Consider the following 57,671-nt stretch of genomic DNA (forward strand, 5'->3'; position numbering starts at 1 on the left):
GGTCGGCGCCCACCATCCCGGGTGCCTCCTGGACCCGGGCGAGCAGCGTGGCCTCGTCGGTGACCGCGTCACCGCTGCGACACATTCAGCATGTGTCGCAGCCCGCGGCTCTGTCACGTCATGGGTCCGGCATCAGGAGGTCAGCGGCGGACGGGGCCCTTCGTCGCGGCGGGGATCCGGCTGCGTGCCGTCCTGGCGGATGACCTCACCCTGCACGATCTTTCCGTCCGGCCGGTGGATACGGGCCTGCTGAAAGGCGTCGGAGAGGCTGCCGGGGCTCGCGGCCCGCATCCGGCGTCCCAGGGACCGCTGGGTGTAGCGGCCGAGCATCGAACGGACCGGCGGCACGAGCAGCAGCAGCCCCGCCACGTCCGAGAGGATCCCCGGGATCATCAGCAGGAGCCCGGCCAGCATCAGGAAGCCGTTCCCCTTGCCGCCCGGCTGACCGGCCCGGTCAGCCGCGTCACCGGGCTGTCGCCCCGACGCCTGCTGGACGGTGTCGGTGAGGGAGCGGAAGGCCCGGCGGCCGGCTCGCTTCATCACCGCGGCACCGCACACGACCCCCGCCACCAGAAGCAGCAGCACGGTGAATCCGCCCGCGGCGTGGGCCACGACGGTGAGCAGCCAGATCTCCAGCACCGCCCAGGCGGCGACAGCGAGAGGAATGAGAGTGCGGGCGCGCGAGCGCTCGGTGGCGGTCGGGGGGCGTGTACCGGTCGTCATGGTTCCAGTGTGCCTGTACGGCCCTCCGAACGCCGGAGCGGGTGGTCACGGGAGGCGGAACGGCACCCGCCACCGCTCGCCGGGTGTCAGGTCGTCTTCCGGCCGAGGGCCCGGTTCGCGCGGGAGGTGACGCCCCAGGACGTGACCCGCCACAGCGCCTCGACCAGGATGTCGCGGCTCATCTTCGAGTCGCCGATCTCCCGGTCCACGAACGTGATCGGGACCTCGACGACGTGATATCCGGCCTCGACGGCGCGACGGGCCAGGTCGACCTGGAAGCAGTAGCCCTGCGAAGCGACCCGGTCGAGGCCGATGCCCGCCAGGGTCTCGGCCCGGAAGGCCCGGTAGCCGCCCGTGACGTCCCTGGTCTGCAGTCCGAGGAGGAGCCGGGAGTACGTGCTGCCGCCACGGGAGATCAGTTCCCGGGACTTGGGCCAGTTGACCACACGCCCGCCCGGCACCCAGCGGGAACCGAGCACCAGGTCGGCCCCCTTGAGCGCGGTGAGCAGCCGGGGCAGTTCCTCGGGCTGGTGCGAGCCGTCGGCGTCCATCTCCACGAGCACGCCGTAACCACGCTCGATACCCCAGCGGAAGCCCGCGAGGTAGGCCGCCCCCAGACCTTCCTTGCCCTTGCGGTGCAGCACCTGGACCTGGTCGTCCGCCGAGGCGAGCTCGTCCGCGACCTTTCCGGTGCCGTCGGGGCTGTTGTCGTCGGCGACCAGGATGTCGGCTTCCGGCACAGCGGCACGCACCCGGCTGACGATCGGCTTGATGTTCTCCGCCTCGTTGTAGGTCGGAATGATCACCAGCGTCCTGCCGAGCGGGCCGTACCGCCTCTGACCGCCGTCGTTCACTTACTGCCCCTTAAGTCCGTACGCAGGTGCACACCATATCCAGCGTGCGGGAGCCCGGTGCCGACATGGTCGGGCAGGGGCGCACACCGCCACGGACAGAAGGAGGGAAGTACGGACAGAATCGGTGCGGGAACTACGGATGGGGGCCCAGCGCCCTTCGGGCCGACCCGGTACCCGCTGGCTGCGGGTCGACCTAGAGCCGTTGTCTACTGAACGTCCGGGCCCCACCCGGGTCGCACCTTCCGTCCGGCTGATGCCTTCCCTCGCCCCCGAGGCGCGGGCGCTGAACCTGGCTCCCAGTGGTGGTGCGCCGGTGCGGCACACCACCCCATGACCCAGCGGCGTTCGACGACTGCTTGGAGGTTCAACCGGTCGGACGTCCTGTGGTGGACTCCGTCGAACCTACCGGCCGGTGGGAGCGTTCTGTCAATAGCCACCTGACCTGCGACGATCCTGGAACTTGCCTGGTCAGTGGCGAAGATCCGCAGGTCGCGGAGGAGCGGGGACGCCTTCGATCGACGGTACGAAATATCCTGACGTCACTCATTCGGCCGTACGTAGACAGTTTGTCCGAAGACCACGGTGCTCAGGCAGACCGGCAGCTCGGCCCCCGGGGAGAGATCCGGCAGGCCCGGCGTCCCCGACCTGGGATCGGTGGACCAGCGGGCGACCCGGTCGTCCGGAGCCTGAACCACCAGGTCGGAGGTGCGCCAGACCGCGTAGTCGGCCGGCGCCCCGGGCACCAGGGTTCCCGCGTCGTCGCGGCCGACGGCCCGCCAGCCGCCCCGGGTGTGGGCGGTGAAGCCGGCCCGGACGGAGATCCTGTGTTCAGGTGTGCGATGGAAGGCGGCGGCCCGAACGGTTCCCCAGGGGTCCAGCGGGGTCACGGGGCTGTCCGAGCCGAAGGCCAGGGGCACGCCGGCCCGCAGGAGTGCCGCGTACGGGTTGAGGGTCCTGGCCCGCTCGACACCCAGGCGCTGCGCGTACATCCCCTCTTCGCCGCCCCAGGCCGCGTCGAAGGCAGGCTGCACGGAGGCGGTCAGCCCCAGCTCCGCGAAGGCGGCAACGGTCTCGGGGGTGAGCATCTCGGCATGTTCCACGCGGTGCCGGGCGGCCCTCACACGGGCCAGGCCGAGCTTCCCGGAGGCGGCCCGGACGCCCTCCACCACGGCGAGGACGGCCGCGTCACCGATGGCGTGGAAGCCGGCCTGCAGCCCGGCCTCGGTGCAGGCGACGACATGGGCGGCGATCCGTGCCGCGTCCAGGTGGGCGGAACCGGTATGTCCGGGCGGACCGTCGGTGTAGGGCTCGCACAGGCAGGCGGTCTGCGAGCCCAGCGAACCGTCGGCACAGAGGTCCCCGGCCGCGCCGACCGCACCGAGTTCCCGGATGCGGCGGACGTCCTTCTCGTCACCGACCTCCTCGCCCCAGTACCCGAAGACCCGCGGTCCGGGCTCCGTCCGGGCGAGCTCCAGCAGCCCGACGAAGTCCTCCTCGCCCGAGATGTCGGGGCCGCCGCATTCGTGGACGGTCCCGATGCCGAGCGACGCGGCGTGGCGCAGGGCGGCGCGCTGGGCAGCGGCACGCTGCTGGGGCGAGACGGCACCGTGGGCCGCGGCGCGCACCGCGTGGTGGGCGGCGCCGGTGAGCGGGGCGTCGGGGTGGTAACCGGTCAGTCCGGTGACACCGGGGACCAGATCGAGCAGGGCGCTGGTCACCACCGCGGAGTGCACATCGACGCGGGGCAGGTAGACCGGTCGGCCGGCCGCGGCCGCGTCGAGTTCGCCGCGGGACGGCGGGCGCTGCTCCGGCCAGCGCGTGGCGTCCCAGCCGTGACCGAGGACGATCCGGTCCGCGGGGTGCGCGGCCACGTGGGCGCGCAACAGACCGAGCGCCTCGTCGAGGCTCCTGGCGCCGGAGAGGTCGAGGCCGGTGAGCGCCAGGCCGGTCGCTGTCGTGTGCACGTGGGCATCGGTGAAGGCGGGGGTGACCAGCGCACCTTCGAGGTCGATCACTTCGTCGACGCCGCTCGCGAAGGCGTCGGCGGCCCCTTCGGAGCCGACCCAGGCCACATGGCCGCGCTCGACGACCATGGCGGTGGCGAAGGGATCGGCGGGGCTGTGGACATCTCCACCGCGCAGCAGCACGGTGCGGTGGTCGCCCTGGAGGGCGGGGGTGCTCTGGGTCATGGGACCAGTTTCGCGCCTGTCCGGACCCGCGCGTCCCGCGCCCCCCTCACGGCCTGTCTGGTCGCGGGCTCTCAGATGCGCGGGGGCCGGGCCTCGTACGGCGTGGAGAGCACGACGGTGGTCCGGGTGGAGACACCGGCCAGCGAGCGGATCCGGGTGAGCAGGTGTTCGAGTTCCAGCGGGGCTGCGACCCGCACCTTGAGGATGTAGTTCTCGTCACCCGCGACGCTGTGGCACGCCTCCAGCTCCGGTACGCCCGCGAGTCGCTCGGCGATGTCGTCCGGGGCACTCGGGTCGAAGGGTTTCACCGAGATGAACGCGGTGAGCGGCAGGCCGACGGCCTCGGGGTCGACGACCGCGGCGTAGCCCCGGATCACCCCGCGCTGCTCCAGCCTGCGGACACGCTGATGAACCGCCGAGGTGGACAGGCCCGTGGCCTTGCCCAGGTCGGTGTAGCTCATCCGCCCGTCCTTGACGAGCAACTCCACGATCTGTCGGTCCAGCTCCTCCATACGGTTCAACCTATGCCCCACCTCCGCCCTGGCACAGCGGCGAAGGCTCCGGAAGAGGCGCCCGCGGCAGACATGTGACGAATGCCACAGGTTTACGGAGCGATCGCCGACTCTCTCGCGGTTACGGGCGATGCACTACGGGAAGTGCTTGCTGTGGTCGAGGCCTTGTCGCCTTGTCGACCCTTCTGAGGGGGGATTTTCCCGTGACGAGCCTGAAGCTCACCGAACGCGCCGAACCGGAGCCCGTTGATCCGATCGAGGACACGGATTCCGACACGTACGACATGTTCGAGATGTACCGCGTGATCTGTCCGGACTGCGCGCAGCCGATCGCGCTGCTGGCGGACGAGGACGTACTGCCGGAGCACGCACTGTGCCCGACTCCGTGGAACCCGTTCGTGCTGACGGTCTGCGCCGGTACCGGCCGCGCGGCGTCGCAGGCACGGCCCGCCGACGAGTCGCTCGATGTCCAGGAGCAGGAGACGGCCCTGCTGCTGACCCTCCCTCAGGGGTTCGACTGGAGAATGCAGCCCTTCTCGCACGCGGGTGGCCCCGGCTCGCGCCCGCTGCGGGTGCCGCAGGTGCGTCGCGACGCCGCCTGAGGCCTTCCTGCGCCCGCACGAAACCGCCCGGACACGTCCTGGCTCTTCCGGCATGCCCGCGCCGCACCACGACGGCCCGTCCGGCGTGGTGCCCGCAGCGAGGCGCTCCCGCCGACCGGGGATCGGGCGAACGGGCTCTCGAATCGGCCGGACAGTGACCAGGACCCGCCCGGCACCGTTGGCCGGGCATGACCTCGCTGCACCCAACGGCCGGTCCCGGTCACCGCCGCCTCGTCGCCCCCGCCGCCGGAGAATCGGTTCCGCAGCCCGGTTCGCCGGTGCCGCAGCCCGCACCTCCCCGGTCGATGCCGCACTCCAGCGATCCGCCCATCTACCGCACCCTGCTGCGCCATTGGGAGGGTTCCGGACGGACCCTGCCGGGGCGTCAGGACCAGGAGTGGAACCGGATCATGACGACGCCCGTGTGGTCGGAGCGGCTGCTGCGGGTCAGCGCGCCTCAGGACCCGCGAGGTGGCGCGCGATGACCATCCGCTGGATCTGATTGGTGCCCTCGACGATCTGCAGCACCTTCGCCTCGCGCATCAGCCGCTCGACGGGGAAGTCGAGGGTGTAGCCGTAGCCCCCGAGCACCTGGACCGCGTCGATGGTCACCCGCATGGCCGCGTCCGTGCAGAACAGCTTGGCCATGGCCGCCTGGCGCGAGAACGGCTTGCCCTCGTCGCGCAGCCGGGCCGCCTCCAGGTAGAGCGCCCGGCCCGCCTCGATCTGCGTGGCCATGTCGGCGAGCATGAACCGCAGGCCCTGGAAGTCCGCGATGGGCCGGCCGAACTGCTGCCGCCCGGAGGCGTAGGAGACGGCCTCGCCCAGGGCTGCCTGGGCGACACCGATCGCGCAGGCCGCGATACCCAGGCGCCCGGAGTCGAGTGCGGACAGGGCGATCGCGAAGCCCTGGCCCTCCTCGCCGATCCGGCGGGCGTCGGCCACCCGCACGCCGTCGAAGTTCAGCTGGGCGGTGGGTGAGCCCTTCAGGCCCATCTTCTTCTCGGGGGCTGCCGCGTTCAGACCCTCGGCGTCGCCGGGGACCAGGAAGGCGGTGATACCGCGGGCACCCTCGGCTCCGGTGCGGGCCAGCACCGTGTAGAAGTCCGCGATGCCGCCGTGGGTGATCCATGCCTTGGTACCGGTGATGACCCAGTCGTCGCCGTCCCGCACCGCCTTCGTACGGAGCGAGGCGGCATCGGAACCCGAGGCGGGCTCGGAGAGGCAGTAGGCGCCGAGCAGGCCGCCTCCCAGCATGGCCGGGAGATGTTCGGCCCGCTGCTCCTTGGTGCCGTATCCGGCGAGCGCATGACAGGCGAGGGAGTGGACGCTGACACCGAGACCGACGGTGAGCCGGGCCGCTGCCAGCTCCTCGAGGACCTGGAGGTAGACCTCGTACGGCTGGTCGCCGCCGCCGTAGGCGCTGTCGTAGGGCAGTCCCAGCAGTCCGGAATCGGACAGCAGGGTGAAGACCTCGCGGGGGAAGCGGCCGGCGTCCTCCTCCTCGGCCGCCCGCGGCGCGATCTCCCGCTGGGCGATGTCACGGACGAGCGCGACGAGTTCCCTGGACTCTTCGGTGGGCATCCGGCGTTCCACCCACTGCGGGGCACGGTCGGTCATGACGGCGCTCTCCTCCCTGTCGGGCGTTGCGGCGGTCGCGCGCGCGGGGTGTGAGCGGCGCCGCCGGGGACTTCCGGGCGGCGCCCGGAGAAGCACTGCTTGCTGAGCCGAAGCCGGCCTCCCGGATTGCGAGAGTCGCTGGCCAGCGGCTGTGGCGGCTTGAGTATGCCTGATCGGACGATATCCGTCACGGGGTGACGGAGCGACTCGGGCAACGGCACCGACCGGTGGTTCCACGACGTCCCGGCCGCCGTCGCCGCCGAGGTGGGCGACAGGAACCGGCAGGGGCTGGGCGACGCCTTCCTCCGGGAGCGCACGTGACACCGCCGGGAGGCGAACGGGTCAAGGCGATCAACCGGCCGGACACGGGATCCGGCGGCGGACGCGGTCGACGACGGGATCCGGGGACGGGACGGCGGATCGATCGGCCTTCCGTCCCGTTTCATCCGTGATGACCTGATCGGCGACGACCCGCAGGCCGTGGTTCACCCCGTGTTCCCGCCTCCGGCCCGAGCTCCCGCCCTGCGCTCCGGCATGATGGTGCCGTACCCGCTCCGATCATGTGTTCCCCGGACCGCGGTGGGCCCGAGGAGGAGGATTCCGTTTGTCACGCCAGGTTCTGACGGTCTGTCCAGATCTGCCCGACGGCTTTCGCACGATCGGGGAAGCGCTGGCCAGGGCCCGCAGCGGCGCCGTGATCAGCGTCCGGTCCGGCACGTACGCCGAGAGTCTGGTCATCACGGTTCCCGTCACCATCGCCGCCGAACAGTCCCGCGGCAGCGTCGAGATATGCCCACCGCACGGCAGCGCCGTGGTGCTCCAGGCCGAAGCCGTGATGCTCACCGATCTCGTGCTGCGTGGCCGGGACGAGGAACTGCCGGTGGTGGACGCCCCGCGTGGCCAGATCGCGATGGACGGCTGCGACATCACCGGCGCCTCGTGGACCGCCCTGCTGGCTCGCGGCGCCGGTTCGGTGGCCCTGCGGGACTGCCGGGTGAGCAACCCGCGCGGTGCGGGTGTGGTGGTGACGTCGGCGGTGGAGAGTTCCGCCGAGTCCTGCACCGTCGAGCACCTGGGCACCTCCGGTGTGGTGATCGGCGAACGCGGCCGGATCACCCTGCGCGGCTGCACCATCCGCGACGCCCGGGCCAACGGGCTGCTCGCCAACGGCGAGGGACAGGGCTCGGTCGAGGAGTGCGACATCTCCTCCACCGACAAGCCGTCCATCGCGCTGGAGGAGCGGAGCACCACCCGGGTGCTGCGGACCGTGGTCCACGACACCGGTGTCGGCATCCATCTCTCCTCGTCGGCCCGGACGGTGCTGGAGGACCTCCGGGTGACCGGCACGTCCGGGCCGGGCATCGTCCTGTCGGGCGGCACCGATCCGCTGCTGCGCCGCTGCCGTACCGCCCGTACGAAGGGCGCCGGCCTTCTCGTCTCCGACCGGGCACGGGGAACCTTCGAGGACTGCTGGCTGGACTCGGCCGAGGACACCGCGCTGCACGTGCGGGGTTCGGCCTCGCCCGTGCTGATCGGGCTGACCGTCCGGGACTGCGCGCAGACGGGGGTGCTGCTGGAGGAGGAGTCGGTCGCCGAACTGGACCGGCTCGACGTGCTCGACGCCGGCGGCACGGGTGTCCTGATACGCAGCGGCGCCAACCCGCTGGTGCGCAGGGCCAGGATCAGCGCCGCGGGGGGACACGGCGTGGAGGTCGTCAAGGACGGCCGGGGCCGGCTGGAGGACTGCGAGATCGACCGCCCCGGTGGCACCGGGATCCGGGTCGCCGACGACGGCAACGTCTACGTCGGCGGGGGCTCCGTGCGTGGCGCCGCGCACGGCGTGTCCGTGGCGGCGGGCGGCAGCGTCACCGTGCGGGACTTCGACGCGCAGGAGTCCACGGACACGGGGGTCCTGGTCGAGGACGCCGGTGAACTGACCGCGACCCGGCTGCGGGTCACGGCGGCGACTGGGCACGGTGTCCTGCTGGCGCAGGGAGGCCGGGGCGCGTTCACCGCCTGCGAGGTCAGCGGCTCGGGCCGGGACGGCTTCCGGGTGGAGACCATCGCCGCGGTGTCGGTGGTCAACTGCGTGGCCCGGGACAACCAGGGCGGAGGTCTGGTGCAGGCCCTGCCGGGCGACCGGCTGGCGGTCGAGCAGCTGACCAGTACCGGGAACGGCAAGCGGGACGCCTGGGGCCTCGGCGAGGCCGAGGGCACCGACCCGGCCGGGACGGGCGCGTCCGAGGGCGGAGCGGCGGCGCGCGAGGGCGGTCCGCTGGCCGAACTCGACGCGCTGATCGGTCTGGAGAACGTCAAGCATCAGGTGCGTACGCTGGTCAATCTGATCCAGCTCGCCCAGCGGCGCGCCCGCCTCGGCCTGCCCGCCCCGCCGATGAGCCGCCACCTGGTCTTCTCCGGGCCGCCGGGCACCGGCAAGACGACCGTGGCGCGTCTGTACGGGGCGATCCTGGCCGAACTGGGGGCGCTTCCCTCCGGCCACCTGGTGGAGGTGTCACGCGCGGACCTGGTGGCGCAGATCGTCGGCGGTACCGCCATCAAGACCACCGAGACGTTCAAACGGGCGCTGGGTGGCGTGCTGTTCGTCGACGAGGCGTACAGCCTGCTGTCGGACGGGCGGGGCTCGGGTGCCGACTTCGGCCGTGAGGCCGTCGACACGCTGCTGAAGCTGATGGAGGACCACCGCGACGACGTCGTCGTGGTCGCCGCGGGATACGCGGACGAGATGCGTGACTTCCTCGGTTCCAACCCGGGCCTGGCCTCGAGGTTCTCGCGTACGGTCGAGTTCGAGAACTACGCGGTGCCCGAACTCGTCGCGATCATCGAGAGCATGTGTGCCCATCACCGCTACGCGCTCGACGAGTCGACGCTCAAGGCGCTCGCCGTGCACTTCGAGCGGATGCCCAGGGACGCGGCCTTCGGCAACGGGCGTGCGGCCCGGCAGGTGTTCGAGGAGATGGTGGACCGCCAGGCGTACCGGCTGGCCGCGCTGCCCGACGCCAGTGAGGACGACCTCACCCGGCTGCTGCCCGAGGACGTGGGCGTCGAGGCCGCGGCCGCGGCGGCCGGGCAGGCGGCCGACGACGGGGCGGAGAGCGACCCGCTGGCCCGGCTCGGGGACATGGTGGGCCTGGCCGCCGTCAAGCGTGAGGTCACCGATCTGGTCAATCTGCTGGCCACGGCGAAGAAGCGGGAGGCGGCCGGGCTGCCGGCGCCCCGCATCAGCCACCATCTGGTCTTCACCGGGCCGCCCGGCACCGGCAAGACCACGGTCGCCCGGCTCTACGGCGAACTGCTGAAGTCGCTCGGTGTGCTGCCGCGCGGCCAGCTCGTCGAGGTGGCCAGGGCGGACCTGGTCGGCCGGTACGTCGGACACACCGCCCAGCTCACCCGCGAGGTGTTCGACCGGGCCCGGGGCGGGGTGCTGTTCGTCGACGAGGCGTACACGCTGACCCCCGAAGGATCCTCCGGCAGCAACGACTTCGGGCGCGAGGCGGTGGACACGCTGCTGAAGCTGATGGAGGACCACCGCGACGAGGTGGTGGTGATCGTCGCGGGCTACACCGTCGAGATGGAGCGCTTCCTGGCGTCCAACCCCGGTCTCTCGTCGCGGTTCTCCCGGCAGGTCGAGTTCACCGACTACTCCTCGGACGAGCTCGTCACCATCGTGCGCCGGCACGCGACGGCGTCCGGATACGAGTGCGGTGCGGGTGCGGGCGCGGTGCTGCGGGAGTACTTCGACGCCCAGCCCCGGGACCGTTCGTTCGGCAACGCGCGGCTGGCCCGCCAGGTCCTGGAGGGCATGATGACGCGGCAGGCGGGCCGGGTGAGCGCCATGGCGGCACCGGGTCTGGACGATCTGCGGCTGCTGCTCCCGGAGGATGTGGCACGGCCGCGGGCGGTGTCCGAATGACGTCCGACGGTGCCGGGTGGTGCGGCCGGCTGCGCCGTACCGGACGCGTCCTGGTCACGGCGCCTCTCGCCGCGGCCCTGGTGCTGCCGATGGCCGGCCCGGTCGGCGCCGCTGACGGCCAGAAGGTCAGCCTGCCGGTGATACCCGCACGTCTCGAGGCCGGTGATCCGTGCACCGGCGGCTCCGGGGCGCGGGCCACGGCGGTGCCGTGGGAGCAGCAGAGCCTGCAGCTCGACCGCACCTGGACGTTCGGCAGGGGCGCCGGGGTGAAGGTCGCGGTGGTGGACACCGGGGTCTCGGACCGGGCCCCGGCCCTGGCCGGCCGGGTCTCGGGCGCCGGGCAGGACTGCGTCGGGCACGGTACGTTCGTGGCCGGGCTGATCGCGGCGTCGCCCGCGAAGAACGTCCATGTGGCGGGCGTCGCCCAGGAGTCGCGGATCATCGCGGTACGGGGCACGGACGATCGGGGGGCGGCGACGGCGGCCTCGGTCGCGGCCGGCATCCGGGCGGCCACCGACGCGGGAGCGAAGGTCATCCAGGTCTCCCCCGCGCTGTCCGCCGGTTCGGCCGCGCTCACGTCGGCCGTGGCATACGCGGCCGACCACGACGCACTGATCGTGGCCGCGGCGACGCCCGACCCGGAACGCGCGTCCGCCGGCCAGGAGTCCGAACCGGCGCGCGACTACTGGCCCGCTTCGGCACCGGGGGTCCTCTCCGTCATCGACATGGACGCGAGCGGCGGTCGTCCGGACGGCGCGCCGACCACGTCCGGTGCGGATCTCGCCGCCCCGGGCGACGGGGTCGTGGGCATCGGGCCGCGCGGAACCGGGCACTTCATCGGTTCGGGAGCGTCGTTCGCCGCCGCCTACGCGGCGGGGACGGCCGCGCTCGTACGGTCGGCGCATCCGGAGCTCTCGGCCGCGGCGACGGCACAACGGATGACCCGCACCGCCTACCCGGCGGACGTGCCGCGGCTGGACCCGTACGCCGCCGTCACCTCCGTGCAGGATCCGGTGAAGCACTCCCCGGTCCGGCGGGACGATTCCGTGGTGCTGCCCGCGGGCAACGGCAGTGAGGGCGCGACCCGCAGGGCTGTGTGGATCGCTGGGGCGGGCGGCTTGTTGGCGGCGCTGGTCGCCTGGGCTGCGGTGATCGCGCCGCGCGGCCGTGCGCGTGGCTGGCGCCCCGCGGGCCGCCGCCCGGTGGCCGGCACGCCCGGCGACTGAGCGGCGAAGGGTGAAGGGCCCGGCGTGCCGGGCCCTTCTGGTTCCGTCAGTCGTCGGCCTCCCCGGCCAGTGCGGTCTGCACGAGGGTCGCCTTCCGCCGGACGATGTACTGGGCACGGCCCGGCGGGAGATTGCGCGGCTTCACGTTGCCGAACACATAGCCCTCCGACGGCGGGCAGGACAGCAGCATGCCTGGGGTGTTGACCTCGTCCAGACGCCGCAGCAGCTGGTCGTTGAGCCCGCGGCCCGCCCCGGTCGCCGACCGTACCGCCACCACGTGCAGTCCGACCTCGTAGCCGAGCGCGAGATGGTCCAGGAGCGGAGCGAAGGGGTGGTCGTATGAGCCGGTTCCACCGACCATGTCGTAGTCGTCGACCAGCACGAACAGCCGGGGGCCCGTCCACCAGTCGCACTGCCGCATCCGGGAGGGGGCGATGTCCGGTCCGGGGAGCCTGGTCTTGATGGCGCGGGCGGCGCCGCCGACCAGTTCGCGCAGGGAGTCGACGGCGACGACGTGTCCGAGGCGGTACTCCTCCGGTACGGCATCGACCAGTTCGCGACGGTAGTCGACCACCAGGATGCGCGCCTCGGCCGCGGTGTACCGCGCGGTGATGGCACGCACCAGCAGACGCAGCAGGTTCGTCTTGCCGCTCTCGCTGTCGCCGACGCCGATGAGGTGCGGGGTGCGTCCGAAGTCGTGCCAGACGGGCGAGAGGGTCTCCTCGTCCAGGCCGAGCGGGACGCGCAGCCCCTCGGTGCGCTCCGGTTCCGGGAGGTCGCCGGCCGGGAGGCGGTGCGGGAGCATCCGTACCGGCGGGGCCTCGGCCCCGTGCCAGTTCCCGGCGATCCGGGCGACCAGGTCGGCGACGCCCTCGGCGAGGTCCTCGGTGGCGTCGCTGCCGTCGATCCGGGGCAGAGCGGTCAGGAAGTGGAGCTTGCCGTCCACGGTCAGGCCGCGTCCGGCGCCGCGCGGCACGGTGGCGGCCTTGCGGATGTCGATGATCGAGTCCATCGGGTCGCCGAGCTTGAGTTCGAGACGGGTCAGGGCCTGGTCGCGGACCTGAGCGGGGAGTTCGATCCAGCGGGCGGTGGTGACGACGAGGTGGACACCGTAGTTGAGACCGCGGGCGGCGATCTGGTGGAACGCGGGGATCAGCGAGTCGAAGTCCTGCTTGACAGTGGACCAGCCGTCGACGACCAGGAAGACGTCACCGTGGGGTTCGTCGGGGAACTCCCCGGCCGCGCGGCGGCGCCGGTAGGAGGCCATGGAGTCGACGCCGCTGTCCTGGAAGAACTGTTCCCGTTCGTTGAGCACGGCGATCACCTCGGCCACCGTACGGCTGATCCGTTCGGTGTCGAGGCGTCCGGCTACCCCGCCGACGTGCGGGAGTCCGGAGAGCGCGGAGAGTGCTCCGCCGCCGAAGTCCAGGCAGTAGAACTGCACTTCGCGCGGGGTGTGGGTAAGGGCGAGCGCGCTGATCAGGGTCCGTACGACGGTCGACTTGCCGCTCTGCGCACCACCGGCGACGGCGACATGGCCGCCGGATGCGGAGAGATCCACCGTCAGCGGGTCGCGACGCTGCTCGAACGGCATGTCGACGAGCCCCAGGGGCACCTTGAGCGTGCCCGGGCCCCGGGTGCCCGCCGGGGTGAGGCCGCGGTCCGGGTCGGGCTCGGGGGACGGCAGGAGGAGGTCCAGGGCGGGCGGCAGATCCAGCGGCGGCAGCCACACCCGGTGGGCGGGCGGCCCGGAGGCCCGCAGCCGCTCCAGCGCGACGGACAGGAGCGTGTCGCCGTTGTCGGGCTCCTCGGGCGAGGTGGCGGGGTCGGGTGTCCGGGCCGGGGCGCGGGGCACCACCCAGTCGGTGGTCCAGGGCATCACCTGGCTGGCGACCCTGGCCTGGACGGCGGCTCCGCGCCGCTTGCGGTACGGGCCGGAGACATAGGCGGCCCGGAACCGGGTCAGGGCTTCGACGCCGCTCTTGAGGAAGCCGCTGCCGGGCTGGGAGGGCAGCTGGTAGGCGTCGGGGACACCGAGCACACCGCGTGACTCCATGGCGGAGAACGTGCGCAGACCCACGCGGTAGGAGAGATGGCTCTCCAGCTGGTGCATGCGGCCCTCGTCCAGACGCTGGGAGGCGAGCAGCAGATGGACACCGAGTGAACGGCCGAGCCGGCCGATCATCACGAAGAGGTCCATGAACTCACGGTGAGCGGAGAGCAGTTCGCTGAACTCGTCGACGACGACGAAGAGGCTGGGGAGCGGTGCCAAGTCCGCCCCGGCCGCGCGGGCCTTCTCGTACTCCAGCGCGGAGGTGTGGTTCCCGGCGCTGCGCAGCAGCTCCTGACGGCGTACGAGTTCTCCGTGCAGGGCGTCCTGCATGCGTTCCACGAGGGCGACTTCGTCGGCCAGGTTGGTGATCACCGCGGAGGTGTGCGGCAGTTCGTCGAGGCCGAGGAAGGTGGCCCCGCCCTTGAAGTCCACCAGGATGAAGTTGAGTGTTTCGGAGGAGTTCGTGAGGGCGAGGCCGAGGACGAGGGTGCGCAGCAGTTCGCTCTTGCCGGAGCCGGTGGCGCCGATCAGCATGCCGTGCGGCCCCATGCCGCCCTGGGCCGACTCCTTGATGTCCAGCTCCACCGGGATCCCGTCGGCGCCGACGGCGACCGGGACCCGGAGCCGGGAGGCGCCGGTCGAGCGTTCCCAGAGGGTGGCCGGGTCGTGCCGGTACAGATCGGGGATGCCCAGCAGGGTGGTGAGTTCGACGTCGGTGTCGAGCGGCTGGGCGGCGTCCGCCGACAGGCTCATCCGGTACGGGGCGAGCAGCCGGGCCAGCGCTTCGGCGGCCCCGGGGCCCATGGCGTCGGGGCGGCCGAGGAGCGTGGTCTGCTCCTTGCGGCTGCGGTCGGTACGGACGAGGTGCAGGCGGTCGGGCGCGACGTCGAGCCGCAGGGTGCTGCGGCCCGGGCGCCAGCTGAGGGCGCCCGACAGGTCGAGCACGACGACATTGCGCAGACCGGCGCCGTCCAGGCGGTGGCCGGTGGGGACGGTGGTGCCGTCGACGACGATCACGGTGAACGGTTCGTCGCGTCCGGGCACGGCCTCGGGGTCGAAGGGGGGCCGCTCGGTGAACTCGGCGCCGAGCAGGTCCTCCAGGTCGTGGAAGGCGGACGCCACCAGCCGTGAGGGGCCCGCACCGTCCTGCTCCTGGGAGTGCTGACTGTGCGGGAGCCATTTGGCCCACTCCCATTCGGCGCGCCGCTCGTCGGCGACGCACAGCGCGATCCAGAGCTCCTCCGGCGGGTGGAAGAACGCCAGTTGGGCCAGGACCGCGCGGACGGTGTCCCGTACGGCCCGGTCGTCACCGCGGAAGAGGATCCGGGCCCAGGAGCGGAGGTAGAGCCCGGTGGGCTGTTCGGGGACCACGCCGTACGCCTTGATGAAGCGGCGCAGCGCATGGGCGCAGAGCGGCTCCAGGTCCTCGACCGGCTTGGTGGACGTCGGGGTGAGGCGGAGCGCGAGTTGCTGGTCGCCGACGGCTATCCGCACCTCGGCGAAGTCGTCGTCGGCGACCCGGCGTTCCCAGAGGCGGGTGGAACGGACCATGGTGCGCAGCACCTTGGGCTCGGGGTGCCGCCAGGCGAGCGCCTGCTGCTGGTCGGCGACGGCCTCGTGGACCCGCCGCCGGATCTGTGACAGATAGCGCAGGTAGTCGCGCCGTTCGCCGCGCAGCCGCTGCTTGCGCTCGCCGCTCCTGCGCATCACCTGGCCGATGAGCATGGCGGCCGACGCGGTGACCATCATGCCGAGCGCCAGGTACGTGAAGACGCTGTTGCTCCCGCCCGGTCGCAGGAACATCAGCATCATGGACACCGACATCATGGCCATCGGCAGATAGGTCCAGATCGCCGAGGAGTCGGGGACCGTCTCCGGCAGGGTCGGTGGCTCCTGGAGGTTCAGCTCTCCTTCGGGCATGTCCGGGCCGCGGCGGCGGGCGGGGCGACGGAAGAGAACGACACTCAACGAACAGACTCCTTCGACGACGGCGACGGCAGGCCGGGGGTGGGCAGGCCGGGGCGGCGACCGCCCGCCGTGACAGATGGACCTGCCCGGCACGGACCACACACCGGGCATCGGAACAGACAAGCCGGACGGTTCCGGACCAACAGGGACTCGACAGTGGTCCGTTGACGGCGGTCCGGATGGTGATCAGTAGTCTGCATCCGATCGTCGAACGCGTCCACGTCGCTTCCGACACGTCCCCCGAGAACGCGAGCCCTCATCGTGACCGACAGCTCCGTGGCGGGCCTGTGCCGCCTCACCATACGTGCCCCCCAGAAGACCATCGACCTTGCGGTGCCTGCCGATGTGCCGGTGGCCGACCTCCTTCCCACCGTGCTGCGTTACGCGGGTGAGGACCTGGAGGAGAGCGGTCTGGACCACGGCGGCTGGGTGCTCCAGCGCCTGGGCGGCCCGGCCCTGGACGACGAGGGGACGCTGGAGACCCTCGACCTCAAGGACGGCGAGGTGCTGTACCTGCGCCCGCACACCGACGCCCTTCCCGAAGTCCGGCTGGACGACCTGGTCGACGGCATCGCCAGCGTGGTGCGCGACCGGCTGCACGGCTGGACCGCCGACTCCAGCCGGGTCTTGCTGCGCTCCCTGTGCGTGCTGACCCTGCTGGCCGGACTCGCCCTGCTGGCCTGGCCCGGCGGCCCGGTGGCCGTGCGGGCGGCCGGCGCGGGCGCGGTGGGAGCGCTGTTGCTGGCGGGAGCCGCTTCGGCGAGCCGTGCGGTGGGGGACGCGGCGACCGCCACCGTGCTCGGCTCGATGGCGAGTCCGTATCTGGCGCTGGCCGGCTGGCTGTTGCCGGGCGGTGATCTGAGCGGTCCCGATGTGCACCAGGTGCTCGGTGCACGGCTGTTGGCGGCCGGGGCCGCCGGGGCGGGCGGCGCGGTGCTGGGCCTGGCCCTGGCGGCGGTCTCGGTGCCGTTCTTCCTGGCGATGGCGGTGTTCTGGTGCGCCGTCGCGGTGGGCGGAGCACTGGCCGGACCCGCGGACCTGACGATGGACGGCGCGGCGACCGTACTCGCCGTACTGGCCGTGGTGCTGGGCGGCTTCGTCCCCGCCCTGGCCTTCAAGCTGGCGGGCATGCGGATGCCCGCGCTGCCGACCAATCCCCAGCAGTTGCAGGAGGGGATCGAACCGTACTCCGGCAGCGAGGTGACCACCCGCACCGAGCTGGCAAGCGACTGGATGACCGCCCTGTACGGCGCGGCGGGCGCGGTCTGCGCGGGCTGCCTCCTGGTACTGGCCGACAGCCCGAACCTGCCGGAGGCGCTGACCGCCTCGGCGCTCTCGCTGCTGCTCCTCCTCCACGGGCGCGGCATGGTCAACGTGCCGCAGCGTCTCGCGCTGCTGCTGCCCGGCGTCTGGGGTGCGCTGCTGCTCACCGCGGCGCTGGGGGCGGATCTCGCCCCGGACCAGCGGCCGCTGCTGGTCGCGGGACTCGTGGCAATCACCGCGGCGCTGGCGATCGTGTCGTGGACGGTTCCCGGCCGCCGTCTGCTGCCGTACTGGGGCCGCGCGGCCGAACTGCTGCACTCGGCACTGGCCATCGGCGTGCTGCCGCTCGCGCTCTGGGTGCTCGGGGTCTTCGCCAGGCTCCGCGCGATCAACGGCTGACCCGGAAGGTATGCGAGATGCAGTCCAAGCGTGACCAAGTCCAGGCCCACACCTTTGTGATGGGCCGGCTGACCTCGGGGATGCTGCTCGCCGAGCCGGACGCCCCGGAGAGCCCGCTGGGGCGGACCACTCGCGGGGTGCTGATCGGTGTGATCATCACCGCGCTCGTGGCGGCCGGTTCGCTGGTGTACGGCTTCGTGTCCCCCGGCGGCGACGACGCGTGGCGGGCCTCGGGGACCCTGGTGGTGAACCGCGAGACCGGGGCCCGCTATGTGTACGTGGAGGGCCGGCTGCGTCCGGTGCGCAATTACGCCTCCGCGCTGCTGGTCGCCAACGGCAACCTGACGTCCGAGGACGTGAGCACGGCGTCGCTGAAGGGCACCGCGGTGGGCGCCCCGGTCGGGATACCGGGCGCCCCCGACTCCGTCCCGGACGCGAAGGACCTGGAGACGGACCCGTGGCAGGTCTGCTCGGTCCTTGCCGCGGAGGCCGGTACGGACACCGGGGACACGGAGGGCTCCGGTGGCTCCGGCGGCTCCGGGGACGTCTTCACGGCGTTGGTGGCCGGTGCGCCGGTCGAGGGGCAGGGGCTGAGCACGGGGCAGGGCATCGTGGTGTCGGGTCCGGACCGGGCCCGGTATCTCGTCTGGCAGGGCAGCCGGCTGCGGCTGGACCGGAACGCGGGCGCCGCGGTGGCCCTGGGGTACGGGTCAGTGACGCCCCGGCCGGTGTCCGCGGCCTTCCTGGACGCGCTGGTGAAGGGCCCCGACCTGGTGCCGCCCGCCGTGCCCGGCCGCGGGGACGCGGGCCCGTCGCTGGGTGGCCGTCCGTCGAAGCTGGGGCAGGTGTTCCAGTCGCGCACGCCGGGCGCGGGGCGCCAGTACTACCTGCTGCGCAGGGAGGGGCTGGTGTCCCTGACCGAGACCGGGGCCGCCCTGGTCCTCGGCGACGCGGCCACCCGCGAGGCGGCGTACGGCGGGGGCACCCCCACCGCGGCGGTGATCGGCGCGGCCGAGGTCAAGGCCCGCCTCGCCCCCGGTACGGAGGGCAGCGACCCGGTGCCGGCCGGCCTCCCGACGACGCCCCCGCACTCCGTGTCCGTCCCGGCCGGCCATGCGGCGTGCGCCCGGGTGCGGCCCGACCACGGGGGCGGCACGCAGGTGACCGGTGCGCTGGTACCGCTCACCGCGCTTCCGCCGGTCGCCGCACCGTCGCCGGACGGGCTGACCGCCGCGTGTCTGCCGGTGGACGCGACGACCGTACGCCCCGGCCACGGCGCACTGGTCAAGGCGCTCGGCGCGGGCGGTACCGATATCGGCAGCACCACGTACTTCGTCGCCGACGACGGGGTGAAGTACCGGCTGCTGTCCCAGGCCGCGCAGAAGGCTCTCGGGTACGACGGCGTCTCCGCCCAGGCTCTTCCCTCACCGCTCCTGGCGATGCTGCCGTCCGGCCCCGATCTGAGCACCGAGGCGGCCTCGGCGGGACGCACCACCGGCACGACGGCCCCGTCGTGCCCCGGGGCGACGGCCGACCGGGGCGAGGGCAAGGCCAACGAAACATTGCGTGCAGGTAAAAGAAATTGATGAATGCTCAGGCGAAGCTCAGATGCTTCTACGCATCATTGAGCACACCATGGATCCGACCATAGGATTACGACCATCCAGCATGTGAGGTAGGGGAGACACCGTGGCAGACGATGGCACGCAGGCAACGGGCGGCAACCTTCAGCAGTCGAGCGAGAGCTCGACCCGGAACGGAATTCAGGCCCTGGAGGCCGCCTACAGCGGAATTCTGAAGTCCCGCCAGGACGTCGACGACACCCGCAACAACCTCAGCAAGGGCTATCAGGGCAGCGACGGCGGCCAGTACGGTGCGCTGCTGAGGCAGTGGGACGACCAGGTCTACATCATTCTGCGGAACCTCGAGGACATGGTCGACAAGCTCAACACGAGCCTGGTGGAGCACGGCAGGACGCAGGGATCGTCCAACGACGCCATCAACCAGGCGTACAGCGCGTCGCAGAAGGCCTTCGACGACCTGATGGCGTAGCCCGGCCGCGCCGAGCGACACCAGCCGGTCGTTCTCGTCCGCCGGTCGTCCGGCACCCCTCGCCTCCTCCGGCGGCGAGGCACTCCCCACAGGAAGCAAAGCGAGGTCTTCCGATGTCCGACAACCTGACAGACGGTTACATCCTGGTCGACTACGGCCACATGAACAACGCGGGCGACGACATGGTCCGCCAGACCCAGGCGATCGCCCGGACCCTTTCGTCGCTGGAGGCGGAGCTCGCCGAGCTGCGCAAGACGTGGTACGGCTCCGATGCCGACGTCTACCGGCAGAAGCAGGCCGCGTGGGACCAGGCGGTGAAGAACATGGAAATGCTGCTGAGTTCGCACGCCGCCCTGCTGTCCGACATCTCGGGCAACTACAAGTACAGCGAGAACTCGCTGTCGCAGATGTGGTCCGAGATCACCATCGGTCGCTGAGCGGACGATCCCGATGGCCGATCTCACCCATCTCGATGGCAAGACCCTGCAGACGTTCACCGACCAGGACGTCGCCGATTTCATCAAGGCGCTGGACGACATCCGCAAGGACAACCCCGCTGGGGTGAAGGCGCTCAAGAGCATCCTCGACCGGCGCACCGACCGCGATCACCTCCAGCAGGACCCGGCACTGGCCCTCGGGCTGATGCTGGCCAGCGACAGCGATGTGCAAGGTCAGGAACTGGTCGCGGCGGTCAAGAAGGCGGCGGAATCGGTCGACGGGATCTTCGAGAGTCAGCAGACGCTCTTCAAGCACATCGATCTCGACCTGCGGGAAAGCATCAAGACGCTGCTCGACACCCAGGGCAAGAGCCTTGAATCGATCGACGGCGCCGCGCTCCTCGACATCTTCTCCGATGTCGACCAGGAACTCGGCCCGACGACCACCAAGACCGCCTGACGCGCCGCACTCCGCCCCGGGCACCCGGGCGCGGCCCGTACCCGGGACCGGATCGGTCCCGGGTACGGGCCGTCTCCGCACGCTCTACGCCCCATCGCCCGTCCCACCCCCCACCTTCTTCACCCCGGAGCGTTTTGCATGTCGACCGAGAGTTCCTCCGCCTCCTACGACACCGACGACTACTGGGGCAGGGCTGTCACCCAGCTGACGGGCTATCCGATGCCCAGTCGCGCGGGGCTGTTCACCGGTCTGAGCAGCAAGGAGAATATTCCGCTCTTCAAGATGAGCCTGGACAAGATCTCGGTCCAGTCCGTCGTGGACGCGGCGAAGCAGGGCTCACTGAAGAGCGCCGGCCAGGACTACGACCTGTACTTCTACTCGCATGCGAACGGGCGTGTGGAGATGTACCACGCCCGGCTGGTGTTCATCGGCTCCTACATGTCGGAGAACGGCCGCAGTCGCCACCTGGACCCCCATGAGTCCTTGTCCGGGGGGAAATACAAGGGCAAGTACGGAGACGACTTCGACATCGGCCCGCTCGGCCAGTACATGGGAGGACCGGGTGCGGTCCTGGACGCCCTGATTGGGTCGAGGACCACGCAGGGCGCCTCGTACAACGGGGCATCAGTCCTCGATGCCAACTCCGTGGATCTCGATTCGTTCCAGCGCACCGCCGAGGCCTTCGACCGGGCCGCTCAGTTCTTCGTGGACCACGCGGAGATCCTCGACGGCTGGGAGAAGTCCCTCGGCAGCGAGCAGTCGGCCTGGCGAGGTCAGGCCGCCGGCATCTTCTGGCAGCTGGTGCACCAGCTGCACGGGAACTACGCCAGCTATGTACAACAGCTCGGCGCCGACCAGACGTTCTCCCCCGTCGGGGACTCCGCCTACACACCGAAGTCCCTTCACTCAAGCCACCTGATGCAGGCCCAGCAGGCACTGCTGGACCAGGCAAAAACCATGCGGAACGCGTGGAACGCCTGGATGGGCCAGAACGAGCACGACCCGCACTACTTCCTGATCCAGACCCTGAACGAAATCCTGGACTGGCTGACGCAGAACAACATCCCGTACATCTCGATGACCACGCGTCAGATCGGCAGGGAGATTTCCACCCCGTCCTACTCCATCAAGCCGGGCTTCCAGGAGCCGCATCCGAGCTACGGAAATCTGAACGACATACAGTACTGGGCCAAGGTGGGCGAGGAAGCCGTCCGTCGATGGAACCAGTACATCGAGTCCGCGCACCCGGAAGTGCCCGGTCTCGAACTGGGACTGAACGGAACCGCACAGCAGGTTCTTTCCGATCTCAACAACGCCTGGATCGACGCCCGTGAACCGTTCGGTTCCGAGATCACCACCAAGAACACCAGCACCCTCACGGAGTTCTACACCAAGGAGCAGGCCGCCAAGGCCAAGGAAGAAGCGGACAAGACCAACGAGGACCTCAACAAGACACTGGAGGACCTCAACAAGAACATCGACGACATGGGGAACGTCGTCACCGAATCCCTCAATGACGTGGGAGACGGGTCGGACGCGGTGAAGGACCTGTTCGGCGATTCCGGCGACGAGACGACGGACCCCAATGGCACCGGCACCGACGAGGATCTCACCAAGAGCCTGACCGAGGACCTGAACGGAGACCCGGAACAGGGCCTGAACACGGACTCGGACGCGGACCTGGCAGCGGATCTGAACAAGACCCTGAACAGCGACCTGACAGAGGACCTGAACCCGGACTCGTACAACGACCCGGCGGGCGGCGGCGATTCGACGCAGACCAGCACGCTCAACCCCCTGCTCGCCTCGCCGGTCCTCCCGGGAGGATCGGTCGAGGGAGCGAGTGGGGGTGTCACCACCCTGGACGCGAACGGCAACCTGGTCACCACGTACCCGACCGGCGGCCGGACCACGTACGACCCGAAGACCGGTACGTACACGATCACCGACGCACAGGGCACGACCACGGTGCAGGACCTCAATCCGGGGCAGAGCGTGACCAACCCGGACGGCAGCATCACCCAGCTGAACGAGGACGGGACGCTCACCACCACCTTCGAGGACGGCAGCCGACAGGTCGTCGATCCGGAGACCGGCCAGGTCACTAGCATCGACCCAGACGGCAAGGAGACGGTCACGGATCTCAATTCCGTGACGGGGCTCCAGCTTCCGGACAGCGGCAACAGCAGCACCACCACGACCTGGCCGTCGACGGACAGCTCACTCGACGTGAACCGCGACCTGAACCAGGACCTCGGCTACGACCTGAACCGGGACCTGGGCTACGACCTCAACCAGGACCTGAACCGAGACCTCGGCTACGACCTCAACCAGGACCTCGGCAGTGATCTCCGCCAGGCCCTCGGCTCCTCCCTCGACGGGACCACCACCTCCGGACTCAACACCGCCTCGTCCGGCGGAGGCCAGACGTCGTCCGGTGGCGGGCACAGCACCGGCGTGGGCGATTACGAGGAGTACGACAGCACCTTCCACCCGGGCGGCACACTCGGCGGACCTTCCGGTAGCACCGATACCACGGGCACCAGCTTCCTTGCCACCGCCGACACGAGCTCGTCGAGCACGGGCTCCGACCAAGCCAGCACCACACCGCTCAACGCCATGCCGATGGGCGGCATGGGCGGTATGGGAGGCATGGGCGGCGGGCAGGCCGGCGGGTCGTCGGGCGAACGCGTCCGCAACGTGCTGACGGAGAACGGCTCCGGCTCCCGCGGCGGAACGACCCGTTCCAACGGCGGGCGGCGCGGAAACGAGGAGCGCAGGCCACGCCGGATCCGCACGTCCACCGATCCCGTGATGCATCCGGGCGGCACCCAGGGCGGGCAGGCGACCGGCAGCGCCGAGCGCGACCGGGTGCACTGGGTGGCCGAGGACGAGGACGTATGGGGTACCGAGGAGGGCGGCACGCCCACGGTGATCGGACGGTGAGCAGCTCGATGAACGATGCGTCGCAGGAGACCGGCCGTGGCGAGGTCTCGCCCTACGCCCGGTCCGTGGAGGCCAGGCTCGCTGCGGCGATGGCCGAACTGGAAGCCACCGAGAAGGGCGTGGCAAGGGCCGAGGCCGAACTGCGGGGGGCGACACGCACCGTGCGGTCCGACGACCGGTCGGTGGAAGTGACCGTCGGCGCCCAGGGCGAACTGACCGGTCTGCGGTTCCTGGACCAGAAGTACCGGACCATGGCGCCCGACGAACTGGCCGGGTCGGTGCTGGAGGCGTTCGAGCGGGCTCGGACGGAGATCGCCCGGCAGGTGATGGAGACCCTCGAACCGTTCACGAAGCCGAGCACCACGGTGCCGGAACTGACCGGTGTGGACATCGACTGGGCGAAGATCTTCGGACCGGAGGTCCTCCAGGATCCGGACAACCGTGCCCCGCAGGGGTCGGGCAGCCACCGGCTGCGCGACGAGATCGACGAGGACGAGGAGCGCTGAACACCCCATGAGCGACGCCTATTTCGCCGACCCGGCCCGCCTCCGGGCGGGACTGCGGCAGATGTTCTCGATCAGTTCGTCCATCGAGGCGATGGTGGGCGACTTCGTCGTCGACGTGCGGGCGACGAGTGACTGGCCGGGACAGAACGACAGCTTCGCGAAGGAAGTCATCCCGCAGGAGCACAAGGAACGGGAGAGCAGCAGCGAGACGGCCATCGCCCTGTCCGACGCCATGCGGGGGGTGGCCCATGGGACATCGGTCAACCTCACATCGATCCAGACCAACCAGAACAACATCCTGGACGCCATCCAGGACCACCGGATCCGCTCCACCAGCAGCGGCAGACACTGAGCGCAGAGAGCACGACCCATGACGATCAAGGCGTCGCCCCAGCTGAACAACCTGCTGTTCGTCCTGATCGGCGAACGGCTGCTGCAGGCCGACGAGGATCTCGCGTACGCCAGCCGGAGGCCGTACCACCGGCTGGCGGACCGGCTCACGGACCTGTCCACCGAAATCGAGCGGTCGGTCGTCGGGATCAGCAGGTCGCTGCCGCCCCAGGTGGGCGCGAACTACCTGAAGTCGATGAAACTCTTCATCGACAACGGTGGCACCAACCATCTCCGGGACTTCTCGTCCCAGTTGAAGACCATCGGTGACGGACGCACCGAGACGTCGATGAACATCACCGAGTCCAAGTGGCAGATCATCGCCGAGCTGGTCCGGCTGCTGATCGAGCTGTTGATCATCATGGTGATGTCGATCTTCAGCGGGGGTGCGTCGGCGAGCCAAGCCGCGGTGGCGAAGGCCCGCAGTCGTGTGGTGCTGCTGACCGTGCTGGACGCGCTGCTGAAGCGTACGCATCTGATGCCCAGTCTGAGCCAGGCTTTCGAGGAGGCGTTCCAGACCTTCGCGGTGCGCCTCGCCATGATCGCCGCGGGACCCGAAGGGCGTCGGCCCAAGGGATTCGACTGGAAGGCCATCGTTCGGGACGGCTTCATCGGCGCCATCGCGGGGTTCGCCCATGGCGGGTTGTCGTCCGGCTTCGACAAGATTCTCAAGAACATCAAGGGGCCGGCCAAGAACCTCACGAGCGACGTGACGTCCAAGGCCTCCGGACCGTCCCCGTTCTCGGTGAAGAACCTGGGCAGCACCTCGCTGAACGACACCAAAAACTTCCTGGTGGCGGGAGGTTCGGAGACGATCGCGGAGGTCCTGGGGGGCGGAATCACCACCGGGAACTGGGCCACGTCCTGGGACACGTTCCTCGGTGCCGGCATCAGCAGCAAAGCGGAGTCGGTACTCGGCCATGCCGCGTCGACACCCGGCACCTGGGTGCACAAGAACTTCGCCGACGTGAAGGTGGACACGTCGAGCCGGGAGAATGTGTCCGACGCGTCCGACGGTTCGGGGAACAGTTCCGAGGACACCACCGGTACGCACACGGGTACAGGCACACCGCCCACGAACACCGGCTCCACGTCTGCCCCGTTCACGCATACGGCACTGAGTACGGCTGCCACGTCGGATCAGGGAAACGGCCTCGTCAGCGATCCGGACGACGGGAACGAGCGGCCCGACAGGACCGTGAACTCCCCTGTCCCCACTGCGCGGAGCCTCTCCACCTCCTCCCACCCGCCGACGAGTTCCACGCACCGGTCACTGGTCCCGGACCGGATCGACGACACCGGACCGGGCAACGAGTCCGAGTCGGAGCACGCCCCCTCGCCCGTTCAGCAGTCCGGTCCCGCCACGAAACCCACGGTCTCGCACGGGTCCGAGGAGAGCAGGAACGACACCGGGAACGGAAACAGGAACGAGAACGGGAACGACACCGGGAACGGGAACCGATCCGCCGATGTCGTGCACGGCGGCACCGACGCATCGGACGACACCGAGCCCAGCAGCGGTGTCCTCACGGAGAGCGGGAGCAGCCCGGCGGCCTCGTCCCACCAGGCCTCCGTGCAGTCCGCGCCGACACCCGAACACGAGGTGTGGAAACAGTTCTTCGACAGCTCCCCCGACGGACTGGACCAGGACTTCGACTCCCTCACCGACGAGCAGCAGGCGCTGCTCGACCGGATCGGCGAGGAACGCGGTACCGCGCCTCCCACGATCGACGAGGTCAATCTGCGCAGGGACGTGATCGCCCGGCTCGGTGAGCTGGAGGAGGGTGTCGTCGTCTACATCGACGACGCGGCGAACTTCGGCCACCAGGCCGCCGCGACCATGCTGATGGACTCCCTCAACGCGCTCGGGCACACCGGACCCATCACGGCCATCGCCACCGAAGACGTCCAGGAGCGGCTGAAACTGCTGCTCAACGAGGACCTCAGCAAGCGTGTCACATGGCTGACGGGCACCTTCGACCCCAGCAGCGACGTGCAGGATCCCCCGTTCCCGTCCCAGTCGGCCGGTTCCGGTTCCCGGAGCGACGACCGGCGTCTCGTCCTCGTGGCGGCGAGCGACCGGCTCACCGGTGAGCCGGACGACGCGCGAAGGTTCCTGGACTACATGGACACCGACCGGGCCGTCGTCCTGAAGCCGTACGCCTGGGAGACGTCGCACCGGCTGCTGTACACCCGGGAAGACCCGACGGCCGCCGTCACGGTGACGGATCTGGAGCACGACGAGAGCGACGGCGACCACGCATCGGGCCGCACGATTCCGAACCAGTCGCTCTTCAACTTCCCCACCCCGTTGCTGACCGGCGAGGAACTGAACCGGCTGATCGACCGACACAACGACATCACCCCCGAGCGCGCCGCCGGCCTCAAGGCCGTTTCCGGGGCCGTCCACAACGGAACCATCGACCTCATGCCGGTCTACGGGCTGCACAATGTCGTTCCGCAGTCACGCGTCTCGGCCATCAGCTCCCTGGCGCAGGGCATCCACGACGCGCGGCTGGGCAAGCCTTCGGTGATCCTGACGTTCGGCACCGTCACACTGGACGGAGCCAAGAAGTACGAGCCGCAATGGCTGCACACCACGTCCCTGGCGGACGAGAACCTGAGCCGGACACTCGACGCTCTCGCGCCCGACGACGTCCTCGTCGTAGACGGTGACAAGCTTCCCCAGGAGGTGTTCCGGCAGATCTTCCGCCTGGGCGAACTGCCGGCCGTGGTCGAGGGTGCCAACACCAGCAATCTGATGCAGCTGCTCGGGCGCCGCTACATCTCCTCGGTGACCCGCCACACCCCGTACGACACCCTCGATCCGGAGCAGGCGGCCCGCCTGCAGAAGGTGACGGACGCCGTCACCCATGAGACGGAGTGGGGAGCGGAACTCGAGTTCTCGGACGGCTGGCCGCGGGCGGAACGTACGGAGACGGCGCTGTCCGTCCTCAAGGCCCTGCCCGCGTCCAAGGACGGCACCGGTGGCCTGAGGCTGAGCCAGGACGAGATGGCCCGCCTTCTGGCCGGGGGCGACAGGGCGATGCACACCGGCCGCGGACGTCGGTACGACGTGCTCGAACCGGCCCAGGTCACCGAGATCCTCGGCACCGCCGACGAGGTCGCGGCCATGCTCGACTACGAGGCCATCGGCGATCGCACAGCCGTCCCGCCCCCGCCGATCACCGTCACGCCCGCTCAGATCCGGCAGCTGCAGGCTCTGGTGCGGGCGAGACATGAGCAGCATCTCGACTCCGTGCGTGCCGAGTTGGCGGACTTCTCGGTGACCCCGGTCGCCGCGCGGACCGCGGTCATCACCGATGCCATCAAGGACATGCGCACCGAGGGTACAGCGCTGAACCGCTACTACCAGGACCTCAGGGCCAAGGCCCGTGACCCGTACAACGACCAGATGCTCCAGGCCCTGCGTCTGGTGCTGACCGGCCGTGGGCCGCTGCCGGCACCCGTGCCGCCGCACCGCACGGTCGGGCCGTCGCCGGTGGCCACGGTGTCCCGACAGACCCTCCCGGCACCGGTCCGACCCGCTCCCCCGGTCCGGAGCACGTCGCCCGCACCAGCACAAACGATGACCTCCAGCCGCTCGTCGATTTCTCGTGAGGGCAGCGAGAACGAGACGACGGAAACGGATGGGGAGTCCCGCCTTCGAGCCCCTGAAACGTCGTCAGGGCCCGCCGCTGCCACCGGGCAGCCCACTGAGCCCACCGCTGACTCCGACAACGACTCGCTCAACGGCCTCGACTTCGGCCTCTTCGGCTCCGGCAACACCTCTCAGGAATCCGGCAACGATTCCGACAGTGACTCCCTCGATGGCGTCGACTTCGACTTCTACGGCCCCGGCAACACCCTCCACACCCCCTCTGAGGAGCCACTCACCCCGACCCTCGAACCACTCACGACCAGCGCCTCTTCCCCACCGCCACGGCTCGTGCTCAGGTCCGCCCGCTCAGCCGACGGCCCGAACGTCGACTCGGACGACATCGTCCGGCAGTCGGCCGTGGGCAACACGAGCGGTTCCTCGGTCCTGGCCTCGTTCACGGAGCCGGACTGGTCCCAGCGGAGCAACCGCTTCGGCTTCGTGGCCGACTCGGCCACCTTCCAGGACCTCCACCACAGCGGACAGTCCCTGTACCGCAGGCAGCGCCAAGCGCCCTGGCACAAACAGAGTGTCTCGTTCTTCGCCGCGCACGGCACCCCCACGCGGGTGGTGCTGACACGCACGGACGGTACGACCATCGAGATCAGCGGCAGGGAGCTGGGCCGGTATCTGGACCACTCCACCGACCTGGGCCCGCAGGACCAGCCCATCGTGCTGTACGCCTGCTCGACGGGCGCCTCACCCACCCACGGTGGACTGTCCGTGGCCCAGCACGTGGCCAATGTGACCGGCAGAACGGTGTACGCGCCGACCACGACCGCGGGTACGGTGCTCAACGCCGAGCAGCAGGTGCGCCCCGTCCTCTTCCGTGACAGCGAGAACAACCCCGGGCAGTGGGCGACGTACGTTCCCGAGCCGACCGGCGACGCGCTGGACGCCCTGGCCCGCGCGGCAGGGCTGCACACCACCGAGGGCGTCCCCCATCCATGGGTCACGACCAGAACGCTCCAGCTGGTCCGTACCCTGCGCGGCGTCTTCGGTACCCGGATCGAGCAGTCCCCCGACCATGCCTCCTTGCTCGGCGCGCTCGGAGCACTGGACACCGAGCGGTTCACCGGGGACGAGGCGGTCTACGCGCCGTACCGTGACCCGCGGATGACGCCCGAACTGCTGCAACGCATCGCCACGGAAATGGCCGGATCGGAGGCCCCCGGCCTGGACCGGTATTCCGCACTGTTCAGCCGCGTCCTCACGGCATCGGGTGAGCCGGGCACGGAACCGCAGCACGAGGACGGCCTGTCCCCCGCCCACGACGCCACCCGCGACATGCTGGAACCGTCGCAGGAACAGCGGGAACAGCAGGAGCCGCAGGAACAGCCGGAGCAAGAACAGCGGGAACAGCAGGACCAACCGCAACAGCAGCAACAGCCCGAGCAGGAACAGGAGCAGCAGCAACCGGCGCCGCCTCCGGAGCCCGCCGCTGAGGAGGTTCAGCTCGTGGTGGCGCAGCTGGACGACCAGCGTCCCGCCACCGTCGACGCACGCATGGAACCGGCGCCGCCCGAGGGTGCCGTCCAGCAGTTCCTGGACCAGTTGCAGCTGCCCACCTACATCACCGGTGACGGCAAGAACCCCGGTTCGGGTTTCACCTACGGGGAGAGCCAGGTGATCCAGCGGGGTGTCGACGGCGTTCTCGCCCACATCACCGCGTCGGATCTGCCCATACCCGCGCAGCATCCGAACCCCGAAGGGAACAACCCACTCGCCGAACTGGAGCAGGCGCTGAAGCGGACCCCTCATGTGTTCCACGGGGACGGCTGGATCTCGGAGCCCTTCAAGGACACCCGGGGACGCCTCCGCCAGCTGCGGGTATCCCAACGGCCGCAGGGCCCCTGGTCCATGCTCACCAACGACAAGGGTGCACCCATCACCCTCGATCCGGTGAAGGTGGATCAGATCCACCGCAGCCAGATCACTTCCGGGAAGGCCCAGACCGCCAGTACCTCAAGGCAGTTCGGCGTCTCGGTTCCGCTGGGCCCGCCGGGTGGACCCGTGTCCCCGTTCGGCCGGGTGGGTCTCTCGCTGGGCTTCGTGAAGTCCGTCGATTTCAATCTGCAGGACCAGACCCTGAGCCACGTGGAGACCCGCACCTTCGACGAGTCGCATCTGTATCTGGGTGATGTGATGTACACCGTCGAGCTCACGGACCCGGCCCCCGCACAGCGCGGGTTCCTGGACCGGATCGCCGGACGGTTCCGCGCCACTCCACGGCCGGACGCGGAGCCGGGTCCGGACAACGGGACGAAGCCGAGGATCACGTTCGGTGTGAAGAACGGGGTGCTGCTGCGTCTCTCGGACCACCTCACCGCCGAACTCTCCCCGCAACATTCCCCGTTCGAGATGCAGCTCGGCGAACACAGCGACTACCGCACCGTACACACCGAGGGACACGGGTCGGTGGCGGAGATCCACGCATGGGCGGTGAAGGAGTCCGGGGCGGTCGTCGGCTCGAGGATCCACAAGGAGCTCACCCGGTTCTTCAGTTCGGAGAATTTTGTCCGGACCGCCGACCGGATGACGCACGGGCCGATCACCACCGAGCCCCTGTTCACCGAATCCGGCACACCCACCGGGGTGTTCGTCGTGGACAAGGTCGTGCCGAGGAGGGCCACACTGCTCTCCGAGACGAACGTCGCCGAAATACGCAATGCCATCCAGCGCGTGATCAAGAACGACCGGACCGTGTCGTCGGCGTACAGCCAGGACCTCCAGTTCGCCCTCGGCCCCAGCTTCAACCCCACCGGATACTTCACCAGCCATGCGCGGCCCCGCGTGCAGGTGGCCGGCGTGGCGCAGTTCGGCAACCGGTCCACGCGCACCACCGGTTTCGGAGGAACGGGCAGTCGGAAGATCGTCGGACGCGCCAGGAAGGTCCCCACCGATCTGTACCTGGTACGGAAGTCGGTGTATGTCCGCAAATCCGGACAGACCCAGGCCAAGGAATTCTCCGTCTGGGCCCTCGACCGGATGACCCGTGCGGAAGCGCGCCGGCTCGCCGGGTGGGACGATGGTACGAAGCTACGCGTACGCCCCGTGCACCCGCACGTCGAGAACACGCCGGCGCAGGCGTCCCAGAACCCCGTGCCGGAGCAGAACGGCGAGGCGAACGAGGCAGCCCTCGCGCCACACCCGGGCGAACCCCGACCGCCCGCCTACCTGCCCCGGAACAACCCGACGCTTCTCGGCATGACCCGGCTGGAAGCCATCCTTCCCGACGGTCCGCCACCGGCCGGCCCGGACAACGGCAATGAGGGAGCAGGCGGTCCGGCCCCGTCCCCCGCCTCGTTCCTCACCCTGCTGACGGACCAGGTGATCGAGGCCGTGGCCGAGCAGCATCCCGGACTCGTCGCCCCCCTCTCGGCGTTCACCTCCCCCACGGACACGTCGAAGGGGTGGCGCGGCAACAACCACTTCAACAGGGCTCTGCTGAACACGCTGACCGTCATGGACGCCCTCACCCACCACAGTGTGTCGGGACAGCTGGAGTCCTTCGCCTCCGACGGGCTGCGGATCCGGCTGATCGACGTCACGGGCACCAAGCGCAAGTACCGCTGGATCTGGGTCAACGGCTCGCTGACCGGGCGGCGTTACGAGGGGACACGCAATGAGCTGATCCTGCGGAGCAGCACTCCAGGGACGCAGCGGCTGGACGGCTCGGCCACGGTGGCCCACACCAGGGAGATCGGGGTGGACATCGGGGTGTCGGCCCGTCAGACGGCTACCGACTCCTTCGGCCAGCCGATCAACAGCGGTGTGATCACCCCGTCGGCGCGGTACGCCTGGCAGAACACGCGGCGCACCGGCTCCGGTGCCACGGTCGCGTACGAGTCCCTGCACGCGACCTCGGGACCGTCCCATCTCTTCAGCTATCAGCTGTCGGTGACCGTCAGCAGCGGCGGTTACTGGCGTTTCCGCGACTCGCTTCGCTTCCTCGGACTGCTCGGATCGAGAATCGCCGTCGGACGCCACGCGGAGACCGATCTGATCGGCGGCCGGGCCCGGCGCCCGGCACTCACCGGCAGGGTGCTGCTCAATGTGCCCGATGAACACATCCCGCCGACGGCGTTGCCGGAACAGGAACAGGTCGCGGATCTCCGCCCCATCGAACTCGACACCTCACAGGTCCAGGCCCTGCTGGACGGCAAGGAGATTCCGCCGCCCCTGGAAGCGGACCCGGACCTGAATCCCGACGCGAACCCGGAGGACCTGCCGCTCATCGGGCCGCCGAGGCCCCTGCATCCGTTCGCCGATCTGCCTCATCAGGTCATCGCCGTCTCCGGCGCCCCCGTACTCAGCCGGGGTGTGGAGCAGCTGCTCAAGGACGGGTCGGGCAACGCCTGGCATTTCAGTCTGGACGGGGCCGCGCCGCACGATGCCGTGATGCGTCAGTTCCAGCCGCAGGTCGTCGCCTCGTTCCTCGACCAGTCCCTCACCCGGGCGGGCATGCGGATGGTGCAGTTGTTCGGTGTCGGACCGTACGCGAACCGCATCGGCAAGCTCGTCCACCGGGTGGCACTGCTGCGCCCGGTCGTGCAGTCGAAGCCCATCGGGGTGGAGACCGAGCTCACGCTCGGCGCCGAGACCCAGGTGTCCCACATGAAAACCTCGGTCACTGTGGCCAAGGGGAACCTCAGCCTCGCCTACGCGCGCAGCCAGGACCAGGGCCCCTCACTGGTCGGGACGTACGGACTCGTCGTGACCGGGACGTCCAGCCGCGGACAGTCCGCCACGGTGACGAACACCGTCGCGGTGGAGAACGACCGGGACGACGAGAACCTGAAGTACCTGGTCTCCGCCGATGTCCAGCACGAGATCGGCTTCATGACGCACGCCCACGGGCTGCTCAGCCCGCTGCGCAAACTGCTGCCCGCGCTGCGCTCGCACTACGCGGGTCTCCAGCTGACCATGCCCTCCAGCTGGCTCGGGCACATGCCGGAGAAGACCGCACACCGGCTGGGACTGGTGGGCGGACAGCTTCCTGCGGCGCCCCGGTACGAGGAGGACGCCTGGTCCCCGTCGCCATGGCTCAAGGCCACCCCCTTCGGTTCGTTCCCCGTCAACTCCCTGGACTCCGCCAAGGCAGCCGAGGCCTTCGACAAGCTCCTCCTGGCCCAGGGGGTGGACGGCGCGGGACGGGACCACATCCGCGACATGGTGACACCGCGCGCGCTGCTCGCCCTCCGGCAGCAGATGGCTGCCGCTCAGGGCGGGGTCACGGCGGTGACCCGCACCGCCTGGACGAAACTCGGCGAGGTGTCCCTCGGCTCTCAGCGCGCGACCGTGCGGATAGAACTCATCCCGGGATCGACGCAGTTCGACGGGATAGACCACAGTGTCACCTTCCAGGAGAACCTCGGCATCACCGAGACGATCGAGGTGAGCCACGCGAATGCCGTCACCAAGACGCTCGGCCTGTCCGTCACCGAAGCGGTACGGACCCACAACGAGGACGTGCCCACGTCCGGCCCGGCCCTCAACGAATCGCTGTCCGTGACCCAGCAGCGGACGATCGCCACTTCGACGAGCCGCATGAAGAACTACACCTTCTATCCGAACGAGCCGCACGCCGACTTCCTCACGGACTTCACCCTGCGGATGGTGCTGGTCAAGGCCGACGGAACCGAACTTCCCCCGGTGGAGGGCAAGGTCGGTACGCTGCGCGAACAACTGCCGCTGAGCATGACGGTGCCCAACAAGTCCGGCATCGGCCCCAACCAGGGCCCCCCGGTCCCGCAGCAGGATGCCGCCCCCGCCCACGGGAATCCGGTCGAGCAGGACGACAACGAGGACTCCGAGGACCCGCCCATGCCCGTCGAAGCACCCGCCAAGGTCACGGTGCGACGGTCCGGAGCGCTCGCCGCGGCGGAGATCGCGGCGTGGCGCCGGGGCGCCGGCACGTCCGCGTTCACCATGCCGTCCAATGGCTTCATGCCCCGCCGGATCACCGATACCGGAAGAACTCTCGACGCCGCCCATCTCGCCATGGCCAAGGCGTTCAACACCAAGCTTCCACACCTGCCCCAGAAGGGCGGCCCGATCGACCTCACCGGCGAGGAGTTGGTGTCGGCGGCACAGAAGGCACGGCTGACCGGTCCCGCCCGTCAAGGGCGGGCCTCGGGGCAGGCGCTGTCCGACGGGATCTCGAGCACGCAGACGGCGGCCTTCTTCGCCAACACCGCAACGAACCAGGGCTATCTGGCGGCCACGGTGCACGATGCCACGGTGGCCCTGGACACCTGGGGCAGCTACCGGCTGTTCTCCCGGCCACAACTGCGGGAGGCGGTCCTGCTGAGCGTCGCTCCGGAAGCCACGATGGAGAGTCCCGAACGGCAGACCGTGAGCGCGGACGTCTCTCTCACGGAGAGCGGTTCACAGGCCACGATGCTCGGTCCGGTCGTCGGCACGGCTCCCCCGTCGCTGGGCTCGGTATCGCCCGCACCGACAGGGAGCGGGGTGCACACCGGTGAGGCAGGGACGCTCAAGGTCACCTCGGCCGACGGCACCCAGTTGAACGTGAAGCCCAAAACGGGCCGGGCGCTGCTGTTCTCGATCCCCACGGACTGGCTGGGCGAGGCAACGATCGTCCACGGCAAGGTCGTCAGCGCCCTCGGACTGCCCAGGAGCACGTCACAGGTCGTCGAGTACCGGACCAACGTCCTCGCATGGGTACGGGAGGACGTGGCCCGCGAACTCGGGCTGATCGACGACACGACCTTCCCGACCGACGTCACCGACGCCTGGACCGCGGTGGCCGCGGCGAGCAAGGCCTGGGTCGACGCGGACAAGGCGCACTGGCAGATCCGGCGCACCGTCCTGGAGGCGACAGGGGACGAGCAGCCCAGCCCCGAACAGGCGCGGCAACTGGAGGAGAGCGCCACCTCCGCGCGCCGGGCGATGCAGGAGTTTCGCAGGGTGCGGGCGGCGGCGGACCGGCTCACCCACTGGCACCGCCAAACGCCCCGTCTTGTCGGTCCCCCGCCTCCGCCGGTGACCTTCACGGCCCCCGAGGCTCCGGCCGGCCCGGTGGTCCCCCAGTACACCGGCACCGCGGTCGGGGCGAACGCGGCGGCGCAGGAAGGAGCGGCGCCCACGCTCGTCTCTCCGTCCGGCGACCGCTACGCCCTGCTCGACGTTCCCGAGGACGGCGACGCCTTCTTCCACGCGCTGACGGCCGGGCTCCGCCACAACGGTGTCCTGCTGCCGGGCCCCACCGGCCGGGCCGAGGACACCGATACCCCCCTCGACGATCTGCTCGGACGGATGACGACCACGCTGACGGACGACCCGGGCGATCTGCTGGACTTCACGACCCCCGACCTCCTCGACCGGTTCGACCCGCAGGAACTGGCGGACAACGGGCCGGTGTTCGCGGAAGGATCGCCCGAGGCCCGCGAGTTCGCGGACCGGGCACGCACGCTGCCGTTGTACGCACCGCTGTCCGCCGACGAGCGCCAGGCTCTCGCCCTCGCGCAGTTGCGCCGCCCCGGCAACGCGCCCGACCGGACCGGCTGGAACCACGGAACCGCGGACCTGCTGCCGGCGCTCGCCGCCAGAACCTTCGGGGTCAAGGTGACGGTCGTCCGGGAAGACGGCACGTTCCAGGAGTTCGCCCCTCCTGCCGGCACCCCGGCGGCCGGCCATGTCGTGCTGTACCTGAAGGACCACCACTACCAGGCCGCCCTGCCTCCCCCGGCCCCGGAGTCGGAGCCGGAGCCGGAGCCGGAATCGAACGACGGAGACACCTCGGGCAACCGCAACCTCGCGAACGACGGGACAGACACGGACTCACCGGACTCCGACTCCGGCCCCAGCCGCGAATCCGACCGCGCCGCCGAACCTGAGCCCGAACCGGAACCGGACCCTGAACTCGAACCCGAACCTGACTCCGAACCCGAACCCGAACCCGACCCCGAACCCACCCCCGAACTGTCCCTGGCAGACGCGGAATCGGAGGACGGAGCCGCCTCGGAAACGGGCTACCTCGCGGACGACGAGCCCGATACGGACTCACCGGACTCCGACTCCAGCTCCGAATCCGACTCCGACTCCGAACTGTCCCTGCCGGACACGGAATCGGAGAACGGAGACGCCTCGGACTCCGACTACCTCGCAGACGACGAGAACGAGAGCGAGGACCCGTCGGGGCCACCTCCGGCCCCGACGGCGAACGCTCCGGGCCCGGAGGTCCTCGGCCGGATCCTCGACACGTACGGGGTGCGGGACATCGTCGTACGGCAGGTGCATCTGCGCCCGCTCCACGACCCGCTCAAGTCGGCGGTGGCGACGCTGGAGCTGGCACCCCAGGGCCTGTCCATGCGGGCGCTCGGGCTGACCGACGACCAGGTGCTGACGGTGCTGGCGCACCACCGTCAGCTGTCCCCGGAAGCGGTGGAGGAGTTGCTCACCCATCCGTCGTACGCGGACGTCCTCCGCCACACCCACACGCCGGCATCGGCGTCGTCGGTGTCCTTGGTGTCGATGCGGGGGACGACGGCATGACGAACACGCACAGGGATGCACAGATGCAGCACACCGAAGGGTCTGCGGGACAGGCCCTCCCGCCCGTACCCGATCACATCCGCGAGGCCGCACGGCAGGCCCCCGACCACTGGATCGGTGTGGTCGACCCCGGATGGACCGACCCGGCCCCGCCCCCGCCCTGGGCCCTGGCCGGGGAGTGGCGTTCGGGGCTCGACGGCTCGGTCGTGGAGTGGCAGCCCAATGACGCCTACCGGCCGTCCCCGCTCGCACTGGGCTGGCCGGATCCGACCGACCCGGTGGACGCCGCCGTGCAGCTGGCCGTCACCGGTTACGGGCCCGTGCAGGATGCCGTGGCAGCCCTGGCCGAGGCGGAAGTATCCGTGCTCCGGGCGCCGGGCGGCGGTGCGCTGACCGTCACCGGGGAGGACGGGGCCCCCGCCGTGCCCGTCTTCACCTCCGCGCCCCACCAGGTGTTCGAGGGCGCACTGGCACACGATACGGTCACGGTCGCCGAACTGGTCCGCGCGATCGCCCCCGACGACGGCCGCATTTCGGTCAACCCCGCAGGTCCCGCACGCCTGTTGCTCGAGGCACGGCAGGTGCTGGAGGCTGTTGCTCCGCCGGCTCTGCCCGGTCCACCCGGTCCGCCCGTTGCCACCGGTTCCGCCGATCTGCCCCGTCACTCCCCCACCAGTCCCGTCACCCAGAGGACCCCATGACCACGTCCAGGAACGAAGAATCAGCGGCTGCATCCGAGTCGGAGGTCCACGCCACCGCGGAGGCCACCGGCGCGGGCGGGACATCGGTGCGGACGGCACCGGCCAAGGGCTCGGCCGAGAGCGGCTCGGCGAAGGCGTCCGGGTCCCGGGACGAGACCGCTCGACCGGCCGCCGAAGAGGCCGCCGGGGAGAAGAGGACAGCGGCTCCCCTGTCCGCAGGCGCGACCCTGGGTGTCTCCGGGGCAGCGCAGGCGCACGAGGAGGAGGCAGAGGAGGGAGAGGGAGAGGGCGAGGGGCAGGAGGCGGAGCAGGAAGCGCGGAACGGGTCCGAGAGCGCAGCGACGTCCACCGCCGCTGCCGAGACGGCTTCCGAGACGGCTTCCGAGACGGCTTCCGAGACCACGTCCGAGACGGCCTCCCGGACCGCCGACGCCGAGACCACCTCCGCGACAGCCACGGCGGAAGAGACGGAGGAGGAATCCGCCACCACCACCGGCACCGCCACCGCCACCGCGCCCGAGAAGACGGGCCGCCCCAACAAGGCGCTCCTCGCGGGCGCCGCCATCGCCGGGGCCCTGCTCGTGACGGTCCCGTTCCTGGTCCATGTGGGCGACGGCGACGACGGCAAGCGCGCCGCCCGCAGCGGCGAGGTCCCCGGTACCGTGCTCGGCTCGGGCATGAGTGGCATACCCGGCGCCTACGCGTCCGCGGCGCCCTCGCCCCGCGGCACCGTCGGCGGGAAGTCACCCGTCGGCAGCGACAGCAAGGGTGACGGCCCCTCCGCCGATTCCGCGAACGGGTCCGGACCGATCCACGAAGGCGGGGGCACCGGAGGCGCGGACACCACCGGAAAGAAGGCCACCGGCAGCAAGAAGACCACGGCCGCGAAGGCCGGCACCGGGACGACCGGCACCGGCACGACCAGCACCACCAGCACGTCCGGCACGGGCGGCACATCGGCCGGCGGTACGACGAGCAGCACCGCGCAGAAGGCCGCAGCACAGTCGACCGTGGTCTACACCGGCGTCACCGGGCATGGCTGCGCCACCCCCGCCGGTGGCGGCTACCAGCAGGACGGCTACTACAGCGACGGCTCCGACGGCTGGAACACCCGATCGTCCGGCGGCTCGACCGGCAACGGATGCAACGGAAGCTATGCCACCGTCCCGATGTCCGGGGACACCGCCGTCGACGGCGAGAACCGCGTCAAGTGGTGGTGGAAGCCCGGCACCGCGGCCCATACCTGCCAGATCTCCGTGTTCATCCCGAACAGCAACACCGCTCTGGACGTCGGCGGGCACCCCACGACGTACCACGTCCTGGTCAATGCCAACGACCGTACGACCAAGTACAGCAGCTTCACCATCAACCAGGTGGCGCACCGCGGCCAGTGGGTCAACGCGGGCACCTTCGCGATGAAGGGCGCCACGATCGGAGTGAAAATGCTCGACCGGGGAGACGACTGGTCCTCCGGGTGGGAGAAGGCGCACCACGCCGCCGCTCAGATGAAGGTGACCTGCCGGTCCTGACCCGCGGAACCGGTCATGCCGGGGCCTGCGCGGCCGCGCCGGGGTCGGCCTCTCACATGAGGCCGGCCCGGGTCACGAACATGGCGACCACCACGACGAGCGTCCAGCCCAGCACCGTCTCCAGGAGCTTCGAGTCGTCCTTCGGGCCGCCGGTCCCCGCGCGGCGGTGCGCGGCGAAGAAGGTGGCGGAGGTACGGGCAGCAGTCGCGGTCATGGCATCTCGCAAGGTCGGCCGGCGATGGAAGTCCCCCGAGGACCCGTCCACAGTGCCAGCAAGGTGGGTCCCCGGGGTAGAGACGTCCGTCACTGCCCCGGGGTCCCCGCCCGTGTCGGCGGATGCCGACGGCGGCCGGAGCCCGCTTCTGAGCGGGCGTCGGGTACGCCGGGGGTACCGACAGCAGACGCCGACTGTGCCCGAAACCACACCGCCGCTTGCGTCGGCGTGCTCGGTGCGGAGCCAGTTTTCTCCACCCGGGAGGGTGGCACTGCACACATGTCACCCTCCCCCACGCATGTGGAGGTCACAGGCGTGGAGTGGGTCGGACACGGAGTCTCACTTGCGGCCGACGCCTCCGTACATCGCCACGTCCGGCGTCGGCGTCTTGGGCCGCCACGCGGAGCAGGACACCACACCGGGCTCAAGCAGCTCCAGGCCGTCGAAGTAGCGTGCGACCGCGGCAGGGGTCCGCTGCGTGAGCTTCGGTGTGCCGTGCTCGTTCCAGAACGCCACCGCCGCGTCGACATCCGGCATGTCGGGGTGAGTGACCGTGTGGGACAGGACGAGGTGGCTGCCGGGGGCAAGCGCGTCCATGAGCCGGCGGACGATCGCGTACGACTCCTCGTCGTCCTCGACGAAGATGACGACCCCGAGCAACGTCAGCGCGACCGGCTGCGAGAGGTCGAGCGTCTTCGCTGCGGCGGCCAGGATCGTGTCGACGTCCCGCAGATCGGCGTCCAGGTAGTCGGTGCGCCCCTCGGGCGTCCCGACCAACAGTGCCTGGGCATGCGCCAGTACGAGCGGGTCGTTGTCCACGTACACGACACGCGCGTCGGGGGCGATGCGCTGGGCGACCTCGTGTGTGTTGTCGGCGCTCGGCAGCCCCGTCCCGATGTCCAGGAACTGCCGGATGCCCTCCTGCTCAACCAGGTGGCGCACCGCCCGCCCCAGGAACAGCCGGTCCGCCTTCGCGTACTCCCCGATCCCGGGATGCAGCTCCCGGATCCGGTCACCGGCCTCCCGGTCAACCGGGTAATTGTCCTTGCCGCCGGTCCAGTAGTTCCATATCCGGGCGGTGTGCGGCCGGGACGTGTCGATGCGCGATTCGATGTCGGTCACGCCGTCAACGTATCGCAACGCCCGGCAACTCCCTTGTATCACTAACGAATTGCTCTCCATTGCTCACGGCATCCGCCGCTGATCCCCTCCCGCACGGACGGCGCATGGGCTGACTGCCCTGCGGTTCTGGGGATTTCGCGTTCGAGGTGCCGGCCACAGCGGTGGAGTACGTCGCCGAGGAGGACCAGGACCGGCGCACGAGGGCGGCGAGACGCCGCCCTCGTGCGCGTCCGTCAAGCGCGGGCCTGGATCTTCAGGTCGCCGCGGGTCTGTACGCGGATGTGGTCACTGGCGAGCATGGCGTGGGGGAAGCCGAGGTCGATCGCGCTGACCTCGTCCAGGCGCACCATCTGGGACCGGGTCAGGTCGACCTCGAGTGCTCCCAGGTTCTCCTGCAGCTGTTCGACAGTTCGCGCCCCGATGATGGGCACGGTCACCCCTGGGTTGTGCAAGGTCCAGGCCAGTCCGACCTGCGCAGGGGTCCGGCCCAGTTCCGCCGCGACCTCCTTGACGACATCCACGATGGCGAGGTTGCGCTCGGTCACTCCGCCCAGGGCCAGGTTGAAGCTCTTGCGGGCGCTCCCACTCTGGCCGGACGCCGGTGCGGTCACGTCCTGACGGCTGTACTTGCCGGTCAGGACCCCACCCGCCAAGGGGGACCACAGCACGGTTCCCAGTCCCAGCTCCTGGGCCATCGGCAGAAGGTCACGCTCCCCGGTGCGTTCCACCAGGTTGTACTCCAGCTGTAGTGCCGTCAGTGGCGACCAGCCGCGCAGGTCGGCGATCGTCTGCATGCGTGATATCTGCCAGGCAGGGGTGTTGGAGATGGCGACGTAGAGGATCTTGCCCTGGCGTACCAGGTCATCCAGGCCACGCAGGATCTCCTCCACGGGAGTGGTGGAGTCCCATACGTGCAGGTAGAGCAGGTCGATGTAGTCGGTGTTCAGCTGCCGCAGGCTGGTTTCGACCGCGCCGAACAGACTCTTTCGGCCGGCGCCACCGGAGTTGGGGTCATCGGGCCGGCGCAGCGTCGTGTACTTGGTCGCCAGGACCAGACTCTCGCGCCGGTTACGGGCGAACTCGCCGAGCATGCGCTCGGAGGTGCCGTTGGTGTAGGTGACCGCGGTGTCGATGAAGTTCCCACCCCGCTCGACGTAGAGGTCGAACAGTTTCCGCGCCTCGTCCTGCTCCGCGCCCCAGCCCCAGTCGTTGCCGAAGGTGGCCGCGCCGAGCGCGAACGGTGAGACCCGTAGGCCGGAACGTCCCAGCTGCCGGTAGGTGTCGAGCGTGAGCGCCATCGCATTCTCCTGTGAAGTGTGTTTCCTGGCGTGTATTGCATGCGGGCCGGTCGTGGGCCCGTGGATGCTCATCCGGCCCCGAGCCCGTAGCCGCCGGCCACGGTGACGTCCTGGCCGGTGTTATGGTCGGCGGCGTCCGAGGCGAGGAAGGCGACTGCTTCCGCGACCTCCTGGCTGGATCCGAAGCGCTCGAAGGGAATCTTCGCGCACATGGCGTCCCGGCCGCTCCGGGGCACTCCCCGCTTGTCGAGCCGTGGGGTGTCGGTGGCCCCGGGGCTCACGGCGTTGACGCGGATTCCGCGCGGAGCCAGTTCGAGCGCGAGCGAGGGCAGCACCGCGCATCGGATCGGACGACGAGCAGGTCGTCGGGGAGCTCGGACCGTGCCCGCGCGAGGGAATCAGGATCCTGTCCGGTGACCGCAACCCCGTAGCCGCGGGCGTGCAGCAGCTCGGCCGTCGCTCTGCCGATCCCGGTCGTCCCCGCCGGTGATGAGCGCTGTAGGCATGGCAAACCTTTCGTCGCTGAAGCATGGGGCGAGACCGCTTCACAACCGGGGAACTCCCCGGTTACCTCACCGTACACTGAAGCGGGGACATCCCCAATTCGCTCCCGAGCCTCATCCGACACTCACGATCGCGAAGGTCATGACACCTCCACGCAGCGCCCTGCGCGCCGACGCGCAGCGCAACCGCGAGCAGCTGATCGCCACGGCCGCCGAAGCCTTCGCGTCCGGACGTGCGATCTCGCTGGATGCGATCGCCAAGCGCGCGGGAGTAGGGAACGCCACCCTGTACCGGCACTTCCCCACCCGGGAGGATCTGGTCGAAGAGGTCTACCGGGACCAGATCCGGCCCTTGCGCGAAGACGCGCGCACCCTGCTGGCTACCGAGCCCCCCGCACAGGCCCTCCGCGCGTGGATGCTCCGATTCGCCGACTGGGCCGGCGAACGACGCGGCATCTGCGAGGCCCTGGTCGCCATGAGCGCTTCCGGCCGCTTCGGCACCGGACCGGTCTGCGACGAGGTCCAGCAGGTCCTGGCGATGGTGCTCAAGGCCGGCGCCACAGCAGGAGAACTGCGCAGCGACATCGACCCGACCGACGTGGGCGGCATCCTCGCCGGTTTGCTTTCCGTAGCCGGCGCACCCGAGCAGCGCCCCCAACTGAACCGCATGCTGGACGTCGTCGTCGACGGACTCAGGCCCCGCTAGGCGATACGCCAGCGGTTAGGCGAGGCGTCGGCCTCTCCCGGACGACATGGCTGCCGTCGCGGCGGTCGTGGTACCCCAGACCTTGGTGAGGACCCGCTGGAGGATGAGCCGACCTCGAAGCGGAACTGGCGCTATCGCCAACCGCTGTACCGCCGCCTCGACGCCGGGCTCGTGCCAGCGACACATCCCACTCCGAGAATGCCACCCGCCTGCGCGGGCTCGGTGGTTCTGTGGAACGCATAGTTTTCCAGGGGGGATCAGCTTCAGATCTTCCGTCGCGTATAGCAGCATCCACCGGTCCACAGAAGGCCGCGCTGACATGACGAAGCCCCCGCCTTGCCAGAGGCGGGGGCTTCGTCGTACGTGAGATCAGGTCTGGCACTGCGACGTCGCGGCGCTGCTCCAGTTTGACCAGGCGCCTCCGGCCGGCCGGACGTGGACGCGAATGGTGATTTTTGCGTTGACCGGGCCGCAGATGCGGGTTGCGGAGCCGATCTCGAAGGGGCCGATCGTGGAACGGCGTTGAACGACCGTGCGCCCGTTGCCGAGTTTCGTCCAGCTACTGGAGCCCTGGACGTTCATGAACGCCTCGTAGTCGACGTAGGAGGCGTGGGCGCGGGAGTTGGTGATGACGGCGTGCGCCTTGATGTCGCGCCACCAGATCTTCCCGTCCTTGAACCGCTCGGCGCTGATGCAGCCTTGTGCGCCGATGTTCTGGGTGGAGACGGCGCCGCCGCAGGCGATGGCGGCGGCGTGAGCGTCGGCGGGTACGGCGAGGGCGGTCAGCAGGGCGGCTCCTGCCGCTGCGGCGAGGCGTTTCATGTGCATCGTGCGGTCCTCTCGGTCAGGTGTGCGCCGGCAGCCATCATGCCGAAATACCGGCGGTTGACGTTCAGTTCGCGGGTGTGTCTGCGACGGGAAGTTCTGGCCCCACCAGAACGGTGAAAGTGGCTCCGCCAAGCGTTCGAGCGCCGGTCCTCTGTGTGGTCCGCGCACAAGCGCAGCCAGCGAGAAGAGGCCGTCAGGGGCCCGGGGGAACGGTCGTCCGCCCGTTCGGAGGGTGGGGCCACTTCTGCCTGCTCCCCCGGGGCCGCTGGACCCCGTTCAAGCTTCACCGAGGAGTCGCTGGCACACCTGCCACAGCATCCCTGCGCGAGACGCCTTGACCAGAACCTTGTTGCCTGGAGCGCAGGAGCTTTTCCAGGAACTGCGCGGCGGTTTCGTTGTCGGCGACGATCGCGGTGCCCCCGGCTCCGGCGGCGGCGAGGGCGAGCTGTTCCACGAGATCGCCACCGACGGCGACGACCAGGTCCACGCCACCCAGAGTGACCAACCAGGGCTGTCCAAGCAGGAATACGCGACAGCTCAACCTGCGGGCCTACCAGTCTCGCGCCAGATCCAGCTCCGAGCGTCACACAGCGCTACATGTCCGTTCGCCGTAGTTGTACGAGAACAGGGCCGGCATCGGGGTACCGGCCCGCACACTCCCTGGGCATGCGTGCGGGCCGTCTACTCATCGAGCACACGGCCCAGTTGGGGCGCATGAACACATTCCCGAGGTGCGGAAATCCGAACACGCCGTGCGCCGCCCCGCCTTGGGAGTGCCCGCACACCGGCTTGTCCGTGCCGCAGCTACACGCTCTCCGGCACGTCGGCGGGAGCAGGGCGGCGGGCCACCCACAGAAGCGCGGCAGCAAGGGCCGCGGCCGCCACCCCGAGGAGGCCGACGGCGGAGGCGAGGCTGCCCGCCGGTCGCTTGCCCGCGAGCAGCACCAGGGGGCAGAGGAACTCGCCGAGGAAGAAGGCCGCGGTCCACAGGCCCATGCCGCGTCCGCGGTCGGCGAAGTCGAGGCGGGCCATGGCCTGCGTGACGAGGGACGGCAGCAGCATCCCGGTTCCGACGCAGTTGACGACGGCGCCCGCGATCAGCAGGGGGAGGCCGTCGGCGAGGCCCATGAGCAGGAAGCCGGCGGCGCACAGCGCGAACAGCACGGGAAGGCGAGGGCGCCGGTTCGGGGAGACGCGAGCGAAGAAGACGGAGCCGAGGACGGTGGCCGCGCTGGCCACCGCCGTGACGGCGCCGATGGTGCCGGTGGAGTCGACGCCCACGTCGTCGAGGAGGTAGGCCATCTCGACGGGCACGGTGTAGAAGACCACGGCGCCGAAGACGGTGAGGAGGCAGACCCCCGCCATGCGGCGAACGGGGAACGGGCGCCGGGGAGTCTGCGCAACGGTCTCGCCGCCGTCCTTCGGCGGGACGGGTGTCGGCAGAACGCGGGCCATGACGGGGGCAAGGAGCAGACCGACGGCGTACAGCCAGAACGGGGCGCGCCAGTCGGCCGCTCCGAGCGCGCCGCCGAGGACGAAGAAGACGGTGGCGGAGGCGGCGGCGCACATGGTCTGGAGGGCGAGGTAGCGGTCGCGGAGTTCGCCGCTGTAGTAGTCACCGATGAGGGTGGTGCAGACGGTCATGATCGCCGCTTCGGCCACGCCGACGAGGACGCGGCTGATCAGGATGGCGTGGAGGGAGTCCAGCCAGAGCGGGGCGGTCCCGAAGAGGGCGTAGAGGACGGTGGCCGCGACGAGCAGGCCCTTGCGGCCCAGTCGGTCGACGATGACGCCGGCGAAGGGGGCGAGCAGCGCGAGGGCGAGCGCCGGGACGGTCAGCACGACGGGGACGAGTGCCGAGCTGCCCGGCACGGTGGCGAAGTGGTCCTGCATACGGGGCAGTACGGGGGCGAGAAGTACCGCCCCGAGGACGGGCAGACAGCTTCCGGCCATGAGCACGGCGACCGGAAGGCGTCCTGCCGGGGCGGTGTCGTGGTCGGGGGACGGCGGTGCGAGGGGTGCGGGCATGACGGCACTCCAGGGCGGGAAACGGGCGGAGGTGACGCCCGGTCGGGGACGGCGTGCGTGAGCAGCGCCAGGACCGGGAGCTGAGGCGCCCCTGATTATGCGTGCCGGTGGGCGCGGCGCCCACCCCTTGTCCCATTTGTGATCATGGTGGTATCGATCCACCGGAGGGATGGTGCCCGAACAGGCGATTTCGCCTCGCGCCGGCCCCGATCCGGGCCGGGGCGCGCCGCATCCCATGGCCCGCGGCGCACCCTGGCAGGAGGCGGGATCAGCGTCCCTGTTTCCGCAGCAGCGCGTCCAGCCGTGGGTAGACCCGGCGGGCGTTGCCCGAGAAGATCGCCGCGCGCTGGTGGTCGGGCAGGTCCGCCGCGTCGACGTAGCGCTTGGTGTCGTCGAAGTAGTGGCCCGTCTCGGGATCGATGCCCCGTACCGCGCCGACCATCTCCGAGCCGAACAGGATGTTGGCCGGGTCAATGACCTTCAGCAACAGGTCGATGCCGGGCTGGTGGTACACGCAGGAGTCGAAGAAGACGTTGCGCATCAGATGGGTGTCGAGCGGCGGACGGCCCAGCATGTCGGCCAGGCCCCGGTAGCGGCCCCAGTGGTACGGCACCGCGCCGCCGCCGTGCGGGATGACGAGCCGCAGGTCAGGGAAGTCGGCGAAGAGGTCTCCCTGCAGCAGCTGCATGAACGCCGTGGTGTCGGCCGCCAGGTAGTGGGCGCCCGTGGCGTGGAACGCGGGGTTGCAGCTGGCGGAGACGTGCACCATGGCCGGTACGTCCAGTTCGCACATGGCCTCGTAGAGGGGGTACCAGTACCGGTCGGTCAGCGGTGGCGCGGTCCAGTGGCCGCCGCTGGGGTCGGGGTTGAGGTTGAGGCCGACGAAGCCCATGCCGACGCAGCGGCGCAGTTCCTGGACCGCGTCGGTGAGCGGGGCCCCGGCGGTCTGCGGGAGTTGGCACACGCCGACGAAGGTGTCCGGGAAGAGATCCGCGACCCGGGCCACCAGGTCGTTGCAGGCGCGGGCCCAGGCGGCGGAGACGGCGGCGTCGCCCTCGTGGTGGGCCATGGCCGAGGCGCGCGGTGAGAAGAGCGTGAGGTCGGCGCCGCGTTCGGTGAGCATGCGCAGCTGGTTGTGCTCGATGGACTCCCGGATCTCGTCGTCCGTTATATACGGGTACGCGGGGGCCGGTCTTCCGCCCTCCAGGAAGGCGGCGAGCTGGTCACGCCGCCAGTCGCCGTGGGGCGCCGGGGCAGTGGTGTAGTGCCCATGGCAATCGATGATCATCCGCGAACCGTCCTTGCTGTGAGTGCTGGGGGCGAGCGCACGCGCATCGTACACAAAATTGTGCGCAATTTGAGATGGCGATAGTGTTGCCCATCCACCTCAGGAGGTATTCATGAGCTCAGCCCCCGAACGTTCCCGCAGCGTCAGCCCTGCCGAGGGGGCGGCCGACCGGATTCGTGCGGGCATCCTCGCCGGAGACTTCGCCCCAGGTCAACGGCTGATCGAGTCCGAGCTGTGCGAGCGGTACGGATGCAGCCGGGGGGCTGTGCGGGCGGCGCTCGTGGATCTGGAACACGAGGGTCTGGTGGAGCGCATCGCCAACCGCGGGGCCAGGGTGCGGGCGGTCGGCGTGGAAGAGGCCGTGGCCATCACCGAGGTGCGGATGGTGCTGGAGGGCCTGTGTGCCGCGAAGGCGGCCGAGCGGGTCACCGAAGTGCAGGTGGCGGAGTTGCGGGATATCGGCCGACGGATGCGGGAGGCGGTGGCCCACGGCGAGGTCGTGGTGTATTCGGGGCTCAACACCCTGCTCCACGACCGCTTGCGGGAGATCGGCCGACAGCCCGTCGCGTCCGACCTGCTGGCCAACCTGCTGGCCCGTAACGTGCGCCGGCAGTTCAAGCTGGCGCTGCGGCCGGGCCGGCCGCAGGTGTCACTGCCGCAGCACCTCGCGATCATCGACGCCATCTGCGCACGGGACCCCGCCGCGGCGGACCGCGCGGCCCGCGAACACGTCGCCGACGTGATCGTCGCGATGCGCGAGATGGACGGATGATTTAGGCAGCGAGATTGCCTTCACAATTGTCAACAATCTCTGTAGCGTCTCCTCCACGTGGCCGACGACGGCCCGCCCCCTCGCCCTCAGGGCGAGGGTCTGAGCTCTGCGAGGAGTCCCGATGCAGCGAAACCTCCGCGGCCGCATAAAGCCCGGACGAGGTGTGAGCGCCCTCGTTGTCCTGACCATGAGCCTCGGTCTGGCGGCGTGTGGGGGTGACGGGGACAAGACGGAGGAGGCCGGCGGCACCACGACCGTCAAGGTCGGCGTCATCCCGATCATCGACGTCGCCCCGATCTACCTCGGCATCAAGCAGGGCTTCTTCAAGGAGGAGGGCCTGGACCTGAAGCTGGAGACCGCGCAGGGCGGCGCCGCGATCGTGCCCGGCGTGATGAGCGACCAGTACCAGTTCGGCTTCAGCAACACCGTCTCCCTGCTGCTCGGCGGCTCCAAGGGGCTGGCCCTGCAGGCCGTCGCCGCGGGCGTGTCCTCGACGGGCGAGAAGGGCAAGGACTTCGGCGGCGTCATCGTCAAGGGCGACAGCAGCATCAAGTCCGCGGCCGACCTGGCGGGCAAGAAGATCGCTGTCAACACCCTGCAGAACATCAACACCATCACCGTCAACGCGGCGGTCCGCGCCGCCGGCGGCGACCCGTCGGGCATCAAGTACGTCGAGCTGGCCTTCCCCGACATCGCCGCCGCCGTGGCGAAGGGCGACGTGGACGCCGGCCAGCTGGTGGAGCCGTTCCTGACCATCGCGCAGGGCCAGGGCGACCGTCAGGTCACCTCCAACTACGCCGAGACCGACCCGGATCTGCTGGTCGGCATGTACTTCACCTCGGACAAGTACGCCAAGCAGAACCCGAAGATCGTCAAGGCCTTCGGCGCGGCGATGAAGAAGTCCATGGGGTACGCGAAGGAACACCCGGACGACGTCCGCGCGATCCTCACCGAGTACACCGACATCGCCGCCGACGTGCAGAAGAAGGTCGTTCTGCCCAGCTGGCCCACCGAGATCAAGACCGATTCCGTCCAGAAGCTCGCCGAGCTGATGGCCAAGGACGGTCTCGCCGACTCCGCCCCCGACTTCATGAGCCTGCTCCCGTGACCGACGCAAAGAAGGGCGGGGCAGTGATGCCCCGCCCCGGGCGCGACGCCGTCCTCGGACTGGTCGGTCTGCTGGTCGTCGTCGCCCTGGTGGAAATCCTGCCGCGCAGCGGCATCGTCAACCGCAACTTCCTCCCGCCCGCCGGTGTCATCGGCGACGAACTGATCGGCCTCCTCGGCCGCGAATCGTTCTGGACCGCCCTCGGCCAGACCCTGCGCGGCTGGGCCCTGGGCCTGGCCGTCTCCATGGCCGCCGGCATCGTGGTCGGGATGCTCATCGGCAGCGTGCGCGTCCTGCGCGAACTGACCTCCTCCACCATCGAGTTCCTGCGCCCCATCCCCTCGGTCGCGCTGATCCCGCTGGTGGTCCTGATCTACGGCAGCCGGCCGCAGTCCGCGCTGGTGCTCGTGGTGTACGCGGCCTTCTGGCAGGTGCTGGTGCAGGTGCTGTACGGCGTGGCGGACGTCGACCCGGTGGTCCGCGACACGGCCCGCTCCTACCGGTTCTCCCGCTGGGCGGTGTTCCGCACGGTGGTGTGGCCGACCGCGCTGCCGTACGTCGTCACCGCCTTCCGGCTCGCCGCCGCCGTCGCCCTCATCCTGGAGATCACCGCCGAACTCATCATCGGTGTCCCGGGACTCGGCCAGCGCATCGGCGTGGCCCAGTCCTCCGGCGCCGTGGCCACCACGTACGCCCTGGTGGTCGTGGTCGGACTGATCGGCGTCCTGGTCAACGTCCTCGCGCGCGCGGCCGAACGCCGTGTCCTGCGCTGGCACCCCTCGGTGAGAAGGGAACTGACGTGAAGTCCCGTGCTGTACTGAGGCAGTTGGCACTGGCCCTGGCGCTGCCGGCCGTCCTGGTGGCCGTATGGTGGTTCACCTCGGCCGGCTCCACCAGCTTCTTCTGGCCGCCGCTGGCCGACATCGTCGAGGCGTTCCCGAAGACCTGGAACGGCGATCGGTTCGCCCACGACGTGCTGCCCAGCCTGACCCGGCTGCTGCTGGGATACGCCATCGCACTGGTGGCGGGCGTCGCTCTGGGCACCGCGATCGGGCTGTCCCGCACGGTCCGGGCACTGCTGGAGCCCACCCTGGAGTTCTTCCGCGCGGTGCCGCCCCCTGTACTGGTGCCGATCATCGCCCTGTTCGCCGGCTACACCGGCTGGACATCGAAGATCGCCACCATCGCGCTGGGCTGTCTCTGGCCGATCCTGCTGAACACCGTCGAGGGCGTACGCGGCCTGGACGAGGTGCTGCTGGACACCGCCCGCTGCTACCGCATGCGCCGGGGCACCCGGCTGCGGCAGGTGGTGCTGCGCGGCTCCAGCCCGCAGATCGCGGCCGGTGCCCGCCAGGCACTGTCCATCGGCGTCATCCTGATGGTGATCAGCGAACTCTTCGGCGCCAACCGGGGCCTGGGCGCGTCCATCGTCCAGTTCCAACGGGGTTTCGCCATCCCCCAGATGTGGACCGGGATCATCCTGCTCGGCCTCATCGGATTCCTGCTCTCGGTGCTGTTCCGCGCCGTGGAGCACAAAATGCTGGCCTGGTACCGGGGCCTGCGGCAAGCGGATCGAGGAGCCTGAGCAATGTCCGTACCCAAGACGTCCAAGAAGGCCGGCGAGCCGGCCGGCGCCCCCGCGCCGGGAGCGGAGGCCGGGACCATCGACGCCCTCGACGTACGCGGCCTGCGCAAGATCTACGGCGGGGCCGGTGGCGTCGAGGCCGTCCGCAACCTGACGTTCAGTGTCCGCACCGGCGAACTGGTCTGCATCGTCGGCCCGTCCGGCGCGGGCAAGACGACCCTGCTGCGCGGCATCGCCGGCCTGCTCGACCTGACGGAGGGCGAGGTACTGCTGGACGGCACCGCGGTCTCCGGCCCGCCGGCGGGCATGGCCGTGGTGTTCCAGGAGTACGGCCGCAGCCTCTTCCCCTGGTTGACGGTCCGTCAGAACATCGAACTGCCGCTGAAGGAGAAGGGACTCGGACGCGCCGAGCGGACCCGCAAGGTCGACGAGGCGCTGGCCGCCGTGGGCCTGTCGGACAGTGCCGACTCCCACCCGTGGCAGCTCTCCGGAGGTATGCAGCAGCGGGTCGCCATCGCCCGCGCCGTGGCGTACGAGCCATCGGTGCTGCTGATGGACGAGCCGTTCGCCGCCGTCGACGCGCAGACCCGCGCCGACCTGGAGGACCTGGTGCGCTCGCTGTGGAAGCGGCTGGGCGTGACGGTGCTCTTCGTGACGCACGACATCGACGAGGCGGTCTACCTGGGCCAGCGGGTGCTGGTGCTCTCCAACCGCCCCACGGTCGTGCTGGAGGACGTCACCGTCGACCTCCCCGACACCCGTGACCAGTTGGAGACCCGCTCCACGACGCGCTTCGCGGAGCTGCGCCACCACGTGTACGAACTGATCCAGCGCGCCAAGGCCGGGCACCGGCCGGAGGCGGAAACCGAGGCCGACGAGGTGCAGAAGCCGTGAACGACCACCGACTCGTCATCACCGACGTCCCCCGCCCCGACCCCCGGCTGGTCGACCAGCTGCGCTCGTACGGGGTGGCCACCGTCCACGAGGCACTGGGCCGCACCCACAGCCTCGGCCCCGACCTGCGCCCGATCCAGCAGGGCCTGACCATCGCCGGCGCCGCGGTCACCGCGCTGTGCTGGCCGGGCGACAACCTGATGATCCACGCCGCGGTCGAGCAGTGCCGCGAGGGCGACGTCCTGGTGGTCGCCACCGCCGCGCCCAGCACCCACGGCATGTTCGGCGAGCTCTTCGCCACCGCCCTGGCCAAGCGTGGCGTCACCGGCCTGATCATCGACGCCGGTGTGCGCGACACCAAGGACCTGCGGGAGATGGGCTTCGGCGTGTGGTCCCGACACGTCTCGGCGCAGGGCACCGTCAAGGCCACCGCGGGCAGCGTCAACCTGCCGGTCGTCGTGGCCGGTCAGCAGATCGCACCCGGCGACATCGTGATCGCAGACGACGACGGTGTGATGTGCGTGCCGCGCGCCCGGGCCGCGGAGGCGGTGGCCGCCTCGCAGGCCCGCGTCGAGAAGGAGGCGGCGAGTCGCGCGGCCTTCGAACGCGGCGAGCTGGGTCTCGACCGTTACGGACTGCGGAAGGTGCTGGAGAGCCAGGGCGTCCTCTACCGGCGCTGGGACGAACAGCACCCCGGCCTCGACTCCCCCGCGGACGGCCGGTGACCGCCGCGGACGGTATCCGCTGCGCCCTGATGCGCGGCGGAACCTCCAAGGGCGCCGTCTTCCTCGCCCAGGACCTGCCGGTGGACCCGGCAGAACGGGACGAGCTGCTGCTGCGCATCATGGGCAGCCCGGACCTGCGGCAGATCGACGGACTGGGCGGCGCCCATCCCCTGACCAGCAAGGTGGCCGTGGTCTCGGCGAGTTCCGAGCCCGGCGTGGACGTCGACTACCTGTTCCTGCAGGTGGTGGTGGACCGTCCGGTGGTGACCGACTCCCAGACCTGCGGCAACATGCTGGCGGCCGTGGGGCCGTTCGCCGTCGAACGCGGTCTGGTGCCGGCCGGCCCGGAGCGCACCGACGTCCGGGTACGGCTGGTCAACACCGGGTCGCTCGCGGTGCTGCACGTGCACACCCCCGGGGGGCAGGTCTCCTACCGGGGGGACACCGAGATCACCGGGGTGCCGGGCACCGCCGCACCGGTGGTGATCGTCGCCGAGCCCTCCGGCGCGCCCCTGCTGCCCACCGGACGAAGCCGCGACGAGTTCGCCGGGTACGCCGTGACCTGCATCGACAACGGCATGCCCTCCGTTCTCGTACGGGCCGCCGAACTGGGCCTGACCGGCACCGAGTCCCCGGCCGAGCTGGAAGCCGACGAGGAGCTGCGGCACCGGGTGCGCGCGATCCGCGCCGCCGGCGCCGCGGCCCTGGGCATCGATCCCGACCCCGACGCCACCACGGTGCCGAAGATCGTCCTGGTGGCACCGCCCGCCCGGGGCGGAGCCGTCACCACGCGCAGTTTCATCCCCGAGCGGGTCCACCAGGCGATCGGGGTGCTCGGCGCCGCCTCCGTGGCCGCCGCCGTCCGACTGCCGGACAGCGTCGCGGCGGAGGTCGCCGACGTGCCGCCGCCCGGCGAACCGGTACGCATCGAACACCCCACCGGATTCCTCGACGTGGGGGTCGCGCCGGGGCCGGACGCCCAGCGCCCGGTGGGCGCCACGTCCGTGATCCGAACCGCCCGAATGATCTTCGACGGGACCGTCCACCCGGGTCCCGCCCGAGCCGAACAGCACTCCGGCCGCACCCGGCCGGCCCTCACGGAGGTACCCGCATGAACAGCGCCCGGGGCGACATCGCCCACCTCGGACACGTCGAACTGCTCACCCCCGAACTCGACGGCACCGTGTGGTTCTGCACCGAGATCCTCGGGCTGACGGAGACCCGCCGCGTCGGCGACTCGGTGCACCTGCGGGCCTTCGACGACTACGAGCAGACCAGTCTGGTCGTCACCGCGCACTCCACCTCCGGGGTGCGCCGCACGGCGCTGCGGGCGTCGAGCCCCGAGGCGCTGGAACGCCGGGCCGCCGCGTGCCTTGAGGCCGGCCGCGAGGGCGAGTGGGTGGACGGCGAGGCCGGCACCGGCCGCACGTTCCGCACCAGCGACCCGGACGGACACGTACTCGACCTCTACTACGAGACCGAGTGGTACCAGGCCCCGCCGGAGCTTCGTCCCGCGCTGAAGAACCAGCCGCAGGCCAAGCCCAACCGCGGTGTGGGCGTCCGCCGGCTCGACCACATCAACTTCCTGGGGGCCGACGTCCTGGCCAACGCGGAGTTCACCGAGAACGTCCTCGGCGCCCGGCCGACCGAGCAGATCAAGCTGGACTCCGGCCGGGTGGCCGCCCGCTGGCTGACCTTCAACAACAAGTCGTACGACGTGGTGTACACCGAGGACTGGACCGGCTCCGAGGGGCGCCTGCACCACATCGCCTTCGCCACCGACACCCGCGAGGACATCCTGCGCGCCGCGGACCTGGCCATCGACAACGGTGTGCACATCGAGACCGGCCCGCACAAGCACGCCATCCAGCAGACGTTCTTCCTCTACCTGTGGGAGCCCGGAGGCAACCGGATCGAGCTGTGCAACCCGCTCACCCGGCTGGTCCTCGCCCCCGACTGGCCGCTGATCACCTGGACGGAGGAGGAACGCAAGCGGGGGCAGGCATGGGGCCTGAAGACCATCGAGACCTTCCACACCCACGGCACCCCGCCGATCGCCTGACCCGAAGCGGCAAACCACGCACACCCTTTCACGAGGCAGAAACCCGGCAGCCCGGTGAAGCGGGCCGGAAGCCGGGAAGCCCCTGTCGTCCCCGTCGACGACAGGGGCTTCGCTGTTTCCACGAGAGAGCAGCCCCGGCTCGGCTCGACTCTGAAGTTCCTCTCGAGCGTCACGGGGCTGGAGATACCCATGGTCCGCTCCTGAAAGATCCGCAGTTGCGGCGCAGCCGCGTGGGCCGGCCTCCACCGCCGTCGGCGTCGAGTCCGCCGAGAGCGTCGACATCACGGTCGGCGATGACCGCCGGTCGTCCCGGTTTTCAGTACCTGACATCCCCACCAACACTCTAGTGTCGTCAGTCCATAGGGAATTCTCCTTGTCGCACCCCTTGAAGCGCGCGAAGTGTCGACAGTACTGTCAGTCGAACCTCGCGTGAGGAGAGCGTTCATGCATGCGCGCCTCAGGGCAGCCCCCACCGTGCCGGACAGCAACCACCTGCCCGACGCGCCCTGACCGGGCCCAGCGCGCCGACACGCGCTCAACGCTCCACCCGTCGTCACTCACCGCCCCGACCGATCCGCGGTACCGGTCGGCCACGCCCGAAACGCACTGGAAGACAAGGGAGTTCACAGTGGTACGCACAAACAGCAAGGACACCGACCGGCAGGCCGGCACGTCCTTGATGGACCGGGACGTCACCTACCGGGCCCGGAACCGCGCGCTCCTGGTGGCGGTCGCCGGTCTCGCGATGAGCCCGGCGCTGGTCACCCCGGCCGCGGCCCAGTCCGCGCAGAAGGGTGCGAAGAGCGGCAAGACCCTCGAGGTGAAGTCCGGAGAGATCCTGGAGCTCACCGGGACGACCACGGTCAGCGAGCTCACCATCGCGGACGGCGGCGCCATCGCCGCCCCGGACGGCTACAGCCTCTCCCTCACCGTGAACGGCGTGGAGACCGGGGGCAAGCTCGGCCTGCTCACCGACGGCTCCGGCGGAGTGGCCACCACCATCGCCGCCGGGACGTACCGGGGCAAGGTCGTCCTGACCGTCGCCACGGCCAACGAGGTCACCTACAGCGGCATGACGTTCCCCTTCCGTCAGGCCATCTACGTCGACGCGAACGGCGTCGACGAGAGCAAGTCCGTGCCGTCCGACGTCCGCGGCGGCACCGTCACCGACACCAGCGCGGACAACATCACTCTGCTGTCCAACGGCGAGTCCTTCAACGGCGTGTACGTCACCGGCGGGGCCAGCTACACCCTGAACAAGCCGAAGATCGCCTTCGCCGGGAACGGCCGCTGCGACTTCATCGGCTACGGCGCCTCGGTCGTCGGGACCGGGGACGGCACCACCCTCGTCCTCGACGGTGCCGTCATCAAGAACGAGGGCGTGGTACGCACCGCGGTCATCGCCGACGACACGGCCAACGTGATCGTCAAGAACTCCACGATCCACTGCGCCGACGGCGACCATGTGCCCGCCGAGTACCCGGCCAGCGGCAGCGGCGACACCCGCTACATGATCACTGTGCCGTGGATGCTGGGCCTGTCCGGCAACGTCCGCGCCACCAACCTGCTCGGCGCGAGCACCCGGGCGTCGTACATCAACTCCTCCATCTCCTCGGAGAAGTGGGGCGCCCTCTCGGTCGACGGCGGCAGCAACTGCGTCCTCACCGGGATCAACAGCCGCATCGCCAACACCAAGGGCCAAGGCTACGGTTCCTATGCCATCGGCCACGTCACCGAGCACTTCCTCGGCTGCACCTTCGACGTCGGTGACTACGCCCTGATCCACTGGGGTGCTTCGGCCCACTACGGCGACAGCACCAAGGACGCGGTCGCCGCACTCAACGAGTCGCTCGAACTCGGCCTCACCAAGGACGAGTTGCGCAGCCTCCCGGTGAAGTCGACGCGGATCGACGCCGGGCGGTTCATGGTGTTGTGGTACGCCGCCGGGTCCGTCACCATCGACGGCGGCACCCAGGTCAACACCGGTGAGACCACGTTCATGTCCAAGGCGGTCGCGGCCTCGGTCACCGTCGACGGCTCCAAGGGCGCCCGCCTCAACCCGGGCAACGGCGTCATCTTCCAGCTGATGGACACCGACCGGCCCAGCAGCGTCTCGGTCTCCGGCAAGCCGTGGAAGACCGAGATGCTCGGCACGTACACCGAGCCCACCGGCTCCCCCACCAAGTCGTCGAGCTGGGTCACCACTTCCGCCCAGTCCACCGACTCCACGGCCTCCTTCACCGACATCGACCTGTCCGGTGACTTCTACAACTCCGTCCGGGGCGGCGGAAACGCCGGCCTCCAGGGCCAGAACCTGGTCCTGGACTTCACCCGGTCCACCGTCAAGGGCGTCATCTCGGCCACCACCACCAAGCACAGGGTCTCGACGATCACCATCGACGAGTACCGGGAGATCAGCGAGGTCACCAACACCCCGAGCGCGGTCGTGAACAACGGCGTCGTGGTGACCCTGGGCAGCGGCTCCAGCTGGACGGTCACCGGGACCTCGCACCTGAGCGCCCTGACCCTGGCCTCCGACGCCGCCGTCAAGGCCCCCAGGGGCAGGAAGGTCACCCTGACGGTCGACGGTACGGCCACCGAGATCAAGGCGGGCAGCTCCTACACCGGCGCGCTCACGCTGACCGTGGCGTGATCCGGACGTGACGAGGCCCCCGGGATGTCACCGCATCCCGGGGGCCTCGTCATGTTCACCGTCTCCGCGTCGGCCGCGGGCTACCTTCCGCGGGCGCCGTGGCGCCTGAGGAAGGAGACCAGAAGGCGGTTCCACGCGGCGGGCTGCTCCCAGTGCGGGTTGTGACCCGCCTCGGCCACGACATGGGTCTGCACGTCCCGCAGATGCCGTGCGTGCAGGCGCATGACGGACGGCGGGCTGTAGAGGTCGGCGTCCCCGGTGACGAGCTGGACCGGAAGCGTCAGCGTCTCCAGCGCGGCCCAGGTGATCGTGTGCGCCAGGGACTGGGGGAAGGCGTCCGCGGTCCTCGCCCGCGCGTTGACCGCCAGCCAGGCGGCCGTACCGTCCTGGTCCCCGCCCCGGTAGGAGGGACCGAGCTCCTTGACGGCCACGGGCAGGTCGTCGAACGGGTCCGGCTGGAGCGCGGCGGTGAGCTCCAGGTACTCGGCGTCCTGCACGCCCATGACGCTGCCGGAGACGGTGAGGCTGCGCAGGCGCTCCTCGTACGCGAGGGCGTAGTCGAGTGCGACCGGGCCGCCGGCGGCCGAGCCGGACAGGTGGAAGCGGCCGAGGCCGAGGTGATCGGCGAGCGTGTTCAGGTCGCCGGAGGCGGTGTCGGCTTCCTTCTTGGAGCCCGCCACGGAGCCGTAGGCGCCCCGCCGCGAGTAGCCGATGACGCGGTAGCCCGCCGCAGCCAGTGCCGGCTGCTGATACGGCCAGCTCTCACCGCTGCCCGATCCGGGGTGCAGCAGCACCACCGGTTCACCGTCACCGCCGGTGTCCCAGCACCACAGGCTGCCGCCGCCGGCGACCGGGACCCGGTACTCCGTGACCGGCACCTGCTCGGGGACCGGCACCGGCCCCCGGGCCGCGTCGGAACGGGACGCGGCCCGGGCGGTGCCCGCAGTGGCGACCGTCGCCAACGCGGCCAGGGCGGCTCCGCCGACGACGGCTCGTCTGCTGGGGATGTGCGGCCTGCTGCTGTTCTTCTGCACTCTGCCTCCAAAGACACGAGAGGGGAACGTGGGGCCGGGAGATGCGGTACTACTAGTGCCGCGGCAGGCAACGTGTGCCCCGCGTCGACGGGGCACACGTTGCCTGTTGCCGCACTAGGATGTGGCCGTCCTTCAGCGAAGCGTGGCGGCATTCCCGCCTTGTGTCGACAGCTGGGGACGGATTGCGGTAGGGCGGGGCACATCCATGCGATAGTGTCGACATACTTGCCACCATCAGGGAGTTCCGGACCACACAGGGGGACGCGGCGCATGTCGGATCAGGACACGCATCTGGTGCTGCAGCGCCTGCTG

The 57,671-nt window shown here is 70.2% G+C and carries 41 protein-coding genes (1 of these 41 running past the window's edge); 26 read left to right on the plus strand and 15 right to left on the minus strand.

Translation table 11 applies throughout. The features are described from left to right. Positions 1-132: 132 nt before the first annotated feature. The 4 genes from fxsA to AB0L71_RS01935 form a co-directional block, all read right to left on the minus strand. Entirely contained in the window at positions 133-723 is a 591-nt protein-coding gene (gene fxsA, locus AB0L71_RS01920) for an FxsA family membrane protein (protein WP_365236806.1), read from the minus strand. An 86-nt stretch (positions 724-809) separates the two neighbouring features. Beyond that, positions 810-1,577: a polyprenol monophosphomannose synthase gene (locus AB0L71_RS01925; protein ID WP_365236808.1), complete on the minus strand. Its 768-nt coding sequence runs from the start codon at positions 1,575-1,577 to the stop codon at positions 810-812. Positions 1,578-2,116: 539 nt separating this feature from the next. Next, the gene (locus tag AB0L71_RS01930; protein ID WP_365236810.1) at positions 2,117-3,766 is read right to left on the minus strand and encodes an amidohydrolase; all 1,650 of its coding nucleotides are present in this window, start codon (positions 3,764-3,766) and stop codon (positions 2,117-2,119) included. Between the two features lie 71 nt (positions 3,767-3,837). Continuing rightward, positions 3,838-4,278 (minus strand): Lrp/AsnC family transcriptional regulator, encoded by a 441-nt coding sequence (locus AB0L71_RS01935; protein ID WP_365236812.1) that lies wholly within the window; start codon positions 4,276-4,278, stop codon positions 3,838-3,840. 203 nt (positions 4,279-4,481) lie between these two features. Between AB0L71_RS01935 and AB0L71_RS01940 the strand changes: the two genes are divergently transcribed. Then, the gene (locus AB0L71_RS01940; RefSeq protein WP_365236814.1) at positions 4,482-4,880 is read left to right on the plus strand and encodes a hypothetical protein; all 399 of its coding nucleotides are present in this window, start codon (positions 4,482-4,484) and stop codon (positions 4,878-4,880) included. 188 nt (positions 4,881-5,068) lie between these two features. Next, positions 5,069-5,365 carry a hypothetical protein gene (locus AB0L71_RS01945; protein ID WP_365236816.1) on the plus strand — a complete coding sequence of 99 codons (297 nt, stop codon included), beginning with the start codon at positions 5,069-5,071 and terminating at the stop codon, positions 5,363-5,365. On the opposite strand, the gene AB0L71_RS01950 is transcribed toward AB0L71_RS01945, so the two are convergent. After that, entirely contained in the window at positions 5,328-6,500 is a 1,173-nt protein-coding gene (locus AB0L71_RS01950; protein WP_365236818.1) for an acyl-CoA dehydrogenase family protein, read from the minus strand. The genes AB0L71_RS01945 and AB0L71_RS01950 overlap by 38 nt on opposite strands. 604 nt (positions 6,501-7,104) lie before the next feature. Here AB0L71_RS01950 and AB0L71_RS01955 point away from each other — a divergent pair. Then, complete coding sequence (locus AB0L71_RS01955) at positions 7,105-10,431, plus strand: right-handed parallel beta-helix repeat-containing protein (protein WP_365236820.1); 3,327 nt, start codon at positions 7,105-7,107, stop codon at positions 10,429-10,431. Next, positions 10,428-11,657 carry a S8 family serine peptidase gene (locus AB0L71_RS01960; protein WP_365236822.1) on the plus strand — a complete coding sequence of 410 codons (1,230 nt, stop codon included), beginning with the start codon at positions 10,428-10,430 and terminating at the stop codon, positions 11,655-11,657. Before AB0L71_RS01955 ends, AB0L71_RS01960 begins: the two co-directional genes overlap by 4 nt. A gap of 46 nt (positions 11,658-11,703) precedes the next feature. Here AB0L71_RS01960 and eccCa read toward each other — a convergent pair whose 3' ends face one another. Further along, positions 11,704-15,630 (minus strand): type VII secretion protein EccCa, encoded by a 3,927-nt coding sequence (eccCa, locus tag AB0L71_RS01965; protein ID WP_365237444.1) that lies wholly within the window; start codon positions 15,628-15,630, stop codon positions 11,704-11,706. 309 nt (positions 15,631-15,939) lie between these two features. Here eccCa and eccD point away from each other — a divergent pair, with 309 nt between their 5' ends. The 11 genes from eccD to AB0L71_RS02020 all read left to right on the plus strand — a co-directional run bounded on the left by eccD (position 15,940) and on the right by AB0L71_RS02020 (position 38,539). Next, positions 15,940-17,340: a type VII secretion integral membrane protein EccD gene (eccD, locus tag AB0L71_RS01970; RefSeq protein ID WP_365236824.1), complete on the plus strand. Its 1,401-nt coding sequence runs from the start codon at positions 15,940-15,942 to the stop codon at positions 17,338-17,340. 17 nt (positions 17,341-17,357) lie between these two features. Then, positions 17,358-18,926 (plus strand): type VII secretion protein EccB, encoded by a 1,569-nt coding sequence (gene eccB, locus AB0L71_RS01975; protein ID WP_365236826.1) that lies wholly within the window; start codon positions 17,358-17,360, stop codon positions 18,924-18,926. Positions 18,927-19,029: 103 nt separating this feature from the next. Further along, the gene (locus AB0L71_RS01980) at positions 19,030-19,392 is read left to right on the plus strand and encodes a hypothetical protein (RefSeq protein ID WP_365236828.1); all 363 of its coding nucleotides are present in this window, start codon (positions 19,030-19,032) and stop codon (positions 19,390-19,392) included. Positions 19,393-19,505: 113 nt separating this feature from the next. Further along, complete coding sequence (locus AB0L71_RS01985) at positions 19,506-19,829, plus strand: WXG100 family type VII secretion target (RefSeq protein WP_365236830.1); 324 nt, start codon at positions 19,506-19,508, stop codon at positions 19,827-19,829. Positions 19,830-19,842: 13 nt separating this feature from the next. Then, entirely contained in the window at positions 19,843-20,289 is a 447-nt protein-coding gene (locus tag AB0L71_RS01990) for a type VII secretion system-associated protein (RefSeq protein ID WP_365236832.1), read from the plus strand. A 138-nt stretch (positions 20,290-20,427) separates the two neighbouring features. After that, positions 20,428-23,235: an AAWKG family protein gene (locus AB0L71_RS01995; protein ID WP_365236833.1), complete on the plus strand. Its 2,808-nt coding sequence runs from the start codon at positions 20,428-20,430 to the stop codon at positions 23,233-23,235. 8 nt (positions 23,236-23,243) lie between these two features. Next, the gene (locus AB0L71_RS02000) at positions 23,244-23,741 is read left to right on the plus strand and encodes a YbaB/EbfC family nucleoid-associated protein (RefSeq protein WP_365236835.1); all 498 of its coding nucleotides are present in this window, start codon (positions 23,244-23,246) and stop codon (positions 23,739-23,741) included. 7 nt (positions 23,742-23,748) lie between these two features. Further along, positions 23,749-24,093, plus strand: coding sequence for a hypothetical protein (locus AB0L71_RS02005; RefSeq protein ID WP_365236837.1), 345 nt, complete (start codon positions 23,749-23,751; stop codon positions 24,091-24,093). An 18-nt stretch (positions 24,094-24,111) separates the two neighbouring features. Beyond that, positions 24,112-36,309, plus strand: coding sequence for a hypothetical protein (locus tag AB0L71_RS02010; protein WP_365236839.1), 12,198 nt, complete (start codon positions 24,112-24,114; stop codon positions 36,307-36,309). Positions 36,310-36,332: 23 nt separating this feature from the next. Beyond that, positions 36,333-37,010 (plus strand): type VII secretion system-associated protein, encoded by a 678-nt coding sequence (locus AB0L71_RS02015; RefSeq protein WP_365236841.1) that lies wholly within the window; start codon positions 36,333-36,335, stop codon positions 37,008-37,010. Further along, positions 37,007-38,539, plus strand: coding sequence for a hypothetical protein (locus tag AB0L71_RS02020; protein ID WP_365236843.1), 1,533 nt, complete (start codon positions 37,007-37,009; stop codon positions 38,537-38,539). The genes AB0L71_RS02015 and AB0L71_RS02020 overlap by 4 nt, the downstream gene beginning before the upstream one ends. Positions 38,540-38,591: 52 nt before the next feature. On the opposite strand, the gene AB0L71_RS02025 is transcribed toward AB0L71_RS02020, so the two are convergent. The 4 genes from AB0L71_RS02025 to AB0L71_RS02040 form a co-directional block, all read right to left on the minus strand. Then, positions 38,592-38,753: an SCO1431 family membrane protein gene (locus tag AB0L71_RS02025; protein WP_365236845.1), complete on the minus strand. Its 162-nt coding sequence runs from the start codon at positions 38,751-38,753 to the stop codon at positions 38,592-38,594. 339 nt (positions 38,754-39,092) lie between these two features. Continuing rightward, a complete protein-coding gene (locus tag AB0L71_RS02030; protein ID WP_365236847.1) occupies positions 39,093-39,875 on the minus strand; it encodes an SAM-dependent methyltransferase in 783 nt (260 codons plus the stop codon). A gap of 233 nt (positions 39,876-40,108) precedes the next feature. Beyond that, entirely contained in the window at positions 40,109-41,173 is a 1,065-nt protein-coding gene (locus tag AB0L71_RS02035; protein WP_365236849.1) for an aldo/keto reductase, read from the minus strand. Positions 41,174-41,241: 68 nt separating this feature from the next. Next, complete coding sequence (locus tag AB0L71_RS02040) at positions 41,242-41,508, minus strand: SDR family oxidoreductase (protein WP_365236851.1); 267 nt, start codon at positions 41,506-41,508, stop codon at positions 41,242-41,244. 310 nt (positions 41,509-41,818) lie between these two features. On the opposite strand from AB0L71_RS02040, the gene AB0L71_RS02045 reads away from it, so the two are divergent. Next, a complete protein-coding gene (locus tag AB0L71_RS02045) occupies positions 41,819-42,382 on the plus strand; it encodes a TetR/AcrR family transcriptional regulator (RefSeq protein WP_365236853.1) in 564 nt (187 codons plus the stop codon). A 369-nt stretch (positions 42,383-42,751) separates the two neighbouring features. Here AB0L71_RS02045 and AB0L71_RS02050 read toward each other — a convergent pair whose 3' ends face one another. The 4 genes from AB0L71_RS02050 to AB0L71_RS02065 all read right to left on the minus strand — a co-directional run bounded on the left by AB0L71_RS02050 (position 42,752) and on the right by AB0L71_RS02065 (position 46,526). Continuing rightward, entirely contained in the window at positions 42,752-43,210 is a 459-nt protein-coding gene (locus tag AB0L71_RS02050; protein WP_365236855.1) for a hypothetical protein, read from the minus strand. A gap of 283 nt (positions 43,211-43,493) precedes the next feature. Beyond that, a complete protein-coding gene (locus AB0L71_RS02055) occupies positions 43,494-43,697 on the minus strand; it encodes a hypothetical protein (RefSeq protein WP_365236857.1) in 204 nt (67 codons plus the stop codon). Positions 43,698-44,014: 317 nt separating this feature from the next. Next, positions 44,015-45,238, minus strand: coding sequence for an MFS transporter (locus tag AB0L71_RS02060; RefSeq protein ID WP_365236859.1), 1,224 nt, complete (start codon positions 45,236-45,238; stop codon positions 44,015-44,017). A gap of 268 nt (positions 45,239-45,506) precedes the next feature. Further along, complete coding sequence (locus AB0L71_RS02065) at positions 45,507-46,526, minus strand: amidohydrolase family protein (protein WP_365236861.1); 1,020 nt, start codon at positions 46,524-46,526, stop codon at positions 45,507-45,509. A 112-nt stretch (positions 46,527-46,638) separates the two neighbouring features. Between AB0L71_RS02065 and AB0L71_RS02070 the strand changes: the two genes are divergently transcribed. The 9 genes from AB0L71_RS02070 (at position 46,639) to AB0L71_RS02110 (ending at position 56,325) form a co-directional block, all read left to right on the plus strand. After that, on the plus strand, positions 46,639-47,298 hold the full coding sequence (locus tag AB0L71_RS02070) for a GntR family transcriptional regulator (protein WP_365236863.1): 660 nt from the start codon (positions 46,639-46,641) through the stop codon (positions 47,296-47,298). A gap of 163 nt (positions 47,299-47,461) precedes the next feature. Then, the gene (locus AB0L71_RS02075; RefSeq protein WP_365236865.1) at positions 47,462-48,406 is read left to right on the plus strand and encodes an ABC transporter substrate-binding protein; all 945 of its coding nucleotides are present in this window, start codon (positions 47,462-47,464) and stop codon (positions 48,404-48,406) included. Between the two features lie 26 nt (positions 48,407-48,432). Continuing rightward, complete coding sequence (locus tag AB0L71_RS02080; RefSeq protein ID WP_365237446.1) at positions 48,433-49,209, plus strand: ABC transporter permease; 777 nt, start codon at positions 48,433-48,435, stop codon at positions 49,207-49,209. After that, positions 49,206-49,991 carry an ABC transporter permease gene (locus AB0L71_RS02085; RefSeq protein WP_365236867.1) on the plus strand — a complete coding sequence of 262 codons (786 nt, stop codon included), beginning with the start codon at positions 49,206-49,208 and terminating at the stop codon, positions 49,989-49,991. The genes AB0L71_RS02080 and AB0L71_RS02085 overlap by 4 nt, the downstream gene beginning before the upstream one ends. A 78-nt stretch (positions 49,992-50,069) precedes the next feature. Further along, positions 50,070-50,885, plus strand: coding sequence for an ABC transporter ATP-binding protein (locus AB0L71_RS02090; protein WP_365237448.1), 816 nt, complete (start codon positions 50,070-50,072; stop codon positions 50,883-50,885). Next, the gene (locus AB0L71_RS02095) at positions 50,882-51,610 is read left to right on the plus strand and encodes a 4-carboxy-4-hydroxy-2-oxoadipate aldolase/oxaloacetate decarboxylase (RefSeq protein WP_365236869.1); all 729 of its coding nucleotides are present in this window, start codon (positions 50,882-50,884) and stop codon (positions 51,608-51,610) included. The genes AB0L71_RS02090 and AB0L71_RS02095 overlap by 4 nt, the downstream gene beginning before the upstream one ends. Then, positions 51,607-52,725, plus strand: coding sequence for a 4-oxalomesaconate tautomerase (locus AB0L71_RS02100; protein WP_365236871.1), 1,119 nt, complete (start codon positions 51,607-51,609; stop codon positions 52,723-52,725). Before AB0L71_RS02095 ends, AB0L71_RS02100 begins: the two co-directional genes overlap by 4 nt. After that, positions 52,722-53,672 (plus strand): VOC family protein, encoded by a 951-nt coding sequence (locus AB0L71_RS02105; RefSeq protein WP_365236873.1) that lies wholly within the window; start codon positions 52,722-52,724, stop codon positions 53,670-53,672. Before AB0L71_RS02100 ends, AB0L71_RS02105 begins: the two co-directional genes overlap by 4 nt. Before the next feature lie 628 nt (positions 53,673-54,300). Next, positions 54,301-56,325 (plus strand): hypothetical protein, encoded by a 2,025-nt coding sequence (locus tag AB0L71_RS02110; protein WP_365236875.1) that lies wholly within the window; start codon positions 54,301-54,303, stop codon positions 56,323-56,325. 80 nt (positions 56,326-56,405) lie between these two features. On the opposite strand, the gene AB0L71_RS02115 is transcribed toward AB0L71_RS02110, so the two are convergent. Continuing rightward, positions 56,406-57,359, minus strand: a complete 954-nt coding sequence (locus AB0L71_RS02115; protein WP_365236877.1) for an alpha/beta hydrolase — start codon at positions 57,357-57,359, stop codon at positions 56,406-56,408. 270 nt (positions 57,360-57,629) lie between these two features. Between AB0L71_RS02115 and AB0L71_RS02120 the strand changes: the two genes are divergently transcribed. Continuing rightward, positions 57,630-57,671 carry the beginning of a GntR family transcriptional regulator gene (locus tag AB0L71_RS02120; protein ID WP_365236879.1) on the plus strand. Its footprint extends 699 nt past the window's final position, so the window shows 42 of its 741 coding nt (coding positions 1-42); its start codon is at positions 57,630-57,632; its stop codon lies beyond the right edge, outside the window.

This window comes from Streptomyces sp. NPDC052052, assembly GCF_040680455.1.
Classification (GTDB): domain Bacteria; phylum Actinomycetota; class Actinomycetes; order Streptomycetales; family Streptomycetaceae; genus Streptomyces.

What these genes read in the sequence shown, in the direction of transcription:
- AB0L71_RS02045 (WP_365236853.1), top strand. Translation starts at nt 41,819, where the DNA reads ATGACACCTCCACGCAGCGCCCTGCGCGCCGACGCGCAGCGCAACCGC.
- AB0L71_RS01945 (WP_365236816.1), top strand. Translation starts at nt 5,069, where the DNA reads ATGACCTCGCTGCACCCAACGGCCGGTCCCGGTCACCGCCGCCTCGTC.
- AB0L71_RS02005 (WP_365236837.1), top strand. Translation starts at nt 23,749, where the DNA reads ATGAGCGACGCCTATTTCGCCGACCCGGCCCGCCTCCGGGCGGGACTG.
- AB0L71_RS02035 (WP_365236849.1), bottom strand. Translation starts at nt 41,173, where the DNA reads ATGGCGCTCACGCTCGACACCTACCGGCAGCTGGGACGTTCCGGCCTA.
- AB0L71_RS02025 (WP_365236845.1), bottom strand. Translation starts at nt 38,753, where the DNA reads ATGACCGCGACTGCTGCCCGTACCTCCGCCACCTTCTTCGCCGCGCAC.
- AB0L71_RS01990 (WP_365236832.1), top strand. Translation starts at nt 19,843, where the DNA reads ATGGCCGATCTCACCCATCTCGATGGCAAGACCCTGCAGACGTTCACC.
- AB0L71_RS02065 (WP_365236861.1), bottom strand. Translation starts at nt 46,526, where the DNA reads ATGATCATCGATTGCCATGGGCACTACACCACTGCCCCGGCGCCCCAC.
- AB0L71_RS01930 (WP_365236810.1), bottom strand. Translation starts at nt 3,766, where the DNA reads ATGACCCAGAGCACCCCCGCCCTCCAGGGCGACCACCGCACCGTGCTG.
- AB0L71_RS01935 (WP_365236812.1), bottom strand. Translation starts at nt 4,278, where the DNA reads ATGGAGGAGCTGGACCGACAGATCGTGGAGTTGCTCGTCAAGGACGGG.
- fxsA (WP_365236806.1), bottom strand. Translation starts at nt 723, where the DNA reads ATGACGACCGGTACACGCCCCCCGACCGCCACCGAGCGCTCGCGCGCC.
- AB0L71_RS01995 (WP_365236833.1), top strand. Translation starts at nt 20,428, where the DNA reads ATGTCGACCGAGAGTTCCTCCGCCTCCTACGACACCGACGACTACTGG.
- AB0L71_RS02000 (WP_365236835.1), top strand. Translation starts at nt 23,244, where the DNA reads ATGAACGATGCGTCGCAGGAGACCGGCCGTGGCGAGGTCTCGCCCTAC.
- AB0L71_RS02050 (WP_365236855.1), bottom strand. Translation starts at nt 43,210, where the DNA reads ATGCACATGAAACGCCTCGCCGCAGCGGCAGGAGCCGCCCTGCTGACC.
- AB0L71_RS01985 (WP_365236830.1), top strand. Translation starts at nt 19,506, where the DNA reads ATGTCCGACAACCTGACAGACGGTTACATCCTGGTCGACTACGGCCAC.
- AB0L71_RS01950 (WP_365236818.1), bottom strand. Translation starts at nt 6,500, where the DNA reads ATGACCGACCGTGCCCCGCAGTGGGTGGAACGCCGGATGCCCACCGAA.
- AB0L71_RS02070 (WP_365236863.1), top strand. Translation starts at nt 46,639, where the DNA reads ATGAGCTCAGCCCCCGAACGTTCCCGCAGCGTCAGCCCTGCCGAGGGG.
- AB0L71_RS02020 (WP_365236843.1), top strand. Translation starts at nt 37,007, where the DNA reads ATGACCACGTCCAGGAACGAAGAATCAGCGGCTGCATCCGAGTCGGAG.
- AB0L71_RS02010 (WP_365236839.1), top strand. Translation starts at nt 24,112, where the DNA reads ATGACGATCAAGGCGTCGCCCCAGCTGAACAACCTGCTGTTCGTCCTG.
- AB0L71_RS02015 (WP_365236841.1), top strand. Translation starts at nt 36,333, where the DNA reads ATGCAGCACACCGAAGGGTCTGCGGGACAGGCCCTCCCGCCCGTACCC.
- eccCa (WP_365237444.1), bottom strand. Translation starts at nt 15,630, where the DNA reads ATGCCCGAAGGAGAGCTGAACCTCCAGGAGCCACCGACCCTGCCGGAG.
- AB0L71_RS02060 (WP_365236859.1), bottom strand. Translation starts at nt 45,238, where the DNA reads ATGCCCGCACCCCTCGCACCGCCGTCCCCCGACCACGACACCGCCCCG.
- AB0L71_RS02105 (WP_365236873.1), top strand. Translation starts at nt 52,722, where the DNA reads ATGAACAGCGCCCGGGGCGACATCGCCCACCTCGGACACGTCGAACTG.
- AB0L71_RS01960 (WP_365236822.1), top strand. Translation starts at nt 10,428, where the DNA reads ATGACGTCCGACGGTGCCGGGTGGTGCGGCCGGCTGCGCCGTACCGGA.
- eccB (WP_365236826.1), top strand. Translation starts at nt 17,358, where the DNA reads ATGCAGTCCAAGCGTGACCAAGTCCAGGCCCACACCTTTGTGATGGGC.
- AB0L71_RS02080 (WP_365237446.1), top strand. Translation starts at nt 48,433, where the DNA reads ATGCCCCGCCCCGGGCGCGACGCCGTCCTCGGACTGGTCGGTCTGCTG.